Source organism: Bradyrhizobium sp. UFLA01-814, from assembly GCF_046718885.1.
GTDB classification, from domain to species: Bacteria; Pseudomonadota; Alphaproteobacteria; order Rhizobiales; family Xanthobacteraceae; genus Bradyrhizobium; species Bradyrhizobium elkanii.
Genome location: NZ_JAQOSR010000067.1, coordinates 1 through 42,860, shown reverse-complemented (window position 1 = coordinate 42,860; position 42,860 = coordinate 1). Strand labels below are relative to the sequence as shown.

General features: G+C 65.3%; 47 protein-coding genes. 26 read left to right on the top strand and 21 right to left on the bottom strand.

The features are described from left to right. Positions 1-132: 132 nt before the first annotated feature. On the bottom strand, positions 133-1,356 hold the full coding sequence (locus PMN64_RS21170) for a polyhydroxyalkanoate depolymerase (RefSeq protein WP_411782007.1): 1,224 nt from the start codon (positions 1,354-1,356) through the stop codon (positions 133-135). Positions 1,357-1,530: 174 nt separating this feature from the next. Between PMN64_RS21170 and PMN64_RS21165 the strand changes: the two genes are divergently transcribed. The 3 genes from PMN64_RS21165 (at position 1,531) to PMN64_RS21155 (ending at position 3,112) form a co-directional block, all read left to right on the top strand. Next, the gene (locus tag PMN64_RS21165) at positions 1,531-2,187 is read left to right on the top strand and encodes a glutathione S-transferase (RefSeq protein WP_411782006.1); all 657 of its coding nucleotides are present in this window, start codon (positions 1,531-1,533) and stop codon (positions 2,185-2,187) included. Positions 2,188-2,508: 321 nt separating this feature from the next. Beyond that, positions 2,509-2,943, top strand: a complete 435-nt coding sequence (locus PMN64_RS21160; protein ID WP_016848368.1) for a cupin domain-containing protein — start codon at positions 2,509-2,511, stop codon at positions 2,941-2,943. 31 nt (positions 2,944-2,974) lie between these two features. Next, positions 2,975-3,112: a hypothetical protein gene (locus PMN64_RS21155; protein ID WP_411782005.1), complete on the top strand. Its 138-nt coding sequence runs from the start codon at positions 2,975-2,977 to the stop codon at positions 3,110-3,112. Positions 3,113-3,202: 90 nt separating this feature from the next. On the opposite strand, the gene PMN64_RS21150 is transcribed toward PMN64_RS21155, so the two are convergent. Beyond that, positions 3,203-3,433 (bottom strand): hypothetical protein, encoded by a 231-nt coding sequence (locus PMN64_RS21150; RefSeq protein WP_028343701.1) that lies wholly within the window; start codon positions 3,431-3,433, stop codon positions 3,203-3,205. A gap of 193 nt (positions 3,434-3,626) precedes the next feature. Between PMN64_RS21150 and PMN64_RS21145 the strand changes: the two genes are divergently transcribed. After that, complete coding sequence (locus PMN64_RS21145) at positions 3,627-3,998, top strand: hypothetical protein (protein ID WP_411782004.1); 372 nt, start codon at positions 3,627-3,629, stop codon at positions 3,996-3,998. Positions 3,999-4,185: 187 nt separating this feature from the next. Here PMN64_RS21145 and PMN64_RS21140 read toward each other — a convergent pair whose 3' ends face one another. Both PMN64_RS21140 and PMN64_RS21135 read right to left on the bottom strand, forming a co-directional pair. Next, on the bottom strand, positions 4,186-5,289 hold the full coding sequence (locus PMN64_RS21140) for a mandelate racemase/muconate lactonizing enzyme family protein (RefSeq protein WP_411782003.1): 1,104 nt from the start codon (positions 5,287-5,289) through the stop codon (positions 4,186-4,188). A gap of 223 nt (positions 5,290-5,512) precedes the next feature. Further along, positions 5,513-6,754 (bottom strand): ABC transporter substrate-binding protein, encoded by a 1,242-nt coding sequence (locus tag PMN64_RS21135; RefSeq protein ID WP_051002824.1) that lies wholly within the window; start codon positions 6,752-6,754, stop codon positions 5,513-5,515. Positions 6,755-6,992: 238 nt separating this feature from the next. On the opposite strand from PMN64_RS21135, the gene PMN64_RS21130 reads away from it, so the two are divergent. Further along, a complete protein-coding gene (locus PMN64_RS21130) occupies positions 6,993-7,832 on the top strand; it encodes a GyrI-like domain-containing protein (protein WP_411782002.1) in 840 nt (279 codons plus the stop codon). A 177-nt stretch (positions 7,833-8,009) separates the two neighbouring features. Here PMN64_RS21130 and PMN64_RS21125 read toward each other — a convergent pair whose 3' ends face one another. Continuing rightward, positions 8,010-9,020 carry a polyprenyl synthetase family protein gene (locus PMN64_RS21125; RefSeq protein WP_026193158.1) on the bottom strand — a complete coding sequence of 337 codons (1,011 nt, stop codon included), beginning with the start codon at positions 9,018-9,020 and terminating at the stop codon, positions 8,010-8,012. Between the two features lie 135 nt (positions 9,021-9,155). Here PMN64_RS21125 and PMN64_RS21120 point away from each other — a divergent pair, with 135 nt between their 5' ends. The 10 genes from PMN64_RS21120 to PMN64_RS21075 all read left to right on the top strand — a co-directional run bounded on the left by PMN64_RS21120 (position 9,156) and on the right by PMN64_RS21075 (position 17,312). After that, positions 9,156-9,383 carry a DUF2007 domain-containing protein gene (locus tag PMN64_RS21120; protein ID WP_026193157.1) on the top strand — a complete coding sequence of 76 codons (228 nt, stop codon included), beginning with the start codon at positions 9,156-9,158 and terminating at the stop codon, positions 9,381-9,383. After that, complete coding sequence (locus PMN64_RS21115) at positions 9,376-10,203, top strand: tRNA1(Val) (adenine(37)-N6)-methyltransferase (RefSeq protein WP_411782001.1); 828 nt, start codon at positions 9,376-9,378, stop codon at positions 10,201-10,203. Before PMN64_RS21120 ends, PMN64_RS21115 begins: the two co-directional genes overlap by 8 nt. 242 nt (positions 10,204-10,445) lie before the next feature. Beyond that, on the top strand, positions 10,446-11,357 hold the full coding sequence (locus PMN64_RS21110; protein ID WP_411782000.1) for a S49 family peptidase: 912 nt from the start codon (positions 10,446-10,448) through the stop codon (positions 11,355-11,357). A gap of 116 nt (positions 11,358-11,473) precedes the next feature. Then, positions 11,474-11,665 carry a hypothetical protein gene (locus tag PMN64_RS21105; RefSeq protein WP_026193154.1) on the top strand — a complete coding sequence of 64 codons (192 nt, stop codon included), beginning with the start codon at positions 11,474-11,476 and terminating at the stop codon, positions 11,663-11,665. A gap of 177 nt (positions 11,666-11,842) precedes the next feature. Beyond that, positions 11,843-12,778: a glycine--tRNA ligase subunit alpha gene (locus PMN64_RS21100; protein WP_411781999.1), complete on the top strand. Its 936-nt coding sequence runs from the start codon at positions 11,843-11,845 to the stop codon at positions 12,776-12,778. Then, on the top strand, positions 12,778-14,874 hold the full coding sequence (gene glyS, locus PMN64_RS21095; protein ID WP_411781998.1) for a glycine--tRNA ligase subunit beta: 2,097 nt from the start codon (positions 12,778-12,780) through the stop codon (positions 14,872-14,874). Before PMN64_RS21100 ends, glyS begins: the two co-directional genes overlap by 1 nt. 3 nt (positions 14,875-14,877) lie before the next feature. Further along, a complete protein-coding gene (locus tag PMN64_RS21090) occupies positions 14,878-15,474 on the top strand; it encodes a class I SAM-dependent methyltransferase (RefSeq protein WP_411781997.1) in 597 nt (198 codons plus the stop codon). Then, entirely contained in the window at positions 15,474-15,845 is a 372-nt protein-coding gene (locus tag PMN64_RS21085; RefSeq protein WP_411781996.1) for a GFA family protein, read from the top strand. Before PMN64_RS21090 ends, PMN64_RS21085 begins: the two co-directional genes overlap by 1 nt. A 137-nt stretch (positions 15,846-15,982) precedes the next feature. Continuing rightward, positions 15,983-17,083 (top strand): hypothetical protein, encoded by a 1,101-nt coding sequence (locus PMN64_RS21080; RefSeq protein ID WP_411781995.1) that lies wholly within the window; start codon positions 15,983-15,985, stop codon positions 17,081-17,083. A gap of 37 nt (positions 17,084-17,120) precedes the next feature. Next, positions 17,121-17,312 carry a hypothetical protein gene (locus tag PMN64_RS21075; protein WP_411781994.1) on the top strand — a complete coding sequence of 64 codons (192 nt, stop codon included), beginning with the start codon at positions 17,121-17,123 and terminating at the stop codon, positions 17,310-17,312. Here PMN64_RS21075 and PMN64_RS21070 read toward each other — a convergent pair. Continuing rightward, a complete protein-coding gene (locus PMN64_RS21070) occupies positions 17,309-17,668 on the bottom strand; it encodes a DUF1236 domain-containing protein (protein WP_028343713.1) in 360 nt (119 codons plus the stop codon). The genes PMN64_RS21075 and PMN64_RS21070 overlap by 4 nt on opposite strands. A gap of 234 nt (positions 17,669-17,902) precedes the next feature. Between PMN64_RS21070 and PMN64_RS21065 the strand changes: the two genes are divergently transcribed. The 7 genes from PMN64_RS21065 (at position 17,903) to PMN64_RS21035 (ending at position 26,854) form a co-directional block, all read left to right on the top strand. Beyond that, a complete protein-coding gene (locus PMN64_RS21065; RefSeq protein ID WP_016844375.1) occupies positions 17,903-18,058 on the top strand; it encodes a DUF3096 domain-containing protein in 156 nt (51 codons plus the stop codon). A gap of 91 nt (positions 18,059-18,149) precedes the next feature. Next, entirely contained in the window at positions 18,150-21,059 is a 2,910-nt protein-coding gene (ppdK, locus tag PMN64_RS21060; protein ID WP_411781993.1) for a pyruvate, phosphate dikinase, read from the top strand. 417 nt (positions 21,060-21,476) lie between these two features. Beyond that, on the top strand, positions 21,477-22,955 hold the full coding sequence (locus PMN64_RS21055) for a cell wall hydrolase (protein ID WP_411781992.1): 1,479 nt from the start codon (positions 21,477-21,479) through the stop codon (positions 22,953-22,955). 399 nt (positions 22,956-23,354) lie between these two features. Next, a complete protein-coding gene (locus PMN64_RS21050) occupies positions 23,355-24,599 on the top strand; it encodes an MFS transporter (protein ID WP_411781991.1) in 1,245 nt (414 codons plus the stop codon). Between the two features lie 130 nt (positions 24,600-24,729). Beyond that, positions 24,730-25,716: an MDR family oxidoreductase gene (locus PMN64_RS21045; protein WP_411781990.1), complete on the top strand. Its 987-nt coding sequence runs from the start codon at positions 24,730-24,732 to the stop codon at positions 25,714-25,716. 186 nt (positions 25,717-25,902) lie between these two features. Further along, positions 25,903-26,481, top strand: a complete 579-nt coding sequence (locus PMN64_RS21040; RefSeq protein ID WP_028343719.1) for a hypothetical protein — start codon at positions 25,903-25,905, stop codon at positions 26,479-26,481. Between the two features lie 139 nt (positions 26,482-26,620). Next, positions 26,621-26,854 carry a DUF6894 family protein gene (locus PMN64_RS21035; RefSeq protein WP_016844381.1) on the top strand — a complete coding sequence of 78 codons (234 nt, stop codon included), beginning with the start codon at positions 26,621-26,623 and terminating at the stop codon, positions 26,852-26,854. Positions 26,855-26,879: 25 nt separating this feature from the next. Here the strand turns inward: PMN64_RS21035 and PMN64_RS21030 are convergent, their stop codons facing one another. The 5 genes from PMN64_RS21030 to PMN64_RS21010 form a co-directional block, all read right to left on the bottom strand. Further along, positions 26,880-29,585: a DUF2339 domain-containing protein gene (locus PMN64_RS21030; RefSeq protein WP_411781989.1), complete on the bottom strand. Its 2,706-nt coding sequence runs from the start codon at positions 29,583-29,585 to the stop codon at positions 26,880-26,882. A gap of 109 nt (positions 29,586-29,694) precedes the next feature. Then, positions 29,695-30,201: a tyrosine phosphatase family protein gene (locus PMN64_RS21025; protein ID WP_018273050.1), complete on the bottom strand. Its 507-nt coding sequence runs from the start codon at positions 30,199-30,201 to the stop codon at positions 29,695-29,697. A 114-nt stretch (positions 30,202-30,315) separates the two neighbouring features. Beyond that, entirely contained in the window at positions 30,316-30,927 is a 612-nt protein-coding gene (locus tag PMN64_RS21020) for a YfbR-like 5'-deoxynucleotidase (protein ID WP_028343721.1), read from the bottom strand. Then, positions 30,924-31,550, bottom strand: a complete 627-nt coding sequence (locus PMN64_RS21015) for a DNA-3-methyladenine glycosylase I (protein WP_028343722.1) — start codon at positions 31,548-31,550, stop codon at positions 30,924-30,926. Before PMN64_RS21015 ends, PMN64_RS21020 begins: the two co-directional genes overlap by 4 nt. Further along, positions 31,547-32,533 (bottom strand): YgfZ/GcvT domain-containing protein, encoded by a 987-nt coding sequence (locus PMN64_RS21010; RefSeq protein ID WP_259245222.1) that lies wholly within the window; start codon positions 32,531-32,533, stop codon positions 31,547-31,549. Before PMN64_RS21010 ends, PMN64_RS21015 begins: the two co-directional genes overlap by 4 nt. 23 nt (positions 32,534-32,556) lie before the next feature. Here PMN64_RS21010 and PMN64_RS21005 point away from each other — a divergent pair, with 23 nt between their 5' ends. Continuing rightward, entirely contained in the window at positions 32,557-33,891 is a 1,335-nt protein-coding gene (locus PMN64_RS21005; protein ID WP_028343724.1) for a dihydroorotase, read from the top strand. Between the two features lie 83 nt (positions 33,892-33,974). Here PMN64_RS21005 and PMN64_RS21000 read toward each other — a convergent pair whose 3' ends face one another. From PMN64_RS21000 to PMN64_RS20980, 5 genes are all read right to left on the bottom strand, one after another. Beyond that, on the bottom strand, positions 33,975-34,241 hold the full coding sequence (locus tag PMN64_RS21000) for a hypothetical protein (protein WP_028332620.1): 267 nt from the start codon (positions 34,239-34,241) through the stop codon (positions 33,975-33,977). Positions 34,242-34,396: 155 nt separating this feature from the next. Then, the gene (locus PMN64_RS20995) at positions 34,397-35,053 is read right to left on the bottom strand and encodes an HAD family hydrolase (RefSeq protein ID WP_411781988.1); all 657 of its coding nucleotides are present in this window, start codon (positions 35,051-35,053) and stop codon (positions 34,397-34,399) included. Beyond that, positions 35,043-35,420: a TIGR02301 family protein gene (locus PMN64_RS20990; protein ID WP_028343726.1), complete on the bottom strand. Its 378-nt coding sequence runs from the start codon at positions 35,418-35,420 to the stop codon at positions 35,043-35,045. The genes PMN64_RS20995 and PMN64_RS20990 overlap by 11 nt, the downstream gene beginning before the upstream one ends. A gap of 85 nt (positions 35,421-35,505) precedes the next feature. Continuing rightward, positions 35,506-35,925: an NUDIX hydrolase gene (locus PMN64_RS20985; RefSeq protein ID WP_411781987.1), complete on the bottom strand. Its 420-nt coding sequence runs from the start codon at positions 35,923-35,925 to the stop codon at positions 35,506-35,508. A 42-nt stretch (positions 35,926-35,967) separates the two neighbouring features. Then, the gene (locus PMN64_RS20980; protein ID WP_411781986.1) at positions 35,968-36,468 is read right to left on the bottom strand and encodes a hypothetical protein; all 501 of its coding nucleotides are present in this window, start codon (positions 36,466-36,468) and stop codon (positions 35,968-35,970) included. A 62-nt stretch (positions 36,469-36,530) separates the two neighbouring features. Here PMN64_RS20980 and PMN64_RS20975 point away from each other — a divergent pair, with 62 nt between their 5' ends. Beyond that, positions 36,531-37,292, top strand: coding sequence for an SOS response-associated peptidase (locus PMN64_RS20975; RefSeq protein WP_411781985.1), 762 nt, complete (start codon positions 36,531-36,533; stop codon positions 37,290-37,292). A gap of 623 nt (positions 37,293-37,915) precedes the next feature. Here the strand turns inward: PMN64_RS20975 and PMN64_RS20970 are convergent. The 3 genes from PMN64_RS20970 to PMN64_RS20960 are packed head-to-tail and all read right to left on the bottom strand — an operon-like array spanning position 37,916 to position 39,235. Continuing rightward, a complete protein-coding gene (locus tag PMN64_RS20970) occupies positions 37,916-38,311 on the bottom strand; it encodes a RidA family protein (RefSeq protein ID WP_028343730.1) in 396 nt (131 codons plus the stop codon). Positions 38,312-38,315: 4 nt separating this feature from the next. Beyond that, on the bottom strand, positions 38,316-38,795 hold the full coding sequence (locus PMN64_RS20965; protein WP_411781984.1) for a DUF6691 family protein: 480 nt from the start codon (positions 38,793-38,795) through the stop codon (positions 38,316-38,318). A 2-nt stretch (positions 38,796-38,797) separates the two neighbouring features. Next, complete coding sequence (locus tag PMN64_RS20960; protein WP_411781983.1) at positions 38,798-39,235, bottom strand: YeeE/YedE family protein; 438 nt, start codon at positions 39,233-39,235, stop codon at positions 38,798-38,800. A gap of 207 nt (positions 39,236-39,442) precedes the next feature. Here PMN64_RS20960 and PMN64_RS20955 point away from each other — a divergent pair, with 207 nt between their 5' ends. Beyond that, a complete protein-coding gene (locus PMN64_RS20955; protein WP_411781982.1) occupies positions 39,443-39,877 on the top strand; it encodes a hypothetical protein in 435 nt (144 codons plus the stop codon). Positions 39,878-39,900: 23 nt separating this feature from the next. On the opposite strand, the gene PMN64_RS20950 is transcribed toward PMN64_RS20955, so the two are convergent. Continuing rightward, the gene (locus tag PMN64_RS20950; protein WP_411781981.1) at positions 39,901-40,416 is read right to left on the bottom strand and encodes a mismatch-specific DNA-glycosylase; all 516 of its coding nucleotides are present in this window, start codon (positions 40,414-40,416) and stop codon (positions 39,901-39,903) included. 248 nt (positions 40,417-40,664) lie between these two features. After that, the gene (locus PMN64_RS20945; protein ID WP_304496489.1) at positions 40,665-41,060 is read right to left on the bottom strand and encodes a hypothetical protein; all 396 of its coding nucleotides are present in this window, start codon (positions 41,058-41,060) and stop codon (positions 40,665-40,667) included. Positions 41,061-41,213: 153 nt separating this feature from the next. Here PMN64_RS20945 and PMN64_RS20940 point away from each other — a divergent pair, with 153 nt between their 5' ends. Then, on the top strand, positions 41,214-42,857 hold the full coding sequence (locus PMN64_RS20940; RefSeq protein ID WP_411781980.1) for a flavin-containing monooxygenase: 1,644 nt from the start codon (positions 41,214-41,216) through the stop codon (positions 42,855-42,857). Positions 42,858-42,860 lie beyond the last annotated feature (3 nt).

Here is a 42,860-nt window from a genome sequence, read left to right as displayed (position 1 = left end):
GTTTGCCTCCATCCTTGGCACAGCGACGCGAATCTACTGCGAATCTATGATTGCGAACTTGTGACTCGGGACACTAGCCGTTCGCCGTCATGCGGGCGCAGCGCAGAAGCGATGCGTGACGTCGTTGCGCCGTCACGAATTCACATGCACGAAATCGCGCAGCAGCGGGTAGATCTCGTTGTTCCAGCGCTTGCCGGAAAACACGCCGTAATGGCCGACGCCGGCCTGCATGTGATGCACCTTGCGATAGGTGCGGACCCCGGTGCAGAGGTCTTGCGCGGCGAGCGTCTGGCCGATCGAGCAGATGTCGTCCTTCTCGCCTTCCACCGTCATCACCCCCATGCGCCGGATCGCCGCCGGATTCACTGGGCGGCCGCGATGCATCAGCATGCCCTGTGGCAACAGATGCTCCTGGAACACGTCGCGCACCGTCTCGATGTAAAACTCCGCCGGCAGGTCCATGACCGCGAAATACTCGTCGTAGAAGGTCTTGATCACCGCGGCCTTGGCGGTCTCGCCCTTGGCGAGATGATCGGCCAGATCGATATGCTGCTTGATGTGCCGCTCCAGATTCATCGACACGAACGCCGTGAGCTGCACGAAGCCGGGATAGACCTGACGCAACGCGCCCTTGCACTGCATCGGCACGTAATTGATCAGATTATCCTCGAACCATTTGATCGGCTTGCTCTTGGCGAATTCGTTCACCTTGGTCGGCTGGATCCTTGTGTCGATCGGCCCGGCCATCAGGGTGAGCGAGGCCGGCCGCGCCGGATGATTGTCCTCCGACATGATCGCGGCGGCCGCCAGCGCCGACACCGAAGGCTGGCAGATCGCCACCATATGCGCGCGCGGGCCGAGCTGGCCGAGGAAGTCGATCAGATGGTCGGTGTAGTCCTCGAGCCCGAAGCGGCCCTTGCTGCGCGGGATGTCGCGCGGGTTGTGCCAGTCGGTGATGTAGACGTCGTGGTCCTGCAGCAGCGTCTTCACGGTGCCGCGCAGCAGCGTGGCAAAATGCCCGGACATCGGCGCCACCAGCAACAGCCGCGGCTGCTCCGGTCCGTCCACCTTCCTGAAATGCAGCAGCGAGCCGAACGGCGTCGCATAGGCGACCTCCTCCGTCACCTCTAACTCCCTGTTGCCGACGGTCACGCTGCCGATGCCGTAGTCGGGGCGGGCATAGCTCAGGCTGGAGCGCGAGATCAGCTCGAGCGCGGCGGCGAGCCGGCCGAACGTCCGGTAGGACGCGCCGCGCGGCACCAGATTGAGATAGCGCAACGCCGCCGCGGCTCCGGTTCGCCACGGCGCGGTGAGGTCCATGTGGTTCTGATAGGCCTGGTACAGCATTGACATCATACGCATCCACCCGTGGCCCGGCTTGCCATGCAATATCGACGCCAGAGGCGGGGCCGGCCGCCCGGAAAATTGGCACGTGGCTTGCTGCAAAGACTGATGGCGCCGGGTGCGCGGCGGCTGAACCGGCGCGCGATGTCCGGGAGCTGAGGACGCGTTCAGGCGTGAGGGACCGATATGGCGAAAGCGACACTCACCATCAGCAGCAAGAATTACTCCTCCTGGTCGCTGCGCGGCTGGCTGCTGGCGAAATTCGCCGGGCTCGAGTTCGAGGAGGTGGTCACCGCGCCCGACGACCCGTCGGCCCGCGCCGAGCTGCTGCTGCTGTCGTCCTCGATCCTGGTGCCCTGCCTGCGCCACGACGGTGCGACGGTGTGGGATACGCTGGCGATCGGCGAGTATCTCAACGAGATCATGCCGCATGCCGGGCTGCTGCCGGAAGACCGGATCCGGCGCGCGCATTGCCGCTCGATCTCGGGCGAAATCCATTCCGGCTTCACCACGCTGCGCTCGTCGCTGCCGGTCAATCTCAAGGGCCATTTCCCCGGCTTCAAGATCTGGTCGCGGGCGCAGGCCGACATCGACCGCGTCTGCACCATCTGGCGCGACTGTCTCGCCGCTTCGGGCGGCCCGTTCCTGTTCGGCGAACGCCGCACCATGGCGGACGCGATGTATGCGCCGGTCGTGACCCGCTTCATGACCTATGACGTCAAGCTCGAGCCTGCGCTTGCGGTGTATGCCAGCACCATCATGACGATGCCCGAGATGCAGGAATGGATCGAGGCCGCGAAGGCGGAGCCGGCCGACGTCGAGGAGCTCGAGGTCGAATATTAGGCAGCGCCCGGGCCGGCCTGCCTGCATCGGCGGCTCAAGCACGAGGCAAGCCTTGCTCAACGGACGTGCCGTCGGCGTCAGGCATTGGCGCCACGCGACAGGTGTGCACGACAGCCGTCGAAGCGCAAATTCGCGCCTCGCTCCAAATGCTTCCGCGGCGATGTCAGCGCATGGCGAGACGGTTCGCCGCAGCCCAACCCGGCTGGCAAGGATTTCGCATGGCAATGACCGAGCTGTGACCGCGACGATGCGACGCTGCCGAAAATTTGGACGCCGAGCCGCGCCGCGATCTCGCGAACACGAGAACCGTGGAGGCTTGAAATGAACCAGCACGCCGTCGTCAGCAAATTTTCCCACGTCAAACCCGGTGACACCGAGTTCAAGGGCGGAGGTCTGCGCGACTTCTTCCTGTATCGCGATCTCGGCATCGCCGATGCCACCAGCGGGCAGGTGATCTGCCATCTGGTCAAGGCCAATCCCGACATGCCGCCGGAGCAGGGCACCGGCTGGCACAAGCATCTGTGCGATTTTCAGATCGTCATCATGACCAAGGGCTGGGCGCGCTTCATGTACGAGGACAAGGAGACGCTGGTCGAGGCCGGCGACGTCATCCATCAGCGCCCCGGCATCACCCACTATCTGTTCGATTACTCCAAGGACATGGAATACCTCGAGATCGTCAGCCCCGCCGATTTCAAGACCGTGGATGTGCCGCCGGCGACCGAAACGGTGCCGCCGATCACGCCGTGGAAATGATCGCCAGGCAGGACAGAGAGGAGGGATCGCAATGTCGTCTGCGGAGGAGTTAACCTTTGTTATCGGCCGCTGGCTGCGGCCGATCGTCATGCTTCTGTATGTGGTGCGCAGCCTCGGGCTAATGACCACATCTAGCCGTGAACAACACAGGACGCTGCTCGATCAGTGATTCGGACGCGGTTCGTTCCACCCGCGTTCCAAATCTTAAGGCACGGTGCGCGCGCGTCGCGTTTTGAAACAGCGCGCGCCGATGCCGGCCTCAGGCCATGCCCGTGCCCGCCTGCTTCTCGCGCGGCTTCCGCCAGGCGATGACGTTGGCTTCCAGCGCGCCGCCGGTGGTGTCATTGCGCCACTGGCCGTTGACGAAGCGGCAGGCGAACGGCAGCTGATACGTTCCGCTATGATCCTCACAAAGTACTTCCACGCGCTGTTCCGGCGCAGGTTCGCCATTGCCGTCGAATTGCGCCATCCGTTTTTCGCGCGTTGCCATGCGATCTGTCTCCACTGCCCAAGGCCGAGCCAAAAGGGATCGAACCAAACAAGTTCCGAGGCCCCCGTCCCCACGAGTAGTCCCGTAATGGGTGAAGCACACCGCTTGAATGCGGTTTCAGTGTGGTATGTCTGCCTCGCTTTCAGCGTCGCGAGCACAAAACTGTGAATGACGCATTTGCCTGGAGACGCCGATGACTGCTCGTTTTGTTCTCGCCTTGCTGGCACCGCTCGCACTCGGCGTCGCCGCAACCGCGCATGCGCAGGACGTTCCCGGCATCGAGATCTGCACCGTCGAGAAAACCATGGAGCGGCGCACGAGCTGTCTGCAGAGCAATGTCGATTTCCTGCAGAAGACGATCAACAAGCTCACATCGGATCATCAGCAGAAGCTCGACGCCGCCAACCGGCAGATCGCGAGCTTGCAGAGTTCGGTTGCGAGCTTGCAGAAGCTCGTCACCGATCTGCAGGCCGCGCAGGTCAAGCTCACCGAGGATCTGAAGAAGAAAGCCGACGCGCCGCCGGCGAAGGATGCCGCGCCCGCCGCGAAGGACGGGACGAAGTAGCAAAGGTCGATCCGCGAATTTTCGTCGCCTCTCCCGCTTGCGGGGGAGGCCGTATCGCATCGTCAGATGCGATACGGGTGGGGGCTTCTCCACACGAAGGATATCGCTTGCGGTGATACCCCCACCCCAGCCCTCCCCCGCAAGCGGGAGAGGGGGCGCACCATTGTCGTGGCTCGCGGCGTTCGACTCACGCCACCCGATACTTCTCCATCACGTCGCGATCCGGCTCGTAACCGAGTCCGGGGCCCTGCGGCACGGCGACATGGCCGTTGGCGTCGACGTCGATGCGGTCGCCCCACAGGCAGGCGGGACGCTTCATGAAGAACACCTCGATCAGCCCCGCGTCGCGGATCGCCATCAGATGCAGCGTGGCGAGGAAGCCCGGCCCGAAATACGGCGAGTGCGGAATCACCTGGACGCCGAACTCGTCGGCGAGGACGGCCACCCTCAGGAATTCGGTGATGCCGCCGACCTTGATCACGGAGGGCTGCGCGTGACTGACCGCGCCCGCGGTCATCATCTGGCGGAATTGATGCACAGTGCAGGCGTTCTCGCCGGCCGCGATATCGAGCCGGCCTTCTCTGCGCACCTCGGCGAGCGTCGCAAAATCCTCCGGCGGCCAGACCGGCTCCTCCAGGAACAGCGGCGCGGCCTGCTTGCAGTCGCGCGCGAACTGGATCGCCGCGGGCCCGTCCAGCGGGCAGTTCATGTCGACCATCAGCGGCACGCCGGGGCCGATCGCCTCGCGTGCGGCGGCCACCGCAGGCACGGTGGTCTCGTGCAGCTTGATCGCGGAATAGCCCAGCTTGATCGCCTTCTTGCATTCGGCGGCGATATGCGCCGGATTGCCGATCCGCATCAGGCTCGCATAGGCCGGGATCGTGCTCCGCTTCGCGCCGCCGATCAGTTGATACAGCGGCACGCCCTTCACCTTGCCGGCGAGATCCCACAGCGCGATGTCGAGCGCCGAGATCGCAAACATCGTGATGCCGTAGCGGCCGAACAGATGCAGGTTGCGCTGGATCTGCTCCATCGCGGCGGGGATGCTGGCGGCGTCGGGCACCTCGAGGCCGCGCGCCTGCGGCGCGATCATCTCGGCCACCGCCGTGCAGCTCGTCTTCGGGCAGACATAGGCGAACGCATCGCCCCAGCCGGTGAGGCCGGCATCGGTCGAAACCTCGACCAGCACCATGTCGAGCGCCGAGATCGCGGAAGCTCCCTGGCGGAAGCTCGCGGGCCCGGCGTCGTAGGGAATGCGGATATGGTGGGCGCGGACGTCGGTGATTTTCATTGTTGTTGTCCTTCCGATCGCAGGATGTGCCTGGAATTCGTGGTGGCCGGACATTTGAGCCTGAAGAACGGCGTCGCTTCGGCTGGTCTGGGTTCCGGCCATCGCAAATCTTGCTCGTAACGAGTCTTGCTTGCGACAAGTCTTGCTCGTGAATCATGTCGAAGACGTGGATGCCCGGCGCACGGCCGGGCATCACGAACCGCAAAGTTGTGGAGGAAAGCCCTCAACTGCTCTTCTCGCCGCTCATGATGGGACCGAACCGCTCCCAGCTCTCGCCCTTGAAGCGCATCATCTGCAACTGCTCGATCGGCGCATAGTCGTCCGGCCCGGTCTTGATCTTGGTGCCGGGCAGATAGATGCCGATCTCGAAGTTGAGGCTGGCCGCCTGCTTCATCAGATTCTCGCGGGTAAGATTGTCGCCGCACTGCCGCAACACCTGCTCGAGACCCTTGGCGACACCATAGCCGAATACGGTCGCGGCGTCGTCGAGGTCGCCTTCGGGATACCATTTGGTCATGAAGGCGCGCCACTCGGTCATCGCCGGATCGTTCTTCCACTCGGTATCCTTGGGGTCCTTGAGATACGCCGTGGACAGCACGCCCTGGCTCGCTTCATAGCCGGCCGGCTTCATCACGCCGCCGATCGAGCCGGACACGTTGGTCAGGAACTGCACCGGATGCCAGTCGAGCTCGGCGGCTTTCTTGATCGCCTGCGCCGCGAATTTCGGCGTTGCAATGTTGACGAAGATGTCGGGGTTGGCGCCCTTGATCTGCACGATCTGCGAATCCACCGTCGGTGACGAGGTCTCGTAGGAGGATTCGACGACGATCAGCTTCTTGGCCTGGTCGCCGAGCCCGTCGTGCAGGCCGATCAGATAGTCCTTGCCGAAATCGTCGTTCTGATAGAGTACGCCGATGGTCTTGCCCGGATAGTTCTGCAAAATGTACTTGGCATAGATGCGCGCTTCGACCTGGTAGCTCGGCTGCCAGCCCATGGTCCACGGGAAGTTCTTCGGATCATTCCACTTGGCCGCGCCGGTGGAGACGAACAGCTGCGGCACCTTCTTGGCGTTCATGTATTTCTGGATCGCGGTGTTGCCCGGCGTGCCCAGCGGATTGAAGATCAGGAGCACCTCGTCGCTCTCGACCAGCTTGCGGGCCTGCTCGACCATCTTCGGCGGTGAGTAGGCGTCATCGTAGGAGATGAAGTTGACCTTGCGGCCGTTGATGCCGCCTTCGCTGTTGAGCTTGTTGAAATAGGCGGCTTCGGTCTTGCCGATCGTGGCGTAGGCGGACGCCGGACCGGAATAGGGCATGATGTTGCCGACCTTGATTTCGGTGTCGGTTGCGCCCGGATCGTATTTCTTCTGCGCGTTGGCTGCGCTTGCGAAGGCGATCGTCAAAAGCCCCGCAAGCGCCGCGGACTTGACGCAGTTGGCATAGCTCAAGCGTTGGTGGTGCATCATTGTCCTCCCTGACATGCTGGCCGCGGCTCTTGCAGTCTTGATTATCGGGCAGCTTGGTGAGCCGTCGGATCGATGCGTCGGCGAGTATGCACGATTGCAACATTGTTGCCAGCGACGGCTTTGCGGGTAAATTTCCGTGGAGCGGAACCACGGTTTCACCGCCGGGCAGCAAGGACTGTCAAATGCCGCGCGCGGCAGCCGTGCATGATGCCCGAGCTTTGCAGGAAGGCCGTCGTCCATGAATCCAGCCCAGAAGGCGCTCTGGTACATCGAAAGCCATCTCGGCGCGCCGCTGACGCTCGACGAGATTGCCGCCGTTGCGGGCGTCTCGCGCTTCCATCTGGTACGGGCGTTCGCGGAAGCGACCGGGTTCTCGGTGATGCGTTATGTGCGGGCGCGCCGCCTCAGCGAAGCCGCGCGCCAACTCGCGGCCGGTGCGCCCGATATTCTCAGCCTCGCGCTGGATGCGGACTACGGCTCCCACGAAGCATTCACCCGCGCGTTTCGCGACCATTTCGGCGTCACGCCCGAGACGGTGCGCGCGACAACGTGCCTGACGACGCTCAATCTCCAGGAGCCGATCACCATGATCTCGACAGCTCTCGACCACATCGATCCGCCGCGCATTGCCACCGGAAAGGCGTTCCTCGTCGCCGGCATCGGCGAGCGTTACAACCACGGCAATGGCAGCGATGCCGGCATTCCGAAGCAGTGGCAGGGCTTCCACCAGCAATGCGCGCACATCCCCCGCCAGGTCGGTAACGTCGCTTATGGCGTCTGCTGCAACGGCGACGATGCCGGCAATTTCGATTACATCGCCGGCGTCGAGGTCGCCGATTTCTCGGACCTGCCGCGCGAGTTCGCGCGCGTCCGCATTCCCGAGCAGAAATACGTCGTGTTCACCCACGCCGACCACATCTCGACCATCCGCCGCACCGTCAACACGATCTGGAATCGCTGGCTGCCGCAATCCGGCATGAAGGTCGCGGACGCGCCGAACTTCGAGCGCTACGACGAGAAGTTCGACGCGAGCACCGGCAATGGCGGGCTGGAGATCTGGGTGCCGGTGAAGGAGTAGCGGGCGCCGGTGCAGCAAACCCCGGTGTCGTCCCTGCGAAAGCAGGGACCCATAACCACCGATGCTTGTTTTTTGCGTGACGCTGGAATGACGAGTCCCGCCTACAACTCTCGCCGCGGAGTATGGGTCCCTGCTTTCGCAGGGACGACACCGTCTTGTTGCTCGCGAGTGCCTAGATCAATGAGAGCGCGCCAGGCAGAATGCGACGACCTCTTCCAGCGCCGTCTTCATCGGTGAGGGCGGGAACAGCGCCAGCGCGTCGACGGCCATCGCGCCGTAGTGCTGGGCGCGGCTGATGGTGTCTTCGAGGGCGCGGTGCTTGGTCATCAGGCCGATGGCGTGGTCGAGGTCGGCGGATCCGATCTCGCCGCGCTCGAGCGCGCGGATCCAGAACTTGCGCTCGGTATCGTTGCCGCGGCGGAAGGCGAGCACCACCGGGAGCGTGATCTTGCCCTCGCGGAAATCGTCGCCGACATTCTTGCCGAGTTTTGCGGATTTGCCGCCATAGTCGAGCACGTCGTCGACGAGCTGGAAGGCGATGCCGAGATTCATGCCGACCGAGCGGCAGGCGGTCTGCTCGGCCTTAGGCCGGTTGGCGATCACGGGGCCGACCTCGCAGGCGGCGGCGAACAGCTCCGCGGTCTTGCCGCGGATCACGGCGAGATATTCGTCCTCGGTGGTCGCGGTGTTCTTGGCGGCGGCAAGCTGCATCACCTCGCCCTCGGCGATGGTGGCGGCGGCGGCGGAGAGGATGTCGAGCGCGCGGAGCGAGCCGACCTCGACCATCATCCGGAACGCCTGGCCGAGCAGGAAGTCGCCGACCAGCACGCTGGCCTCGTTGCCCCACAGCATCCGCGCGGACAATTTGCCGCGGCGCAGTTCGCTCTCGTCGACCACGTCGTCATGCAGCAGGGTCGCGGTGTGCATGAATTCGACCGCGGCGGCGAGCTTGATATGGCCGTCGCCGGAATAGTCGGCGAGCTGGGCCATCGCCAGCGTCAGCATCGGGCGCAGCCGCTTGCCCCCGGAGGAGATCAGGTGGTTGGCGACCTCGGGGATCATGGTGACCTCGGAGCCGGTCCGCGAAAGGATCGTCGCGTTGACGCGCTCCATGTCGGCGGCGACAAGTCCCACCAGCCCGTCGATCGAAGCATTGGACGGGCTTTCGAAGGGTACAATAACCGCCACGCTGGTCTCCAATTTTGCCGAATACGCACTATGCTCAGCTATAACAATAGAAACTGCGCGGTGCAGCGGCAAGGCCATCAAGTTATTGACATGTGGCGCAAGTGCCGCACAGCCGGGGCGACAGGAGAGCGTATTTTGCGGGAATTGGTACGGACCAATGACATGGTGCTGGTCTCCGCCATTGGCGCGCTGCTCGACAGCGCTAACATCCATCATCTGGTGCTGGACCAGAACATGAGCATCATCGAGGGCTCGCTCGGCGTGCTGCCGCGGCGGATCCTGGTGCATGAGGACGACAACCACGAGGCCCGCCAGCTCCTGACCGATGCCGGCCTCGGCCACGAATTGCGGGCCGATGACTAGGGCGTTTTCGAGCGAAGTGGGTCCCGGTTCGCGTGAAGAAAACGCGTCAAAGAACGAGTCTCCGGCCGCCGGGATCACTGAAGACGGATTTCTCGGTGGCCAATTGCGCCTGCGGCAACCCCGCAGCGGCCACCGCGCCGGCCATGACGCGATCCTGCTCGCCGCGGCGACGCCGGCTCGATCAGGCGACCGCGTCGTCGATCTCGGCTCCGGCGTCGGCGCGGCCGGGCTGGCGGTGGCGCGGCGGGTGAGGGGGATCGATCTCGTCCTGGTCGAAATCGACCCGGTCCTGGCCGAGCTTGCGCGGAATAATGCCGGCACCAACGCGATCGTGGCGGAGGTGATCGTGCTTGATGTCGAAGCCGGCGCCGCGGCCTTCGATGATTCCGGCCTCGGGCCCGATAGCGCTGACGTCGTGCTGATGAACCCGCCGTTCAACGATCCGTCGCGGCACCGCGCCTCGCCGGACGGTGTGCGCGAGCGCGCCCATGTCGCGACCGCGACCACGCTGGCCGGCTGGGTTCACGCGGCGCGGCGGATTCTCAAGTCGAACGGGCAGCTTGCGCTGATCTGGCGGGCCGATGGCATTGCCGAGGTGCTGGCCGCGCTGGACCGCGGTTTTGGCAGTGTCGAGATCCTGCCGGTTCACGGCGACGGGACGTCGCCGGCGATCCGAATCCTGGTGCGGGCGACCAAGGGCGGCCGGGCGCCGACGCGGCTCCATGCCGCACTGCTGCTCAATGAAGAGTCAGGTGTGCCCAATAAATGGGTGCAGGAGGTGTTGGCTGGGAAGGGGGAATTGCCGCTGGCGCGGCGCTAGCGGGCAGGCTGCCCACGTCGTCAGAGGCACTAAATCACTGCGAAGCCGTTTCCGACTGGCGGTCCGGCGTGGACGTGAAGTGGATCGCCGCCAGGAGTGTACCGATCAGCAAAATCAGCAGATAGATTTTCATGAGTCCCTCTCCGCTCGCGCATTGCAGCCCCAATGACAAAATGCAAAACGCGTTCCACGGATTCCAATGACAGTGGCGTGATAAAAAGTGGTTAATTCGAGGTAACGGCATGAGTGAACAAAGAAGTGATCACGCTGGACGTTCGGGACTGCTCGAACGCGCGCAGGCAATGTTGCCGGCGCGCTTCAGGCGCGGTGCGGCCGTCGTGCCGGTGGTACGGCTGGCAGGCGTGATCGGCGCGGTGACGCCGCTGCGGCCCGGCATGACACTCTCCGGCGTCGCCAAGATGCTGGAGCGCGCCTTTGGTACGCGGAATGCCAAGGCGGTGGCGCTGGTGATCAATTCGCCGGGCGGCTCGCCGGTGCAGTCGCGGCAGATCTATTTGCGCATCCGGCAACTCGCCGCCGAGAAGAAGCTCCCGGTGCTGGTGTTCGTCGAGGACGTCGCGGCCTCCGGCGGCTACATGATCGCCTGCGCGGGCGATGAGATCTATTGCGATCCGTCCTCGATCCTCGGCTCGATCGGCGTGGTCGGCGGCAGCTTTGGCCTGGAGGGGCTGATCAAGAAGATCGGGGTCGAGCGCCGGCTCTATACGGCGGGCAGCCACAAGGCGATGCTCGACCCCTTCCTTCCCGAGAACCCCGACGACGTCGCCCGGCTGAAGGCGATCCAGCGCGAGATCCATGCGATCTTCATCGCGCTGGTCAGGCAGAGCCGCGGCAGTCGCCTCAACGGCGCCGACGACGTGCTGTTCACCGGTGAGTACTGGGCCGGCGATACCGCGATCGGTCTCGGGCTCGCCGATGGCATCGGCGACATCCGCTCCACGTTGCGGGCCCGCTATGGCGACAAGGTGCTGACCCCGGTGATTGCGCCGGCCAGCGGCTTGCTCTCCGGCCTGCTCGGCCGGCGGGCGCCGGGGGCGGGATCGCTGGCGGCGCTGGATGGGCTGGCCGCGCTGCCGGACGAGGTGATCTCGGCGCTGGAAACCCGTGCGATTTGGGCCAGATTCGGGCTGTGAACACAGGGATGTGAGCGCGCCATTTAGTCCCAAAACCGCGATTGCGGCGCAGGCCACCTTGCGCGAGAATGCTTGGCATTGGGGGCCTGACAGACGTGAACGACAAGGATCGACCGATGCCGCCGCTGATTGCATTCGCAGGCGTCTTGGGAAGCTTGGCCGTGGTCCGCTGGGCGTACAAGACGGCCGTCCGGATCAACCAGGAACTCGAAGAGGCGCGATTGTCCCGCGTGGCCGAGGCCACCCGCGCGGGCGAAATCAAGACGCTGCGCCGCGACCCGGTGACCGGGGCCTATCGCCCGGGCTAACATCGTGGTCGTTCCGGGGCGATGCGTCAGCATCGAACCCGGAATCTCGAGATTCCGGGTCTGGTCCTTCGGACCATCCCGGAATGACGCTAAACATCTCCCATCGCCTTGATTCCATTGGCTGCCGCCGATACGGTCCCGCGCGCCTCCACCCCCTCCGCGAGATCGATTCCAACGATGGACGCCCTGCCTGACCACATGCGCCCGGAACGTTCGTTCCAGGGCTTCATCCTGGCCCTCCAGCGGTTCTGGGCCGAGCAGGGTTGCGTCATCCTGCAGCCCTACGACATGGAAATGGGCGCCGGCACCTTCCATCCCGCGACCACGCTGCGTGCGCTGGGGCCAAAACCCTGGAACGCGGCCTATGTGCAGCCCTCGCGGCGGCCCAAGGACGGCCGCTACGGCGAAAACCCCAACCGCCTCCAGCACTACTACCAGTTCCAGGTGATCATGAAGCCGTCGCCGCCGAACCTTCAGGACCTGTACCTGAAGTCGCTGGCCGCGATCGGGATCGACGCCGCCGTCCACGACATCCGCTTCGTCGAGGACGACTGGGAAAGCCCGACCCTCGGCGCGTGGGGTCTCGGCTGGGAGTGCTGGTGCGACGGCATGGAAGTGTCGCAGTTCACCTACTTCCAGCAGGTCGCCGGCGTCGAATGCGCGCCGGTCGCGGGCGAGCTTACCTACGGACTCGAGCGGCTCGCGATGTATGTGCAGGGCGTCGACCGCGTCTATGACCTCAACTTCAACGGCCGCGAGGGCACCGAGAAGGTGACCTATGGCGATGTTTTCCTGCAGGCCGAGCAGGAATACTCACGACACAATTTCGAAGTTGCCGACACCGCGATGCTGTTCGAGCAGTTCAGGATGGCTGAGGACGCCTGCCGCAAATATCTCGCCGCCGGCTGGCGTGAGGGTGGGAATCAAAAGGAACATCTGATGGCCTTGCCGGCCTACGACCAGTGCATCAAGGCGAGCCACGTGTTCAACTTGCTCGACGCCCGCGGCGTCATCTCGGTGACGGAGCGGCAGAGCTACATCGCCCGCGTGCGCGACCTGGCGAAGGCCTGCGGCGAGGCATGGATCCACACTGAAACGGGCAGGGCGGTCTGATGCCCGATCTTCTCCTCGAACTGTTCTCCGAAGAAATTCCCGCGCGCATGCAGGCCAAGGCGGCGGACGATCTGCGCCGCATGGTGACCGACAAGCTGGTCGCCGAAGGCCTGGTCTATGAGGGCGCCAAGGCATTCGCGACCCCGCGCCGCCTTGCGCTCACCGTGCACGGCATTCCCGCGCGCCAGCCCGATCTGAAGGACGAGCGCCGCGGCCCGCGCGTCGGTGGCCCCGAGCCCGCGATCCAGGGATTTTTGAAGGCCACTGGTCTCGCCTCGATCAGCGAGGCAAAGGTCCAGCACGACAAGAAGGGCGACTTCTACATCGCGCTGATCGAAAAGCCCGGCCGCGCCGCGATCGACGTCATCGCCGAAATGCTGCCGGTGATCATCCGCACCTTCCCCTGGCCGAAATCGATGCGCTGGGGCGCGCGCTCGGCCAAGTCAGGCTCGCTCACCTGGGTCCGCCCGCTGCATTCGATTATTGCGACCTTCGGTCTGGAGACCGAGGAGCCCGATGTCGTGAAATTCTCGGTCGACGGCATCGAGGCCGGGCAGACCACCTATGGCCATCGCTTCATGGCGCCGGGGCCGATCTCGGTGCGCCGCTTCGAGGATTACGAGGCCAAGCTGAAGGCGGCCAAGGTGATCCTCGATCCGCAGGCGCGCAAGGACATCATCCTCGAGGACGCCAAGGAGCTGGCGTTCGCACAGGGCCTCGAACTGGTCGAAGACCAGGTGCTGCTCGACGAGGTCTCCGGCCTCGTCGAATGGCCGGTCGTGATGATGGGATCGTTCGAGGAGCAGTATCTGTCGATCCCCGACGAGGTGATCCGCGCCACCATCCGCAACAACCAGAAGTGCTTTGTGGTCAGGGATCCCAAGACGGGCAAGCTGACCAACAAGTTCGTGCTGACCGCCAATATCGAGGCGCCCGATGGCGGCAAGACCATCGTCGCCGGCAATGAGCGCGTGATCCGTCCGCGACTGTCGGACGCGAAGTTCTTCTACGAAACCGATCTGAAGACCAAGCTCGAGGACCGGCTGCCGAAGTTCGAGCAGATCGTGTTCCATGAGAAGCTCGGCACCCAGGCGGAGCGGATCAAGCGGATCGAACGTCTCGCCGCCGAGATCGCGCCGCTGGTCGGCGCCGACGTCGAGATGACCAGGCGCGCCGCGCGCCTTGCGAAAGCGGATTTGCTGACCGAAGTGGTAGGCGAATTCCCCGAGCTGCAGGGTTTGATGGGCAAGTACTACGCGCTGGCGCAGGGCGAGGATGCGTCCGTCGCTGCCGCGAGCGAGGAGCACTGGAAGCCGCAGGGGCCGACGGATCGGGTGCCGACCGATCCGGTCAGCGTCGCGGTGGCACTGGCGGACAAGCTGGATACGCTCGCGGGGTTCTGGGCGATCGATGAGAAGCCGACGGGTTCGAAGGACCCGTTCGCGCTGCGCCGGGCGGCGCTCGGCGCGATCAGGCTGATCGTCGAGAATACGCTGCGCCTGCCGATCCTGAAGACGGCCAAATCCGCGTTGCTCGGATTGTCGCTCAAGGCCGATGCCGAAACGTTGCCGAACGATCTGCTCGCCTTCTTTGCCGACCGCCTGAAGGTCCAGCTGCGCGATCAGGGCGCGCGTCACGATCTCGTTGACGCGGTGTTCTCGCTTGGTGGCCAGGACGATCTGTTGCTCGTCGTCCGGCGCGTCGAGGCGCTCGGCAAATTCCTCGACAGCGACGACGGCAAAAACCTGCTCGCTGGCACGAAACGCGCCAGCAACATTCTCGCGATCGAGGAGAAGAAGGACAAGCGGACCTTCGACGGCGCGCCTGACGCCGCGCTCTACAAGCTCGATGAAGAGAAGACGCTGGCCAAGGCGATCGACCAGGTGAAGGCCGAGGCCTCCGCCGCCGTCGCCAAGGAAGACTTTGCCGCCGCGATGAGCGCGATGGCCAAGCTGCGTCCGGCGGTCGATGCGTTCTTCGACAAGGTCAAGGTTAACGACGACGATCCGAAGGTGCGCGAAAACCGCCTGAAGCTGCTCAACGAGATCCGCGCCGCGACGCGTGCGGTGGCGGATTTCTCCAGGATCGAGGGCTGATCGATGGACCGCGCGACGCTCGCCGCTTACGACAAGGATGCGGCGGCGTTTGCGCAGGACTGGCACGAACAGCCGGCCCCGGTCGATCTGCACGACATCGTCACGCGTTTCTTCATCAGGGGCGGCGCGACCGCCGATATCGGCTGCGGCAGCGGCCGCGAGGTGGCGTGGCTCAATGCCAACGGCTTTCCGGCCGAAGGCTATGACGGCTCCGAGGGTCTGCTCGCGGAGGCCCGCACCCGCTATCCGGCGCTGCGCTTTACTCAAGCCGAATTGCCCGCGCTATCCGGCATCGCCTCTGGTAGCTTCGACAATGTGCTCTGCGAGACCGTGATCATGCATCTCGATCACGCGCTGATCGCGCCATCAGTCCGCCGCATGTTCGAACTCGTGAAGCCCGGCGGCGTGTTCTATCTGAGTTGGCGCGTCACCAGAGGTGACGATGCGCGCGATGCGCATGGCCGGCTCTATGCGGCGTTCGATACCGCACTGGTGCGGACCGAACTGGCCGCGGCCGAACTGCTGCTCGACGCGGAAGTCGTCAGCGCTTCGTCCGGCAAGGTCATTCACCGGCTGGTCGCCGGCAAGGGCGGGGGATGATGACGCGGGTCGCGACATGTGCCTGCGGACAACTCCGCGTCACCTGTCAGGGCGAGCCCCTCAACGTATCGCTGTGTCATTGCCTGGAGTGCCAGAAGCGCACCGGCAGCACCTATGGCGTCGCGGCGTTCTTTGCGCGCGCCGATGTCGCGGCGCAGGGCGAGGCGCGCGAATACAGCCGGATCGGCGGCAGCGGGTCTACCGTGGTGTTTCGCTTCTGCCCGAATTGCGGATCGTCGGTCTATTGGGAGCCGGGCCGCGCGCCGGATCTGATCGGCGTTGCGGTCGGCGCCTTCGCGGATCCCGATTTTCCCGCGCCGTCGCAATCGGTCTTTACCCAGCGCCGCCACGCCTGGGTCGTGGACAAATGACCGCCGCCGCTAACGGGTGTGTCCCGGCGGAAATATTTCGACACAATTTGCAATTTGTTAACCATGCCCTGCGAAGGTCCTGACGAAGCAACGATTTCTTAAGACATCGCCCCTCGCGCCAATGCAGGGACCGCCCGATGACCTCGATCGGCACCACGCCCAATCCCTACGCCCAATATGGTTCGGCCTATGCGCGGGCAGCAGCGACGCCCTCGCTGGCGGCGACCTTGTCGGGCGACGGCACCGCCGGCGATCTGTCGGCGTCCTCGGCGTCCAACGCCGCAACCAACCTCACGCTGTCGGACGCCGCCCGCGCGCAGCTCGCCAAGGCGCCGCTGCCGGATTTTGCCACCGTCACCAGCGACGCGCGCATCACGCTCGACCGGCTCTACACGGTCGCCGGCGTCAAGGCACCGATCGTCGACGGCAAGACCACCATCGATCTCTCGACGCTGGACCGTCGCTCGCTGTTTGCGATCTCGACCAACAATGGCGGCAAGTTCACGCCGGACGAGCAGGCGGTTGCGGCCACCGAACTGAAGCAGCGCTTCGACAAGGCGTTGGAACCGTCGCTGGCGACCACGCGCCTGACCGGCGACTACAGCGTCAGCTACAAGGCCGCGCTCGATTATCTCGATGGGGCGAGCGATGAGGAGAAGGCCACCGCGACCTGGGCCAGCCAGCGCGCCGCGGTGCTGAAGGGCTATCAGGCGACGCAGCAGGATCCCAACACGGCGCCATCTGGAATTTCCGGCGATCCGATCGCGGCCGCGCTGGCGGGGACGGCGCCTCCCACGAAGAGTACCGCGCGCGACTTCAGCAGCATCGCCGGCGACGTGCGCGCCTTCCTCGATCGGCAGAAGAGCGAGGCGGCGAAGAGCGGCAAGGAGTTGGTCTACGATTCCCGCCGCAAGACCGGACAACTCGCCGACCTGTCCTCGCTCGACAACCGCTCGCTCTCGGCGATCTCGCTGAACCAGGACAAGAAGTTCTCCACCGAGGAGATCTTCGCGGCCAAGCAGGAACTCAACACGCGGACGCGTCTCGCCGTGCTCGACGCGCTGAAGCAGAGCCAGACCGCCGGCGATCCGCGCCAGTTCAGCCTCGGCATCCTCAAGCAGTATTCTTCGATGAGCGCGGAGGAGCGCCAGGCGACCAACTGGACGCAGGATTTCCAGGACGCTGCGATCAAGAGCTACAAGTCGACCTCGACGCTGCTCTCGATCCTCAAATCGTAACCCACTCGACACTGAAGCGAAGCGCGCAGCGGGTTGCATGAAGAACGTGAAGAAAGCGCGTCAAGACCAGGCGCGGGAATTCATCACAACACGACGATCACAACACGACGGAAGAGCCCCGCCCGGAGGGGAGGCCGGACGGGGCTTTCTGGTCCGGTCGATCCTCGCGCACATCCGCTTGCGCGGCGCCCGGACTGTCGTTCAGGCGATCGTGCTGACGTTGATCTAGTCGACCACCTGAACGATCCGTCGCGAACGCGGCTCGACCAGAACCGTCTCACCGTTCACGACGGTGTAACGATAGGGCGTCGCGCCGAACCGCTGCGGCACGTCGTAAGTGGTCACGCCGGCGTCCGGCAGCACGGTGCCGACCACGATGCGATCCGGAACCGTGTAGTTCGGCACGCGCTCGCGCACGATGTACTCGCGGAAGGCCGGACGCTGCTCGACAGTAATGCCCTCGTCATCATCGACTGCAACCGGCGGGCCACCGCGGACGACGCCAACGGTCTGGGCCTGTGCGGCAACAGCCGGCACCGTGATCGCAGCAGCGACCGCTGCAACGGCAAGTATTCTGTTTCGCATGGCTCGCTCCATTCTTTTTCGGTGCGCGCCAGCCTTCGCCGATGCGCACGGCGAGCCAATGCATCGGCTGCGGTGATGTTCCGGAAAACCGCCGCCATATACGCGGCAATTTGGAGCAATTTTCGTGAGTTACGGGAACTCTCAGGCCGCGCGGGCGTCTTGATGTGGGAACCCCCTCAGCGGATAAACTGCCGCTCGATTCGCTCTTCCAAGAAACCCCCGGAGAAAACTTCAATGACCATCACCGCTGGGCATCTGCCTGCTATCGTGGCTCTGATCGCAGGCGTCCTGATCCTGATCATGCCGCGGCTCCTGAATTACATCGTCGCGATCTATCTGATCTTCGTCGGGCTCGTGGGGATGGGTCTGCTGCGCTGGCTGCACCTCTAGCGGGAAAGCGGGGTTTCGCGGCTTGCGCGGAACCCCTCAAAATGGTGTAAGGCGCGCATCTTCGACCCCTCTTTTCGGATTGTTGTCTGACATGGCCAAAGCCGTCGCGAAGTCCAAGAAAACTGCCGAGAAAACAGCAGCGAAATCAAAGCCCTCCGCCGCAGCCCGCAAGGCCGCACCAGTGCGCAAGGCGCTGAAGAAGAGCGCCCCGAAGGCGGCGCCGAAGGCCGCCCCCAAATCGGCTGCAAAGCCGGCCGCAAAGCCCGCCAGCAAGGCGCCGGCGAAGGCCGTTGCGAAGAAGGCGGCCCCGGCTGCGATCAAGGCCGGCAAGTGGGTCTATACGTTCGGCGACGGCAAGGCCGAGGGCCAGGCGACCTTGCGCAATCTGCTCGGCGGCAAGGGCGCCAACCTCGCGGAAATGGCCAATCTCGGCCTGCCGGTGCCTCCCGGCTTCACCATTCCCACCTCGGTCTGCACCTATTTCTACGAACACGACAAGGCGTATCCGAAGGAATTGAAAGCTCAGGTTGAGAAAGCGCTCGACTATGTCGGCAAGCTGACCGGCAAGACGTTCGGCGACGCCAAGAACCCGCTGCTGGTCTCGGTCCGCTCGGGCGCGCGCGCCTCGATGCCGGGCATGATGGACACCGTGCTCAACCTCGGCCTCAACGACAGCACCGTCGAGGCGCTCGCCGAACTCTCCGGCGACCGCCGCTTCGCCTATGACAGCTATCGCCGCTTCATCACGATGTATTCGGACGTCGTGCTCGGCTTCGAGCATCATCACTTCGAGGACATCCTCGACACCTTCAAGGACGGCCAGGGCTATTCGCTCGACACCGACCTCACCGGCGACGACTGGGTCGAGCTGGTCGGCAAGTACAAGGAGGCGGTCGCCAAGGAGACCGGTCACGACTTCCCGCAGGATCCGCACGATCAGCTGTGGGGCGCGATCGGCGCGGTGTTCTCATCCTGGATGAACGCCCGCGCGGTGACCTATCGCAAGCTGCACGACATTCCGGAATCCTGGGGCACCGCCGTCAATGTGCAGGCGATGGTGTTCGGCAACATGGGCGAGACCTCGGCGACCGGCGTCGCGTTCACCCGCAATCCCTCGACCGGCGAGAGCAAGCTTTACGGCGAGTTCCTGATCAACGCGCAGGGCGAGGACGTCGTCGCCGGCATCCGTACGCCGCAGGACATCACCGAGGAAGCGCGCCAGGAATCCGGCTCCGACAAGCTGTCGATGGAAGCCGCGATGCCGGTCGCGTTCAAGGAGCTGACGCGGATCTACACGCTGCTCGAGAAGCACTACCGCGACATGCAGGACATGGAGTTCACGGTCGAGCAGGGCAAGCTGTGGATGCTGCAGACCCGCGGCGGCAAGCGCACCGCGAAGGCGGCGCTGCGCATCGCGGTCGAGCTCGCCAATGAAGGCCTGATCTCGCGCAAGGACGCGGTGACGCGGATCGATCCGGCATCGCTCGACCAGCTGCTGCACCCGACCATCGATCCGGCCGCCAAGCGCGACGTGATTGCGACCGGCCTGCCGGCGTCGCCTGGTGCTGCCTCGGGCGAGATCGTGTTCTCGTCGGACGAAGCGGCCAAGCTGCAGGCCGACGGACGCAAGGTCATCCTGGTCCGCATCGAGACCAGCCCGGAAGACATCCACGGCATGCACGCCGCGGAAGGCATCCTCACCACCCGCGGCGGCATGACCTCGCATGCGGCGGTGGTTGCGCGCGGCATGGGCAAGCCCTGTGTCTCCGGCTGCGGCACCATCCGCGTCGATTACGGCCGCGGCACCATGAGCGTGGGCTCGCGCACCTTCAAGACCGGCGACGTCATCACCATCGACGGCTCGGTCGGCCAGGTGCTGGCCGGCCGCATGCCGATGATCGAGCCGGAACTGTCCGGCGAGTTCGGTACGCTGATGGGCTGGGCCGACGCGGTCCGCAAGCTCGGCGTCCGCGTCAACGGCGATACGCCCGATGACGCGCGCACCGCCGTGAAGTTCGGCGCCGAAGGCATCGGCCTCTGCCGCACGGAGCACATGTTCTTCGAGGAGACCCGCATCCGCACCGTGCGCGAGATGATCCTCTCCGAGGACGAGCAGTCGCGCCGCGCCGCGCTGTCGAAGCTGCTGCCGATGCAGCGCGCCGACTTCGTCGAGCTGTTCGAGATCATGCAGGGCCTGCCCGTCACGATCCGCCTGCTCGATCCGCCGCTGCACGAGTTCCTGCCGCACACCCAGGCCGAGATCGAGGAAGTGGCGCGCGCCATGAACACCGATCCGCGCAAGCTCGCCGACCGCGCCCGCGAACTCTCCGAGTTCAACCCGATGCTCGGTTTCCGCGGCTGCCGTCTTGCGATCGCCTATCCGGAGATCGCCGAGATGCAGGCGCGCGCGATCTTCGAGGCCGCCGTCGAGGCCGGCAAGCGCACCGGCAAGCCGGTCGGTCTCGAGGTGATGGTGCCGCTGATCGCGACCAAGGCCGAGTTCGATCTGGTCAAGGCGCGGATCGATGCGACCGCCAACGCGGTGATGAAGGAAACCGGCGTCAAGCTGAGCTACCAGGTCGGCACCATGATCGAGCTGCCGCGCGCCTGCCTGATGGCGGGCGAGGTGGCCGAGACCGCGGAGTTCTTCTCCTTCGGCACCAACGATCTGACGCAGACCACCTACGGCATCAGCCGTGACGACGCCGCGAGCTTCCTCGGCACCTATGTCGCCAAGGGCATCCTCGAGATCGATCCGTTCATCTCGGTCGATCGCGACGGCGTCGGCGAACTCGTCAGGATCGGCGTCACCCGCGGCCGCAAGACGCGGCCGCGCCTCAAGGTCGGCATCTGCGGCGAGCACGGCGGCGATCCCGCGTCGGTCGCGTTCTGCCACGAGGTCGGGCTCGATTACGTCTCGTGCTCGCCCTATCGCGTGCCGATCGCGCGTCTCGCCGCGGCGCAGGCCGCGCTCGGCAAGGCGATCGCCAGCCAGGCGTGAGCGACTACGTAGTTCAGAGAAGTGCAATGGCCGGGACCAAGTCCCGGCCATTTTGCTTGTTGAGGCAGCGTGCAAATAGCGTCATTGCGAGCGAAGCGAAGCAATCCATGTTTCCACTTGCCGAGACATGGATTGCTTCGTCGCTTCGCTCCTCGCAATGACGGTTGTATTGGCCGTCCCCGCGTTTTCAACACTTTGTTCACCATCCCCGTTGACCTGCTGTTTACGACTTTCATGCGCCGCGCGTTTACCAAGGCGCGCAATGCAACATGCGAAACATCTGCGATCGCTTGAGTGTAGCGCGCGAGCAACGCCGATTAACTCCGCGGCAACCTAAACGGTTTAGCAACGGGAAAGGTCGAATTGCGCGGATGTACCGCGTTCGATTGCACTCAGTAAGCGTTGCGTGAGCGTACGATGTTTGTGTCGCGTAACCAGCCGAAGGGCGCACGTCTTGCGCTCTTCGGTCTCGGTCTTGGCATCTTCGCACTTATGCCGACCGAGATCGGATATCAGGATATTGCCTCGCTCCTGGCCCGGCAGCCCGGCGTCGCCGAGCGCTGGCAGAAGCGCGTCTTCGCCTCCGCCGTCGGCTCCATTCAGGTCGCGACCTACAGTTTCGGCCGTCCGATCGGCACGTCCGCGCCGCAAGCCCCGCAAATCCTGCTCGCAAGACTGGACAGCGCGAACCTCGACATCACCGGAACGGTGACGCGCAATCCGATCACAGCCCCGCCGCCGCGCTTCCAGGCATCCGATTTTCCCAAGGTCGATCGCACCCTGAAGGGCGATCGCCTCGTCGTTCGGCGGCCTGATCAGGTCGAACCGGCGGAGCCTGCAAATACGGCGCCGGCGAACGAAGATCCCGCGACATCGAATTCGTCGGTCAAGGGCATGAAGACCGCGACCGCGCCGGCCGATAGCGCGCCGCTCGATCCGGAATTGCAGGAGGCGCTGCGCGCGCCGCCCTTGCCGCAATATGCCAAGCCGTCGCCGCAGCAGAACGACGTGTCACTGTCGCTCGAGGCCAACCCGCTCGACGATCTAAAGCCCGCGCCCGCGAAGCCCGCGGCTGCGCCCGCCGATGCGGCGCGCGAGCGCGACCCGTTCGCATTCCAGACCGCCAGCCTGTTCTTCGGCTCGTCGCTCGGCACGCCGGAGAACCTCGAGCGTTGGCAGCCCGGCGAGGCGCCGGTTGTCGTGACGCCGGCAACAACGCCCGATCCCGACATGAAGGTGATGGCATCACTGCCGGTCGATGCCGATGGTCCGGTCAAGGCCGGCGAGATGGGCGAGAGCATCGCGCCGAAGGGCGAGGTCAATGCCGACGACCAGCACACCAAGACGCCGGCGGAGCGGCTCGGCCTGTTCGACGAGAAGTCGCGCGCCAAGTCGGAGAAGTGCCTCGCCGAGGCGGTCTATTTCGAAGCCCGCGGCGAAGCGGTGCGCGGCCAGATCGCGGTCGCCCAGGTGGTGCTGAACCGCGCCTTCTCCGGCAAATATCCGGAGACGGTGTGCGGCGTGGTCTACCAGAACAAGAACCGCCACTACGCCTGTCAGTTCACCTTCGCCTGCGACAACATCGCTGACGTCGTCCGCGAGCCCGACATGTGGGATCGCGCCAGGAAGATCGCGAAGGCGATGCTCGACGGCGAATTGTGGCTGCCGGAAGTCGACCGCTCGACCCACTACCACGCCTACTGGGTGCGGCCGTCCTGGGTCAGCGAGATGAAGAAGATGTACAAGTTCGGCGTCCATACCTTCTATCGCCCGCGCGCCTGGGGCGACGGCAGCGACGCGCCGAGCTGGGGCAACCCGGCCGAGACCGCCAAGATCTCGGCGCAACTTGCCGAGGCCGCCCAGAGCTCGGCCGAGCAGGCCAGCGCCCGGCGATAGGGCTGTCAACCTAACCTCCCCTTGAAAAGGGGAGGTCGCTTTGCTCGTCAGAGCAAAGCGGGTGGGGATCTGGTCCCTCCGCGAGCGGCGATGCTTGTGGCTGACCCCCCATCCCGACCTTCCCCCTTTCAGGGGGAAGGAGACGGCAACGTTCCCCGCCGTTCGGCCTGAGCCGTCGCGATATTTGGGGCAGACGCGTCGCAACCTCACGACGTCGTTCCGGGATGGCCGGCAGGGCCTGCCCCGGAATGACGGTCATCATCCTCCCCGATTCTGCAGAGCAGCCCTGCAGGCGAATATTTTTCTCCGGCCCCTCTTGGGGTTTTCATGCACCTGCATTAATTCCCCGTAACGTTCGGCGGGGCGGCTCCCCGCGCAGCAGTTGCGGGGGAAGACAAGATGGCCGTTACCGCCGGGGATCTTCGACCGACGTCGAGCACGTGGCGCACGCCGCTTGTCATCATCGTCTGCGGTTGCGCGATTGCGCTGCTGAGCTTCGGCCCGCGCTCCAGCCTCGGCTTCTTCGTGCAGCCGATGAGCCATGAATTCGCCTGGGGCCGCGACGTGTTCGGCCTCGCGCTGGCGCTGCAGAACCTGTTGTGGGGGCTCGGCCAGCCGATCGCCGGCGCGATCGCCGACCGCTTCGGCCTGCTGCGTGTGATGGTCGTCGGCGCACTGCTTTACGCCGCGGGCCTGCTCCTGATGCGTTACTCGGCGACGCCGCTCTCGCTCAACCTTGGCGCCGGCGTCCTGATCGGCTTCGGCCTGTCGGGCTCCTCGTTCAACCTGGTGCTGTCGGCGTTCAGCAAGCTGTTGCCGCCCGCGCAGCGCGGCATCGCGCTCGGCGCCGGCACCGCTGCGGGCTCGTTCGGCCAGTTCCTGTTCGCGCCGTTCGGCGTCGCGATGATCGACAATTTCGGATGGCAGACCGCGCTGCTGGTGTTCGGCGCGCTGATGCTGCTGATCCTGCCGCTGTCGCTCGCGCTCTCGACACCGCCCGCGGAGGTGCATGACGCCGCGCCCGCCGATCAGCAATCGTTCAGGACTGCGCTGGCGGAGGCCTTCGGCCATCGCTCCTACGTGTTGCTGGTGCTCGGCTTCTTCACCTGCGGCTTCCAGCTCGCCTTCATCACCGTGCATCTGCCGGCCTATCTCGCCGACCGCGGCATTCCGGCATCGACCGGCGGCTGGGTGATCGCGGCGATCGGCCTGTTCAACATCATGGGCTCGCTCAGCGTCGGCTGGCTGCAGAACATCTTCCCGAAGCGCTACATCCTGTCGGTGATCTACTTCACCCGCGCGCTGTCGATCATCGCCTTCATCTCGTTCCCGATCACGACCTTCTCGGCGATCGCGTTCGGCGCGATCTCTGGCTTGACCTGGCTCTCCACAGTGCCGCCGACTTCGGCGCTGGTGGCGCTGATGTTCGGCACGCGCTGGTTTGCGACGCTGTACGGCTTCGCCTTCGTCAGCCATCAGGTTGGCGGCTTCCTCGGAGTCTGGCTCGGCGGCATCGTGTTCGAGCAGTATGGCTCCTACACCCCGATCTGGTGGCTGTCGGTGCTGTTTGGCGTGCTGTCGGCGCTGATCAATCTGCCGATCGTCGAAAAGCCCGTCGTCCGCCCGGTTGCGCAGCCTGCCTGATGCTCTTTGTAGTGAGCATGATCTCCGCGCAAACGCGTTCCGCGTTTGTCGCGAGGGAAAACCGGTTTCCACTTTCCCGGATCATGTTCTAAACCATTCCCCGAAACCAAGATTACGGGGAGTGCACATCGTGGCAACGTTCAAGGCAATCAGGATCGACAAGGCGGACAAGGGTACCACCGCCGCACTCACCCAATTCGATGAAGCCGAGCTGATGGACGGCGACGTCACCGTCCGCATCGAGTGGTCGACGCTGAACTACAAGGACGGCCTCGCACTGACCGGCAAGGCGCCGGTGGTGCGCCGGTTCCCGATGATCGCCGGCATCGATTTCGCCGGCACGGTCGAGCAATCCAGCCATCCGGACTGGAAGGCGGGCGACAAGGTCGTCTGCAACGGCTGGGGCATGGGCGAGACCCATCTCGGCGCCTATGCCGAAAAGGCCCGGGTCAAGGGCGACTGGCTGGTCCGGCTGCCCGACGGCATCTCGGCCCGCGATGCGATGGCGGTCGGTACCGCCGGCTATACCGCGATGCTTTCGGTGCTGGCGCTGGAGAAGCACGGTCTGACCCCGAAGAGCGGCCCGGTGGTGGTCACGGGTGCCGCCGGCGGCGTCGGCTCGGTGGCGATCGCCGTGCTGTCGAAGCTCGGCTACCACGTTATCGCGTCGACCGGGCGGATGTCGGAGACAGACTATCTCAAGGGTCTCGGCGCCAGCGAGGTGATCGACCGCGCCGAACTGTCAGGTGCGCCCAAGGCGCTGGCGAAGGAGCGCTGGGCCGGCGGCGTCGACAGCGTCGGGTCGACCACGCTCGCCAACCTGCTGTCGATGACCAAGTACGGCGGAGCCATCGCGGCCTGCGGTCTGGCGGCCGGTATGGATCTGCCGTCGTCGGTCGCGCCCTTCATTTTGCGGGGTGTGTGCCTTCTCGGTATCGATTCAGTGATGTGTCCGATCGAACTGCGCAGGACCGCCTGGCGCCGCCTTGCCAGTGGCCTGGATAAGGCGAAACTGGCTGATATCACTCACGAAATCGCCCTGGACGAAGTCATCGGCTTTGGCGCGAAAATCCTCGGTGGCCAGGTCCGCGGCCGCATCGTGGTAAAAATAGTCTGAGGACGTTCAGACTTTACCAACCAAGCTGCTCCAATGTTGCCACTGTTGGTATGGTAAGCAGCGGGTAAAGAGACTTGCGGCATGATCCCGGGGGGCCGGGTTTCCTCGCGCAGACGCCGAGAAGCGTTGGTGCGGGGATCATGCGCAACAAGGAGCGGGTGCCCGCGCTCGTCAGTGGAGTAGCTCATGCTTGCGCGTTTGGTGTTGGGGGCCGTCACGGCCGGAGCGATGGTCGTGCCGGCATTCGCGGGCCAGATGAACGCCGATGAGGCCCGCAGGTTCGTCGCCGGCAAGGTGTTCGCGTTCACCTGTTTCGATGGCACCCGCGGCGCCGGCCGCATCCTCGACGATCTGGGTGCGACAGGCTCGATCCAGTTCTCCGGCTCGGGGCCGATCCGTCACGTGCGGCTGCCCGGCAACACGCTGCAGATCCGCGGTCAGAGCGTTTGCGCGTCCCTGAAGGGCATTCCGTTCGAACCGTGCTTCAATCTCGACAAGCAGGATGACCGCACGTTCCGCGGTTCGGTCTCCGGCATGGGCTTTGCCTATTGCGATTTCCATCACCAGGGCGGCCAGCAGATGCTGATGGCGCGCGCGGCGGCGCGTCCGCGCTCGCTGCATCCGCGCACCCGATCCGCGGATGCCTCGCAGACCGAAGTGTCGCGCGTTGAGACGCCGCAGGTCGGAAGCGCGAAGCTCGAGCCGGTCAAGGCCGAGCCCGCCAAGGTCGAGAGCGCGCCGGAATTGCGCCGCTCCACTGACTAACCTTTCATCTGCGCGCTAGCGGGAATAGCGCCGCCAAGCCGTAGTCATACGGATGGCGGTCGCCACGCCTTGCTCGCTACTCAATACCTGGCGTTCGCCGCGAGGCGGGACATTGGGGACTCTGATTTTGAGTAGTCATATGGCGCAGTATTTCTTTCGAATCAGTGACGGCGATTACGCTGGTGCATCCGACCACGCGACGGAGTTTGAAAGCCGCGACGTGGCCTGGGCCGAGATGACCAAGGTCTGCGGAAATTTCCTCGGCAGCATTTCGCGTAATCTGAAGCAGAACAGCGAATGGCACATGGAGCTGCTCGACGAGGGCAGAAAACCCGTGTTCAGGATTCGACTGGTCGCCGAGTCCGTCGACTGAAGGCTGTCTTTCGAGACGGCAGGTTCTAACCCTCGGCCTGCGCGAGCGGCGGAGCGGCCCGCCTGCGAAACAGGATCCGCTGATACAGCCAGCCGATCGCGACCAGCACGATGCCAAGGCACATGAACGACAGCGCGCGGTAGACACCAGTGAGCGTCGACATGTCGATCAGGAACGCCTTCAGGATCGTCAGCCCGATCACCGCGGCAGACGCGAGCCGCGCCCGCTGCGAGTTGACCATGATGCCGACGCCGAGCAGCGCGACGCCGAACATCAGCCAGGCGATCGAATAGGTGTATTGCTCTGCGCCCGTGGTCTCGCCACGCGTCAGCACCGGTCCATGGTAGAGCCTGCGGATTTCGAACGTGACATAGGCGAGCGCAAGCACCAGCGCGCCGGCGGCGATCGTGTTGGCGTAGCCGGCAGGACGATGGCCCGCCACCGCATAGGACAGCAGCAGCGCCAGCACCGCCGGCAGCGCATAGCCGAGCAGCAGCAGGTTGATGAAGCTGCCGCCGACGTCCTGCCACCACAGCATCGGGTTCTCCAGCGCCAGCAGCCCGAACAGGCTGGCAAGCCCGGCGAACGCGGTCAGCAGGATCGCGCCGACATTGTGCACGATGCTGCCGCTGCGCAGGCGCAGCCGCTCCAGTCCGATCGCCATCGCAAGCGTCACGCCGACCTGCAGTGCGACCTCGGTCAGCCCGGCGCTGGCGTAATAGACATCGCCGCTATTGACCGCGTGGCGGATCTCCATGAAGGCGAGCAGCACCGTGAACAGGATCGCCGCGGATTCGACGATGCGCAGCGGGACGTCGTCGCCGTTGCGGCGCAGGAAATGGCTTGCCGCCCAGAATGACAACGCCGGCACGCCATAACCCCACAGCAGCCAGTTGAAGATCGGCGTGCTGCCGACGGTGTCGCCCGCGATCCGCGGTTCATAGCCGATGCGCAGCACGACGATGCCGGCCAGGATCGCGGCAAGCCAGCGCAGGAACGGAATTGGCCGCCGCACCGACAGCCACGCCGTGCCCATCGAGACCAGCGCGAGCGCGATGGTGAGCCAGCCCTTGTCGAGCGCGAAGGTCAGCGCCAGCGCCAGCGAGGCGAGGGCGCCGGTGGCGGGCAACGCAATCGAAGGCGACAGCTCCGGCCGCTCGCCGCGCCGGGTCAACGCCTCGGTCGCGGCTGCATAGGCCGCCGCCAGCATCACGGCTGATATCGCGAACGGGATCGAACGGTCGAGATGCGCGATGCGTGCGTAGAGCGCGACCAGCAGCGCGACCGGCGTGAACACGGCCGCGGCGGCCCAGGTCACCGTGATCTTCGTCGTGGCAAAACGCAGTTGCGCGAGGAAGCCGGCGATGCCGAAGGCGGCTGCGAAAATCGCCGCGGTGACGAGATGCAGCGAGACCGAGCCATCGGTCGCGGACGGGCCGATGCCGGGGATCGCGCCGCCCGGCAGCACCAGCATGTCGACGTTGCGGCGCACGGCCCATTCGCCGAACACGATGAAGACGAACACCGATGCCGCGCCGATCGCTCCGGCGGCGGCGGGCGCGCGCCAGGCGACAAAGAGGCTTGCGGCCGTCAGCAGCGCAAAGCCGATCATCGCGGTGTCGGCGTGGGCGCTGTTGAGCACGATCAGCATCGCGCCAAGCAGATAGGCGGCGAGCGAGCCCGAGGAGATCGGCTCGATCTCCTCGCCATCGCCGTCGGGACCGAACATGAAGCCGCAGACCACGAGCAGCGCCGCCAGCACGAAGCCTGCGATCACATGGAAGACGTGCGGCGCGATCATCTCGGGCCCGCACGCCAGGCATGGGAAGGTCCACAGCAGCGCGAAGGCGATCGTCGTGACCGCGAGCCAGCGCCACAGCCGGATGCGCGCGAGGCCGAACGCCGCCGCCGTGACGATGGCGAGGTAGATGTAGAGCGACCAGAAGTCGGGTTTGTCTGACGACACCAGGAGCGGCGTGACGAAGGCGCCGACGATGCCGAGCCCGGCCAGCGCGGGTCCGTGCAGCAGCGCGGCCGCCAGCGTGCCGAGCGCGACCATGCCGAGCAGGATGAAGGCGGTTGCCGGCGCGAGGAAGTCGTACAGCGCATAGGCGGCGTAGACGGTGGCGAATGCCACCGCGGTGCCGGCCGCGGTGAGGATCGCCGGGATGTTGGCGATCGGCAGCGCCGCGATATTGGAGATGCTTTCCTGGCGCCTGGTCCATTCACCGGCGCCGAGCAGCGCCAGCGCAAACAATCCGCCGAGCATCGTGCGAACGCCGGGGCCGAGCAACCCGGCCTCGATCGAATAGCGCACCATGAAGAAGCCGCCGAGCGCGAGCGTCAGGCCGCCGATCCAAACCACCCAGCGCGTGCCGAGCGTCTCCTCGAAGCCGGGCGCCGGCTGCGGCGGAGCTGGCGGCTCCGGCAGGGGCGGCGGTGCGGCGCCTGCAGCGTCCGCGGCTGGCTCGCTCTGCGCGGCCGGCTCGCCGGGAGCAGCCTCCGGGAGCGGTGGCGGCGCGGCGGAAGGCGCCGTCGGCAGCGGTTGCTCGAACTCCTGCAGCGGGGCCAGCGGCGGCGGCACGACCGTCCGCACGGCGCCGCCGCCCGCGGCCTCGATCGCATCCAGGCGTCGCTGCAGCAGGTCGATTCGGCCCAGCGCCTTGCGCGCGAAAATGATGGCGACGATGGCGAGGACCAGCGTCAGGAAGTCGAACGGCGAATCGAACATCGGGCCTCCGGCAGGACGCGCCGGACTTGGCCAGCCGGCGGCCCGTCGCAACCTAGTAGTGCAGTGAGGAGGACCGGAAGTTCAAGCGATCGGGCGTGACCGGCCGCGCTTAGTCCAGATCGATGTGGAAAGGCCGGCCTTCGACGCTCATGCTGCCGGGACCCATCGCGTCGAGTGCACGCAGCATACGGCCCTCGCGTCCCAGCGCCTTGTCGGCGAGGCTGACGATCAGCCGGTTGGGGGCCGCGATCGGCGAGGCCTCGCGGATCATCCGGGCGATGGACATTTCGTCGCGGTGCGGGTTGAGCGCGCAGACCGTGGCAAATGCGCTCGCGGTCGAGCGGCTGATGCCGGCGTAGCAATGCACCACCATCGGTGCTTGGCGATCCCAGCCGCGCACGAAGCTCAGCACCTTCTCGATATGCGTCTCGTTGGGCGCAACGAACCCGTCCATCTGTTCGATGATGTCGTCCATCGACACTTTCAGGTGGTTGGCCGGCAGCACGGAGGGCGGCCGCTGAACCTGGTCGACATTGGCCATCACGGTCAGCACATGGCTGGCGCCAGTGGCGCGAACCGTGTCGGAGAGTGCGGCAAGCGAGCAGACGTGAAGCATGATGGTCCTTCTATCGGGTGTACCGGATTATAACGGCTGCTCCCGAGTGGGCAAAGGCGGGGGTGCCATGCCGATTCTTCGTTTTGCGGCGCAACCGCGGCACGGGTGCCGCTCCTACGACGCGTGCAATGCCTTGAAGCGTTCGAGGAACTGCTTTTCGGCCCGCGCTGCGGTCCACGGCGTCAGATAGTCGCGCTCGGTCGCTTCGGGCAGTTCCGGATCGCGGCCGAACAGCCGCTTCGCCTCGGCTTGTGAAAATCCCGCCAGATGCGTCGCCTCCAGATACGCGGCGCCGCGATCGGCGGCCTTGATCTGCTGGGTGATTTCGTCCGCCAGCACGGCGGGCAGGCCGAAGCGGACATGGATCGCCGACAACAGCCGCTTCTCCACCACCTTGTATTCGCCTGACAGCACCGCCTTGAACGGCGAGATCATGTCGCCGATGACATATTCGGGCGCGTCATGCAGCAGTGCGGCGAGACGATGGCTGATGTCGACGCGCGGCATCTGCTGGCGCATCACCGCTTCGACCAGCAACGTATGCTGCGCCACCGAGAAGATGTGCGCGCCGCTGGTCTGGCCATTCCAGCGCGCGACCCGCGCCAACCCGTGCGCGATGTCGACGATCTCGATATCGAGCGGTGACGGATCGAGCAGGTCCAGCCGGCGTCCGGACAACATCCGCTGCCAGGCGCGGGTTGTCTCCGTCGATTTGCGCGCAGTCATTTCTTCTTGAGCCGCGGTGTGCGGAGCTTGCCGCCGCAGCTCTCGTGGCAGAAGCAGGTGACGAGGTGGTCGTTGACCATGCCGGTCGCCTGCATGAAGGCGTAGACGATGGTGGGGCCGACGAACTTGAAGCCGCGCGCGCCGAGCTCCTTGGAGACCTTGATCGAGACCGGCGTCGACGCCGGCACGCTCGCGGTGGTCTTGAACTGGTTGACCTTCGGCTTGCCGTCGACGAAATCCCACAGGAATTTCGAGAAGCCGGGGCCTTTCTCCATGATCTCGAGATAGGACTTGGCGCTCGCCACCGTGCCTTCGATCTTGGCGCGGTTGCGGACGATGCCGGCGTCGTTCATCAGCGCATGCACCTTCTTGTCGGTGTAGCGCGCGATCTTCTCGGGCTGGAAATCGTCGAAGGCTTTGCGGAAGTTCTCGCGCTTGCGCAGGATCGTGATCCAGGACAGGCCGGCCTGGAAGCCGTCGAGGATCAGCTTTTCATAGAGCGCGCGGTCGTCATATTCCGGCACGCCCCATTCATTGTCGTGATAGGCGACGTAGAACGCATCCTCGCCCGGCCAGGGGCATCGTGTCTTGCCATCGGGATGCAGTTGCGCGGTACGGCTCATGCGACGGTGTGCTTGGGTGTGATGCGGACGGCGTCAGGTTCGGCAAGGTGAAGCGACAGCCCGCCCGCGGTCAGCGCTAGCCCGGCGTCGAGCGCGTCGGCGACACGGTCGATGCGGACCAGCGCGAGACCTTTCTCGCCGGCGGTCGAGCCGATGGTGCCGACCTGCTTGTCGCCGGCCAGGATCGTTGCGCCGGCCTCAGGCGCGGGGCCGTCTAGGACGATCTTCACCGTGCGGGTGCGCGCCGTGCCGCGGTGCTGCATGCGCGACACCACCTCCTGGCCGACATAGCAGCCCTTGTCGAAATCGACGCCGTTGAGGCGGTCCATATTGGTCTCGTGCGGGAAGGCGTCGCCATACATGAAGTCGAGCCCGCCGCGCGGCACTCCGGTGGCGATCCGATGCGCCTCATAGGCGCTGCTATCGACGAGGTCGGCACCGATCAGCTCAGCGAGCTTCTGCTTCAAATCTTCCGGGATCAGGATGCGCCAGCCGAGCGCTGCGTTGCGCGGATCGGCGAACGCGAGATCCGGTGTCGCCGCCGGCTCGCCATCCCAGGCGGCAAGCACGCCGAGGCTGTCGGAAAGGTTCTCGACCACGACCTTGGCGCGCAGCTTGTAGAAGCCGAGCTTGTCGGCGAGGCCCTTGGCGAGCGCGCGCGGTGCGTCGATCAAAAAGCCGCCGCCATGGCCTGAGGGTATCTCGGTGATCAGGAAATCGACGATGATCTTGCCCTGCGGCGTCAGCAGCGCGCCAAACCGGGCCTGTCCCGCGCGCAACTCGGCGATGTCGGCGGTGATGAGGCCGTTGAGGAAGTTGCGGGCGTCCTCGCCAGAGACCTTGACCACGCCCCGATCTGGAAGAAACGCTGCTTTCATTCGCAAAATTGGCTCTTTTTCCAAGTTCCTTGGGAAACGCGCAGGCCGCGATATCCCCTGCCAAGCTAAGGCGCTAGAGTGCGCCGAACAAGGCCCGCGCGACAGCCGAAAGCGGGCGTCGAGGACCGATGAATCAGCATTTTGACACCATTCTAAAATCCGGCACCGTGGTCAATCAGGACGGCGAGGGCGTGCGCGATATCGGTATCGCGGGTGGCCGCATCGCCGCGATCGGCTCGCTCAGCCGGGCTTCGGCCGGCGAGGTGATCGACTGCAAGGGCTTGCACATCCTGCCCGGCGTGATGGACACCCAGGTGCATTTCCGCGAGCCCGGGCTGACCCAGAAGGAAGACCTCGAGACCGGCTCGCGCAGCGCCGTGATGGGCGGGGTCACCGCCGTGTTCGAGATGCCGAATACCAATCCGCTGACGGTCACGGAAGCGGCGTTCACCGACAAGATCGAGCGCGGCCGCCATCGCATGCATTGCGATTTCGCGTTCTTCATCGGCGGCACCCGCGAGAACGTGCGGGATCTGCCGGAGCTCGAGCGCGCCCCGGGCTGCGCCGGCGTCAAGGTGTTCATCGGCTCCTCCACCGGCGCGCTCTTGGTCGAGGACGACGAAAGCCTGCGGCGGATCTTCCAGGTGATCCGGCGCCGCGCCGCGTTCCACGCCGAGGACGAATACCGCCTCAACGAGCGCAAGCCGCTGCGGATCGAGGGCGATCCCCGCTCGCATCCGGTGTGGCGCGACGAGACCGCCGCGCTGATGGCGACCGAGCGCCTGGTCAATCTGGCGCGCGAGACCGGCAAGCGCATCCACGTGCTGCACATCTCGACCAAGGAAGAGATTCTGTACCTGCGCGACCACAAGGATGTCGCGTCCTGCGAGGCGACGCCGCACCACCTCACCATGGCCGCGCCGGAGTGCTACGAGCGGCTCGGCACGCTGGCCCAGATGAACCCGCCGGTGCGCTCGGCCGATCACCGCGCCGGCATCTGGTACGGCATCGAGCAGGGCATTATCGATGTGCTCGGCTCGGACCACGCGCCGCATACGCTGGAGGAGAAGGCCAAGACCTATCCGGCCTCGCCATCGGGCATGACCGGCGTGCAGACTCTGGTGCCGCTGATGCTCGATCACGTCAATGCCGGGCGGCTGTCGCTACAGCGGTTCGTCGATCTCACCAGCGCGGGGCCCGCGCGCCTGTTCAACATCGCCTGCAAGGGCCGCATCGCGGCGGGTTACGATGCCGACTTCACCATCGTCGACCTGAAGCGCAGCGAGACCATCACCAACAAATGGATCGCCTCGCGCGCCGCCTGGACGCCCTATGACGGCGTGCGGGTGCAGGGCTGGCCGGTCGGCACCTTCGTGCGCGGCCGGCGGGTGATGTGGCAGGGCGAAGTCACGACACCGTCCACCGGTGAACCGGTCCGGTTCCTCGAGACGCTGAAGGCCTAGCGCATCAAATGCGCTAGATTCTTGTTTGACGCGTTTTCTTTACGCGAACCGGTGCCCACTTCGCTCGAAAACGCTTCGCCGGATTACTGCCTGGCCAATGCCAGCGAGAACTCGCCGTTGCGCACGCGCGCGGCGAGGCCCTCGGCGAATTTCGCCACCGCGTCCTCGCCATAGGTGCCGACGAGCTCGGCGAGCGCCGCGAACAGGCTGGCCTGCGCGAGGCAGTCGCCATCGACGCCGTCGTGACGCGCTTCAGCCCAGGCCTCGTTCAGGTAGCCCAGCGCTGCCTGTTTCTGCTCGTGGTCGGGCCGCGGGTCTTGGTGATGGGGGAAGGACGCAGGATGGCGCATGAAACTCTGCAAAATGGATGCGCGCGGTCCGAGGAGCGAACCACTGCGACCCGCGAGATGTATCACGCATGCGGGTACCGCCTAGCCCACATCTTTCGAAAAGGTTAACGGCCGCCTCGGCATTTAAAGGGGAATTCCGGATATCCGGGCCCCGATCAGCCGAATGAGCTGTGGATATGGTCCAGCACCGCGCGCGGCGTGGCGCACAGATGGCTGGCGCCGGCCTCGGTCAGCTCCTCCGGCGTGCCGTAGCCATAGGTGACGCCGACCGCCCGGATGCCGTTTCGATTCGCCCCGATCACGTCGTGGTTGCGATCGCCGATCATCAGGGATTTGGCCGGATCGGCCCCGGTCTGCGCCAGCGCATAGCCGAGCAGGTCGACCTTGTTGACCCGGGTTCCGTCGAACTCCGAGCCGAACACGTGGTCGAAATAGCCGCCGAGGCCGAAACGCGCGACGATCCGCGTCGCGAACACATGCGGCTTCGAGGTTGCCACGAACATCCGGCCCGGCCGCCGGCGCAGCTCGGCCAGCACTTCCGCGATATCGGGATAGACCGCGTTCTCGAACAGCCCGACATCGCCGAACCTTTCGCGGTAGAGCTCGACCGCGCGATCGGCGAGTTCCTCGCCGCCGAGCAGCATCGCAAAGCTCGCCCTGAGCGGCGGCCCGATGCACCAGGTCAGGTCATCCTGCGAGGGAACCGGCCGGCCGAGCTTTTCCAGCGCGTACTGGATCGAACCGGTGATACCGGGCTTCGGGTCGGTCAGGGTGCCGTCGAGGTCGAAGAAGATCGCCCGTTCAGTTGGCATAGCGGGCCGTCAGGTCGCGGGAGATTTTCGAGCCCTCCTCGATGTAGCGGCGGATCGCAACCGTGGCCGCGGGCGTGCAGGTCCGGTAGGTCTGCTGGAAGCCGTTATAGCCGCGGTTGAAGCCCGCGATCATGCGGGCGCGGCGGTCGCCGGAGGGGGTCTCGGCATCGATCAGCGCCTGCATCTCGTTGCGCCATTTGGCGCCCTCGTTGGAGCCGCAAATGCCGCGCAGATAGTGCAGGGCGCCGAGGATCTCGGCCAGCCGCTGCAGATCGCCGTCGAACGGCGCAGCCGCGTCCTGCGCCCGGGCGGGCGTCGCAAGGCATGCCGACATCAGGATCACAACGGCTAGAAAGGCTCTGATCATCAGGGGTTCCGGAATGCCGGTGGTATGCCCCCTCAATGCGCCCGAGGCAAGGCGGCAGGGCCCGCCAAAGCCGCTAAAACGGGCCTCAAACCAGCCGCCGGGCGGCCGCAATGACCTCATGCAGGCCGCCAGTGACCTTGAGGTCGCCGATCTCCTCCGGCGCCAGCCATTTGAAATCGTCGTGCTCGTCGTTCAGCACGGGCTCGCGGGATGCCCAGCGCGCGGCGAAGGTCATGATCAGATAGTGCCCGCCTCCGGGACCGGTCGGCAGCACCTCGCGCCAGCCGGCGAGGCCGAGGATCTCGACCTTGAGGCCGGTCTCCTCGTCGATCTCCCGGTGCAGGGCGGCGTGCAGCGTCTCGCCAAACTCGACCCGGCCGCCGGGCAGCGAATAGAAGCCCTTGCCCGGCGAGCGGGCGCGGCGCACCAGCAGCACCTTGCCGTCGCGGAAAATCACGCCGGACACGGCGAGCTGCGGGCGGATCGGAGGTTCGGGAGAGGTCAAGGTGATTGGCAGCCGGTTGTGAAGGCCATCATGCCCGATATCTCAGGCGCCCGCCATGATGCTGTCGACATCGGCCTCTGCGGCGCCGTTGATGATGCCGGCGGTCTGCATCACCAGCGGCTTGACCCAGACGATCGCCTGTTCGGCGAGCGCGACCCGGCTCTTGTCCTGCTGCAATTGCCGCATCGCCGCCCCAACCTCGGTCAGGATCTTCGTCATGCTGTCGGTGAGCTGGTCGAATTCGACCCGGATTGCGGTATCCGCGGTCTCATAGGCCTCGATCGCGAGATCGCGCGCCCTGAAATTGGACGCGGTGAAATGCTCGGCATAGGACAGGGGCTGCCATTCGAGGAAATCGCTGGCGCATTCCGGCAGGTCCGGGACCATCTCCAGCAGCATGATGGCTTCGTTGAAGTGATTGAGGTAGTCGGTGGCAAGCCCGGTGCGGGGATTGATGTTGGCGGCGCGCAACAGCGCCGCCCGCGCCTCGTCGGGGTACGTCGGTCGCGGGGAAGAGCCCGCTATGGCGGCCGTTGAGGTCATTGATCGCAGTCTTTAACGGTCCAAGTTAAGGCAGAATAAACGGATACCACTCTGGACGGCAAATGTGCGGACGCTTTGTCATTACCTCGCCGCCGGCGGCCTTGCGCGAAATGTTCGGCTACATCGAGCAGCCGAATTTTCCGCCGCGGTATAATGTTGCGCCGACCCAGCCGATCCCGGTGGTGCTGCTGCAGAATGGCGGCCGGCATTTTCAGTTGATGCGCTGGGGCCTGATCCCGTCCTGGGTCAAGGACCCCAGGACCTTCTCGCTCCTGATCAACGCGCGCTCCGAGACGGTGCGCGAGAAGCCCGCCTTCAAGAACGCGATCAAGCGGCGCCGCGCGCTGATCCCGGCCGACGGCTACTACGAATGGCAGGATGCCGGCGGCCGCAAGCGGCCGTTCTTCATCCATCGCCGCGACGGCCACCCGCTCGCCTTCGCCGCGCTTGCCGAGACCTGGATGGGACCGAACGGCGAGGAGCAGGACACGGTCGCGATCGTCACCGCGCCGGCCAGTCCCGACCTCGCGCAGCTGCATCACCGCGTGCCGGTCACGATCAGGCCCGAGCAATTCACGCGCTGGCTCGACTGCCTGCCGAACGATGTCGACGACGTGATGCCGATGCTGAAGGGTCCCGAGGTCGGCGAGTTCGCCTGGCACCAGGTGACGATGCGCGTCAACGCCGTCGCCAACGACGATGCGCAATTGCTGCTGCCGATGACGGCGGAGGAGATCGCCGCGGAGGACGCGCCGGCGCCGAAGAAGGCCGCGCCAAGAAAGGCGACTATGCGGGAGGACGACGGGCAGGGGTCGTTGTTTTAGCCGCTGGCTGAAGCCGCGCGGTGAGTGGACGCATGCATAGCATCTCCACATCGTCGTCCTGGCGAAAGCTAGGACCCATAACCACCGAATTTGATTGTGAACGGGATCGCGGCCCTAGCATCGTGCAACAACCGGCATCTGGGGTAATGGGTCCTGGCTTTCGCCAGGACGACGGCGAGGATAGTTCTCGATTAAGACGCCAGCAACGCGGCGTCATCACCCGCGAAAGCGGGTGATCCAGTATTCCAGAGACGCGAGTGCCTGAGCCGAGGGCCGCGGCGTACTCGATCGCCCGATCTCTTCGGGTTGTTGTGTCGCACGGATGACAATCCGATTACTCTTGCGGCCGGAGGTCATGCCCATGGTTCAGGATCGGCGCGGCGGCAATTGGTTGATCTGGGGCTCCATCGCCTGCGCGCTTGTTCATCCAGCGCCCGCTGCCAGGGCAGCCGAGCATTTTACGCCTCAATCGTTCTGGGGGGCGGATGCAAAGCTGCTGGGAGTTGTGAAGCTGCGAGACCTGCTGCAATCGCCGTCGGTCGACCGCCATCGTCAACATCCGCAACGCCCTGTCCGGCGCCACCGCTCTCCGTGCTGATAAGCGACGGCGCCCTTTTGCGCTGTCACCCCTTCACGTGTGCCACGCCCTCGATCTCGATCAGCATCTTCGGATTGGGCAGCGCCACCACCACGCACGTGGTGCGCGCGGGGTAGGGGGCGGGGCCGAACGCGCCGGCATACAGCGCGTTCATCGTCGCGACGTCGCTGGCGCGCGTCAGCAGCACGTTGACCTTGACGAGATCGCGCATCGTCGCGCCCGCTTCATTCAGCACGCGCTTGAAATTGGTCACGACATTGGCGAACTGCGCCTCGAAGCCGTCGGGCAGCTCGCGATTGGCGTCAAAGCCGGGAATGCCGGAGATGAACAACAAATCGCCGACGCGGGCGCCGAACGAGAGTGGCGGCGCCTGGACGCCGGGCGGAGGAGGGAAGTGCTTGATTGCGGTCTTTTCAGTCATTGGGTCACCCGTCTGCGCGAGATGGAAGGGGAGAAGTTTCGATGGCGCGCGGCGCCGCTGCACGCCGGCGCCAAAGATTCCTGCCGAAGAGATTCTGGCCGATCATGCCTGCGAGCATCGCGACGACGAAGACCACGATCGGCAGCGAGAGGCCGGCGAGATTGACCAGTGCCGGCCCGGGGCAGATGCCGACGAGGCCCCAGCCGATGCCGAACAGCACCGCGCCGGCAACCAGCGGCGCATCGATGTCACGGCGGTCGGGCCAGAGGAAGCGCGCCGAGAAGGCGGGTGCCGTGCGCCGCCGCGCGATCGCAAAGCCGGTTGCTGCAACCGCAACCGCGCCCGCCATCACGAAGGCGAGCGTCGCGTCCCACGCGCCGAACAGATCGAGGAAGCCGAGCACCTTCTGCGGATCGGTCATGCCGGAGATCAGAAGCCCGGCGCCGAAGATCAAGCCGCAGACAAAACTGGCAAGCACCGGCATCGCTAGCCTCCGATCCCGTGCCTGACGATCGCGACCGTCGCGATCGCCGTCAGCATGAAGATGCACGTTGCCGCAATCGAACGGCCGGACAGCCGCGCGAAGCCGCAGACGCCGTGGCCCGAGGTGCAGCCATTGCCCATCCTTGTGCCGAATCCGACCAACGCGCCCGCGATCGCGACCACCACAAGGCTCGCATGCATCGCCGGCCGCGGCAGCGGCGCCCCGAACAGCGCCGCAATCAGGGGCGCTGCGATCAGTCCCGCGATGAACGCGATGCGCCAGGAACGATCGGCGCTACGGTCGGCGGTATCGACCTGCAGCGCGCCGCCGACGATGCCGGTGACCCCGGCGATTCGCCCGGTCAGCAGCATCAAGAGCGCGGCGGCAAGCCCGATCAGCGCGCCGCCGGCAAGGCCGGAAAGTGGGGTGAAATCGTGCATCGATGCAGATCCCTGTTGCGCAAACTCCTCAGCGGTCCGGCAAAGCGGTGGGCGCGCATGCGCCAGTGGTCGCGCGGCTGCAGAGGCGATGATAGACTCCGCACCATCAGGAACAAGCGCAATCCCGCATGTTTCGCGGCATTTCAGCGATGCCGCCGGTCGGCTGGATTGCCGCGATTCGCTCTCACTTCGTCCGGAGAATCCCCCATGAAATTGCCATCCGTCGCCCGCGCCGCGCTGCTCGCGCTGGCGATGCTCACCGGAACGTCCGCCGCCCTGGCTGACGAGGGCGCGGTGACGCTCGTGATCTTCAAGGGCGGCTGGGTGTTCGGCGGCTCCGCCGGCAAGGGCGTCATGACGTTCCACGGCCAGACCTATGGGCTCACCGCCGGCGGGCTGGACTATGGCCTCGTGTTCGGCGGCTCGCAAACCACGTTGCAGGGGCGGGTGCGCAACATCCGCCGTGCGCAGGACATCAACGGCGTCTATGCCGCGGCGGGCATGGGCGTTGCGCTCGGCGCCGGCGTGCGCGGCATCCTCTTGACCAACCCGAACGGCGCGGTGCTCGAACTGAGCGGCAAGCAGGTCGGCCTGATGGCCAATGTCGATCTGAGCGGGCTTGCGATCACGTTGAAGGAATAAGGGGGCGGTTCGTTCTACCCATCCTACAGTTCGGTGATCCACTCGGCGAGCTCGCGCCACGGCTGTAAGGTCCAATGCCCGGACGCCGCGCCTGATGGCGACGGCAGCACGAACACTTCGGGAAAGCCGTTCATTGATGGCTGCCGGCCGAGCACGAGCGCGCTGGTCGGTCTGCTGTAAAACAGGCTCGCCGCCTTCCTGCTGGTGAAGGCGACGGTCCTCGGCCGATAGGTCTCGATCTTCGCCTGGAAGCCCACGACGTCGAACGACTGCCTGCTGATTTCGTGATCCATCCCGGCGCCGGTCTTGGAGAGATCGGTGAAGCCGATGCCGAGCGCGAGCAGCGCGGCGAACTCATCCGGCCGATAGCGCCGCGGCGTGATGCCGGCCTCATGCAGCGCGCGCCAGAACCGGTTGCCAGGATGCGCGTAATAATGCCCGACGGCGGCTGACCGCGTGCTCGCTGCGGTGCCGACGAACACCAGGCGCAGATTGGCGCGGAGCTGGTCGGGGAGGCGGTGGAGGTTGTGATCGGGCATCTCGGAAGGGTCAATAGAGCATTGATGAGACAGAGTTGCGTAGCAGCCGCGAAGGAGCTGCGCTCCCTCTGCCGCTTGCGGGGAAGGGCTGGGGTGGGGCCTCGCTCCGCGGGTCGCATCGTAGAGAGAGCCCCCACCCGGCGCCCCGCGCCGACCTAAGAGCGAGCTTCGCTCGTCTCGACCCCGCAAGCGGGCCAGGTGGAACGAGTTTGTCTCGCCAGACCCATTCAAGCAAACTTCATCGCGCGCTAGCGCACCGGCTCCTTGATCTCTTCTTCCGTCGTGACCGCTTGCGACGGTCCGGTCGCGCGCACCATCAGGAACGTGCCCGAGAACGCCGTGCCGCGAATGCTCCAGCGGCCGTCGATCTCGGTCGCGTCGGCGTTGACCGCGCCTTCATAGTGCACGGTGTCGTAGCCGTAGCCCGGCGGCTCGTAGCGTTTGACGAACGTAACGGCGCTGCCGGAGCGATGACCCGCGAGCGAGGCATTGTGCGTGCTGACCGGACAGCCCGGCATCACGCAGGGTTCGGTCACGCTGCCGCCGAGCGCGCCGCCGGCGTCGATCAGCGTCGCCAGGAACGTGACCATGCCGCTCGGCTGAACATAGCTGCCGTCCCAGACGCCGGTGAGATTGTCAGTCATGTCGCTTGCCCGGACTGCGCTCGGTGAATTGCAGTGATCGATGTGGTGCAGGCAGCGCCTCAACGCAAGTCGTGCGCTGCGGCGCGGTTGCCTGACCGGGCAAAACGGTCTGTAATCCAGCCCAACAGATCAAGAAGAATTTTGGAGCAAGCCATGACGGGAGAGGCGAAAACCCACTTTGAGGTGATCGTGGTCGGTGCCGGCGTCGCGGGCATCTACCAGATCAAGCGGCTGGCCGATCTCGGCATCGATGCCACCGTGCTCGAAGCCGCGCCCGATCTCGGCGGCACCTGGTACTGGAACCGCTATCCGGGCTGCCGCTTCGATTCCGAGAGCTACACCTACGGCTTCTCGTTCTCGCGCGAACTGCTCGACGAGTGGCACTGGAAGGAGCGCTTCTCCGGCCAGCCCGAGAATTTGCGCTACCTCAACTACGTCGCCGACAAGTTCGACCTGCGCAAGCACATGCAGTTCAATTGCAAGGTCGAGACCATGCAGTTCGACGAGACGCGCGATCTCTGGCAATTGAGGATCAGTGACGGCCGCGAACTGACCTGCCGCTTCGTGGTGCTCGCGATCGGGCTGTTGTCGGCACCGACCATGCCGCGCGTGCCTGGAATCGACGACTTTAAGGGCCGCTCGTTCCACACCTATTACTGGCCGCACGAGCCGGTCGATCTCAAGGCTAAGAAAGTCGCGGTGATCGGCACCGGCGCGACCGGCATTCAATTGATCGGCGAGATCGCCGACAAGGTCGGCGAGCTCACGGTGTTCCAGCGCCGGCCGAACTGGAGCGCGCCGCTCAACAACTCTGCGATCTCCGACGAGGAGATGGCCGACATCCGCGTCCGCTATGACGAGATTTTTGCAGCCTGCGCGCTGACGCCCGGCAGCTTCGTGCACGGCCCCGACAAGCGCGGCTTCTACGAGGTGAGCCGCGAGGACCGGCTCAAGCTGTGGGACAAGCTCTACGACGAGCCCGGCTTCGGCATCTGGCTCGCGAACTTCCGCGAGATTTTCATGGATGAAGCCGCCAATGCGGAGCTCTCGGAATATATCGCGGGCCGCATCCGCCGGCGCGTGAACGATCCTGATGTCGCCGAAAAGCTGATCCCGCGGGATCACGGCTTTGGCGTGCAGCGCCTGCCGCTGGAGACGCGGTATTTCGAAGCCTATAACCGCGACAATGTGCAGCTCGTCGATCTCTCCGAGACGCCGCTGGTCCGCGTGACCGAAAAAGGCCTCCGCACCACGGCGCGCGACTACGACTTCGACATCATCGTCTACGCCACCGGCTTCGACGCCATCACCGGCGCCTACGATCTGATCGATATCAGGGGCATCGGCGGCGAGAGCCTCGCCGACAAGTGGAAGCACGCGCCGTCGACCTTCCTCGGCATGCTCGTGCACGGCTTTCCGAACCTGTTGATGCCGACCGGCCCGCAAAGCGCCTCCGCCTCGACCAACTTCCCGCGCGGCATCGAGAACGGCGTCAACTGGTGCACCAACCTGTTGCAATACATGTGGGATCGCGGCCTGACCCGCGCCGACGCCACGCCGGAGGCGCAGCAGCGCTGGACCGCGCATGTCGTCAAGATGTACGAAATCATGCTGATGCGCAAAGCCAAGTCATGGTTCACCGGCTACAACTCCAACGTCGCCGGCCACGAGGAGGGCACCGTGCGCTACTTCGTGTACAACGGAGGTACGCCGAAGTTTCTCGGAATCATCAACGGGGTGGCGGCGGAGGGGTATCGGGCTGTCTCTTATACACATCTCCGAGCCCACGAGACTTAGGAT

What these genes read in the sequence shown, in the direction of transcription:
- PMN64_RS21100 (WP_411781999.1), top strand. Translation starts at nt 11,843, where the DNA reads ATGGACGCCCTGCCTGACCACATGCGCCCGGAACGTTCGTTCCAGGGC.
- PMN64_RS21115 (WP_411782001.1), top strand. Translation starts at nt 9,376, where the DNA reads ATGACTAGGGCGTTTTCGAGCGAAGTGGGTCCCGGTTCGCGTGAAGAA.
- glyS (WP_411781998.1), top strand. Translation starts at nt 12,778, where the DNA reads ATGCCCGATCTTCTCCTCGAACTGTTCTCCGAAGAAATTCCCGCGCGC.
- PMN64_RS21130 (WP_411782002.1), top strand. Translation starts at nt 6,993, where the DNA reads ATGAATCCAGCCCAGAAGGCGCTCTGGTACATCGAAAGCCATCTCGGC.
- PMN64_RS20945 (WP_304496489.1), bottom strand. Translation starts at nt 41,060, where the DNA reads ATGACTGACAATCTCACCGGCGTCTGGGACGGCAGCTATGTTCAGCCG.
- PMN64_RS21080 (WP_411781995.1), top strand. Translation starts at nt 15,983, where the DNA reads ATGACCTCGATCGGCACCACGCCCAATCCCTACGCCCAATATGGTTCG.
- PMN64_RS21150 (WP_028343701.1), bottom strand. Translation starts at nt 3,433, where the DNA reads ATGGCAACGCGCGAAAAACGGATGGCGCAATTCGACGGCAATGGCGAA.
- PMN64_RS20980 (WP_411781986.1), bottom strand. Translation starts at nt 36,468, where the DNA reads ATGACCTCAACGGCCGCCATAGCGGGCTCTTCCCCGCGACCGACGTAC.
- PMN64_RS21135 (WP_051002824.1), bottom strand. Translation starts at nt 6,754, where the DNA reads ATGATGCACCACCAACGCTTGAGCTATGCCAACTGCGTCAAGTCCGCG.
- PMN64_RS21155 (WP_411782005.1), top strand. Translation starts at nt 2,975, where the DNA reads ATGTCGTCTGCGGAGGAGTTAACCTTTGTTATCGGCCGCTGGCTGCGG.
- PMN64_RS20950 (WP_411781981.1), bottom strand. Translation starts at nt 40,416, where the DNA reads ATGCCCGATCACAACCTCCACCGCCTCCCCGACCAGCTCCGCGCCAAT.
- PMN64_RS21085 (WP_411781996.1), top strand. Translation starts at nt 15,474, where the DNA reads ATGACGCGGGTCGCGACATGTGCCTGCGGACAACTCCGCGTCACCTGT.
- PMN64_RS21020 (WP_028343721.1), bottom strand. Translation starts at nt 30,927, where the DNA reads ATGACTGCGCGCAAATCGACGGAGACAACCCGCGCCTGGCAGCGGATG.
- PMN64_RS20955 (WP_411781982.1), top strand. Translation starts at nt 39,443, where the DNA reads ATGAAATTGCCATCCGTCGCCCGCGCCGCGCTGCTCGCGCTGGCGATG.
- PMN64_RS21140 (WP_411782003.1), bottom strand. Translation starts at nt 5,289, where the DNA reads ATGAAAATCACCGACGTCCGCGCCCACCATATCCGCATTCCCTACGAC.
- PMN64_RS21070 (WP_028343713.1), bottom strand. Translation starts at nt 17,668, where the DNA reads ATGCGAAACAGAATACTTGCCGTTGCAGCGGTCGCTGCTGCGATCACG.
- PMN64_RS21090 (WP_411781997.1), top strand. Translation starts at nt 14,878, where the DNA reads ATGGACCGCGCGACGCTCGCCGCTTACGACAAGGATGCGGCGGCGTTT.
- PMN64_RS21025 (WP_018273050.1), bottom strand. Translation starts at nt 30,201, where the DNA reads ATGCTTCACGTCTGCTCGCTTGCCGCACTCTCCGACACGGTTCGCGCC.
- PMN64_RS21145 (WP_411782004.1), top strand. Translation starts at nt 3,627, where the DNA reads ATGACTGCTCGTTTTGTTCTCGCCTTGCTGGCACCGCTCGCACTCGGC.
- PMN64_RS21005 (WP_028343724.1), top strand. Translation starts at nt 32,557, where the DNA reads ATGAATCAGCATTTTGACACCATTCTAAAATCCGGCACCGTGGTCAAT.
- PMN64_RS21110 (WP_411782000.1), top strand. Translation starts at nt 10,446, where the DNA reads ATGAGTGAACAAAGAAGTGATCACGCTGGACGTTCGGGACTGCTCGAA.
- PMN64_RS21160 (WP_016848368.1), top strand. Translation starts at nt 2,509, where the DNA reads ATGAACCAGCACGCCGTCGTCAGCAAATTTTCCCACGTCAAACCCGGT.
- PMN64_RS21065 (WP_016844375.1), top strand. Translation starts at nt 17,903, where the DNA reads ATGACCATCACCGCTGGGCATCTGCCTGCTATCGTGGCTCTGATCGCA.
- PMN64_RS21030 (WP_411781989.1), bottom strand. Translation starts at nt 29,585, where the DNA reads ATGTTCGATTCGCCGTTCGACTTCCTGACGCTGGTCCTCGCCATCGTC.
- PMN64_RS20995 (WP_411781988.1), bottom strand. Translation starts at nt 35,053, where the DNA reads ATGCCAACTGAACGGGCGATCTTCTTCGACCTCGACGGCACCCTGACC.
- PMN64_RS21050 (WP_411781991.1), top strand. Translation starts at nt 23,355, where the DNA reads ATGGCCGTTACCGCCGGGGATCTTCGACCGACGTCGAGCACGTGGCGC.
- ppdK (WP_411781993.1), top strand. Translation starts at nt 18,150, where the DNA reads ATGGCCAAAGCCGTCGCGAAGTCCAAGAAAACTGCCGAGAAAACAGCA.
- PMN64_RS21165 (WP_411782006.1), top strand. Translation starts at nt 1,531, where the DNA reads ATGGCGAAAGCGACACTCACCATCAGCAGCAAGAATTACTCCTCCTGG.
- PMN64_RS21105 (WP_026193154.1), top strand. Translation starts at nt 11,474, where the DNA reads ATGCCGCCGCTGATTGCATTCGCAGGCGTCTTGGGAAGCTTGGCCGTG.
- PMN64_RS20970 (WP_028343730.1), bottom strand. Translation starts at nt 38,311, where the DNA reads ATGACTGAAAAGACCGCAATCAAGCACTTCCCTCCTCCGCCCGGCGTC.
- PMN64_RS21035 (WP_016844381.1), top strand. Translation starts at nt 26,621, where the DNA reads ATGGCGCAGTATTTCTTTCGAATCAGTGACGGCGATTACGCTGGTGCA.
- PMN64_RS21075 (WP_411781994.1), top strand. Translation starts at nt 17,121, where the DNA reads ATGAAGAACGTGAAGAAAGCGCGTCAAGACCAGGCGCGGGAATTCATC.
- PMN64_RS20960 (WP_411781983.1), bottom strand. Translation starts at nt 39,235, where the DNA reads ATGCACGATTTCACCCCACTTTCCGGCCTTGCCGGCGGCGCGCTGATC.
- PMN64_RS21055 (WP_411781992.1), top strand. Translation starts at nt 21,477, where the DNA reads ATGTTTGTGTCGCGTAACCAGCCGAAGGGCGCACGTCTTGCGCTCTTC.
- PMN64_RS20940 (WP_411781980.1), top strand. Translation starts at nt 41,214, where the DNA reads ATGACGGGAGAGGCGAAAACCCACTTTGAGGTGATCGTGGTCGGTGCC.
- PMN64_RS21015 (WP_028343722.1), bottom strand. Translation starts at nt 31,550, where the DNA reads ATGAGCCGTACCGCGCAACTGCATCCCGATGGCAAGACACGATGCCCC.
- PMN64_RS21000 (WP_028332620.1), bottom strand. Translation starts at nt 34,241, where the DNA reads ATGCGCCATCCTGCGTCCTTCCCCCATCACCAAGACCCGCGGCCCGAC.
- PMN64_RS20975 (WP_411781985.1), top strand. Translation starts at nt 36,531, where the DNA reads ATGTGCGGACGCTTTGTCATTACCTCGCCGCCGGCGGCCTTGCGCGAA.
- PMN64_RS21040 (WP_028343719.1), top strand. Translation starts at nt 25,903, where the DNA reads ATGCTTGCGCGTTTGGTGTTGGGGGCCGTCACGGCCGGAGCGATGGTC.
- PMN64_RS21170 (WP_411782007.1), bottom strand. Translation starts at nt 1,356, where the DNA reads ATGATGTCAATGCTGTACCAGGCCTATCAGAACCACATGGACCTCACC.
- PMN64_RS20990 (WP_028343726.1), bottom strand. Translation starts at nt 35,420, where the DNA reads ATGATCAGAGCCTTTCTAGCCGTTGTGATCCTGATGTCGGCATGCCTT.
- PMN64_RS20965 (WP_411781984.1), bottom strand. Translation starts at nt 38,795, where the DNA reads ATGCCGGTGCTTGCCAGTTTTGTCTGCGGCTTGATCTTCGGCGCCGGG.